General features: G+C 49.2%; 32 protein-coding genes and 1 pseudogene (1 of these 33 only partly in view). 24 read left to right on the top strand and 9 right to left on the bottom strand.

Translation table 11 applies throughout. From position 1 onward, the window contains the following. Positions 1 to 46: 46 nt before the first annotated feature. The 5 genes from Q0R57_RS03290 to Q0R57_RS03270 all read right to left on the bottom strand — a co-directional run bounded on the left by Q0R57_RS03290 (position 47) and on the right by Q0R57_RS03270 (position 5,456). A complete protein-coding gene (locus Q0R57_RS03290; protein WP_294743869.1) occupies positions 47 to 577 on the bottom strand; it encodes an NUDIX domain-containing protein in 531 nt (176 codons plus the stop codon). Then, positions 562 to 1,485 carry a CapA family protein gene (locus Q0R57_RS03285; RefSeq protein WP_294743867.1) on the bottom strand — a complete coding sequence of 308 codons (924 nt, stop codon included), beginning with the start codon at positions 1,483 to 1,485 and terminating at the stop codon, positions 562 to 564. The genes Q0R57_RS03290 and Q0R57_RS03285 overlap by 16 nt, the downstream gene beginning before the upstream one ends. Further along, positions 1,454 to 3,862, bottom strand: coding sequence for a DUF3160 domain-containing protein (locus Q0R57_RS03280; protein ID WP_294743865.1), 2,409 nt, complete (start codon positions 3,860 to 3,862; stop codon positions 1,454 to 1,456). Before Q0R57_RS03280 ends, Q0R57_RS03285 begins: the two co-directional genes overlap by 32 nt. Positions 3,863 to 3,876: 14 nt before the next feature. Beyond that, on the bottom strand, positions 3,877 to 4,167 hold the full coding sequence (locus tag Q0R57_RS03275) for a hypothetical protein (protein ID WP_294743863.1): 291 nt from the start codon (positions 4,165 to 4,167) through the stop codon (positions 3,877 to 3,879). A gap of 125 nt (positions 4,168 to 4,292) precedes the next feature. Further along, positions 4,293 to 5,456: a TlpA disulfide reductase family protein gene (locus tag Q0R57_RS03270; protein ID WP_294743861.1), complete on the bottom strand. Its 1,164-nt coding sequence runs from the start codon at positions 5,454 to 5,456 to the stop codon at positions 4,293 to 4,295. Positions 5,457 to 5,662: 206 nt separating this feature from the next. Between Q0R57_RS03270 and Q0R57_RS03265 the strand changes: the two genes are divergently transcribed. The 10 genes from Q0R57_RS03265 to Q0R57_RS03220 all read left to right on the top strand — a co-directional run bounded on the left by Q0R57_RS03265 (position 5,663) and on the right by Q0R57_RS03220 (position 32,305). After that, positions 5,663 to 8,062, top strand: coding sequence for a polyribonucleotide nucleotidyltransferase (locus Q0R57_RS03265; protein WP_294743859.1), 2,400 nt, complete (start codon positions 5,663 to 5,665; stop codon positions 8,060 to 8,062). A gap of 413 nt (positions 8,063 to 8,475) precedes the next feature. Next, on the top strand, positions 8,476 to 12,264 hold the full coding sequence (locus tag Q0R57_RS03260; RefSeq protein ID WP_294743858.1) for a hypothetical protein: 3,789 nt from the start codon (positions 8,476 to 8,478) through the stop codon (positions 12,262 to 12,264). Between the two features lie 244 nt (positions 12,265 to 12,508). Then, complete coding sequence (locus Q0R57_RS03255; protein ID WP_294743857.1) at positions 12,509 to 15,367, top strand: hypothetical protein; 2,859 nt, start codon at positions 12,509 to 12,511, stop codon at positions 15,365 to 15,367. Between the two features lie 18 nt (positions 15,368 to 15,385). Then, a complete protein-coding gene (locus tag Q0R57_RS03250; RefSeq protein ID WP_294743855.1) occupies positions 15,386 to 18,772 on the top strand; it encodes a SusC/RagA family TonB-linked outer membrane protein in 3,387 nt (1,128 codons plus the stop codon). Between the two features lie 35 nt (positions 18,773 to 18,807). After that, positions 18,808 to 20,583 carry a RagB/SusD family nutrient uptake outer membrane protein gene (locus tag Q0R57_RS03245; protein WP_294743854.1) on the top strand — a complete coding sequence of 592 codons (1,776 nt, stop codon included), beginning with the start codon at positions 18,808 to 18,810 and terminating at the stop codon, positions 20,581 to 20,583. 26 nt (positions 20,584 to 20,609) lie between these two features. After that, on the top strand, positions 20,610 to 22,841 hold the full coding sequence (locus tag Q0R57_RS03240) for a fasciclin domain-containing protein (protein WP_294743853.1): 2,232 nt from the start codon (positions 20,610 to 20,612) through the stop codon (positions 22,839 to 22,841). 30 nt (positions 22,842 to 22,871) lie between these two features. Beyond that, the gene (locus tag Q0R57_RS03235; protein WP_294743851.1) at positions 22,872 to 24,755 is read left to right on the top strand and encodes a fasciclin domain-containing protein; all 1,884 of its coding nucleotides are present in this window, start codon (positions 22,872 to 22,874) and stop codon (positions 24,753 to 24,755) included. Positions 24,756 to 24,782: 27 nt separating this feature from the next. Continuing rightward, the gene (locus Q0R57_RS03230) at positions 24,783 to 28,103 is read left to right on the top strand and encodes a SusC/RagA family TonB-linked outer membrane protein (RefSeq protein ID WP_294743849.1); all 3,321 of its coding nucleotides are present in this window, start codon (positions 24,783 to 24,785) and stop codon (positions 28,101 to 28,103) included. A gap of 30 nt (positions 28,104 to 28,133) precedes the next feature. Continuing rightward, positions 28,134 to 29,975 (top strand): RagB/SusD family nutrient uptake outer membrane protein, encoded by a 1,842-nt coding sequence (locus Q0R57_RS03225; RefSeq protein ID WP_294743848.1) that lies wholly within the window; start codon positions 28,134 to 28,136, stop codon positions 29,973 to 29,975. 107 nt (positions 29,976 to 30,082) lie between these two features. Next, entirely contained in the window at positions 30,083 to 32,305 is a 2,223-nt protein-coding gene (locus Q0R57_RS03220; protein ID WP_294743847.1) for a hypothetical protein, read from the top strand. A 97-nt stretch (positions 32,306 to 32,402) separates the two neighbouring features. On the opposite strand, the gene Q0R57_RS03215 is transcribed toward Q0R57_RS03220, so the two are convergent. After that, positions 32,403 to 34,424 carry an alpha-L-arabinofuranosidase C-terminal domain-containing protein gene (locus Q0R57_RS03215; RefSeq protein WP_294743845.1) on the bottom strand — a complete coding sequence of 674 codons (2,022 nt, stop codon included), beginning with the start codon at positions 34,422 to 34,424 and terminating at the stop codon, positions 32,403 to 32,405. 197 nt (positions 34,425 to 34,621) lie between these two features. Here Q0R57_RS03215 and rimP point away from each other — a divergent pair, with 197 nt between their 5' ends. The 3 genes from rimP to infB all read left to right on the top strand — a co-directional run bounded on the left by rimP (position 34,622) and on the right by infB (position 39,340). After that, complete coding sequence (rimP, locus tag Q0R57_RS03210; RefSeq protein ID WP_294743843.1) at positions 34,622 to 35,092, top strand: ribosome assembly cofactor RimP; 471 nt, start codon at positions 34,622 to 34,624, stop codon at positions 35,090 to 35,092. 28 nt (positions 35,093 to 35,120) lie between these two features. Beyond that, entirely contained in the window at positions 35,121 to 36,380 is a 1,260-nt protein-coding gene (nusA, locus tag Q0R57_RS03205; RefSeq protein WP_294743841.1) for a transcription termination factor NusA, read from the top strand. A 71-nt stretch (positions 36,381 to 36,451) separates the two neighbouring features. Further along, positions 36,452 to 39,340: a translation initiation factor IF-2 gene (gene infB, locus Q0R57_RS03200; RefSeq protein ID WP_294743839.1), complete on the top strand. Its 2,889-nt coding sequence runs from the start codon at positions 36,452 to 36,454 to the stop codon at positions 39,338 to 39,340. 380 nt (positions 39,341 to 39,720) lie between these two features. Here the strand turns inward: infB and Q0R57_RS03195 are convergent, their stop codons facing one another. Both Q0R57_RS03195 and Q0R57_RS03190 read right to left on the bottom strand, forming a co-directional pair. Continuing rightward, positions 39,721 to 40,788 (bottom strand): TlpA disulfide reductase family protein, encoded by a 1,068-nt coding sequence (locus tag Q0R57_RS03195; protein WP_294743837.1) that lies wholly within the window; start codon positions 40,786 to 40,788, stop codon positions 39,721 to 39,723. Between the two features lie 143 nt (positions 40,789 to 40,931). After that, complete coding sequence (locus tag Q0R57_RS03190; protein WP_294743835.1) at positions 40,932 to 41,969, bottom strand: hypothetical protein; 1,038 nt, start codon at positions 41,967 to 41,969, stop codon at positions 40,932 to 40,934. Between the two features lie 151 nt (positions 41,970 to 42,120). Between Q0R57_RS03190 and sufB the strand changes: the two genes are divergently transcribed. From sufB to Q0R57_RS03150, 8 genes are all read left to right on the top strand, one after another. Then, positions 42,121 to 43,569: a Fe-S cluster assembly protein SufB gene (gene sufB, locus Q0R57_RS03185; protein WP_294743834.1), complete on the top strand. Its 1,449-nt coding sequence runs from the start codon at positions 42,121 to 42,123 to the stop codon at positions 43,567 to 43,569. A 150-nt stretch (positions 43,570 to 43,719) separates the two neighbouring features. Then, positions 43,720 to 44,733, top strand: a complete 1,014-nt coding sequence (locus tag Q0R57_RS03180; protein WP_294743832.1) for a LacI family DNA-binding transcriptional regulator — start codon at positions 43,720 to 43,722, stop codon at positions 44,731 to 44,733. A 32-nt stretch (positions 44,734 to 44,765) separates the two neighbouring features. After that, positions 44,766 to 45,953: an esterase gene (locus Q0R57_RS03175; RefSeq protein WP_294743831.1), complete on the top strand. Its 1,188-nt coding sequence runs from the start codon at positions 44,766 to 44,768 to the stop codon at positions 45,951 to 45,953. Positions 45,954 to 45,985: 32 nt separating this feature from the next. Continuing rightward, complete coding sequence (locus Q0R57_RS03170; protein WP_294743829.1) at positions 45,986 to 48,454, top strand: cellulase N-terminal Ig-like domain-containing protein; 2,469 nt, start codon at positions 45,986 to 45,988, stop codon at positions 48,452 to 48,454. A 17-nt stretch (positions 48,455 to 48,471) separates the two neighbouring features. Next, positions 48,472 to 49,497, top strand: a complete 1,026-nt coding sequence (locus tag Q0R57_RS03165; RefSeq protein WP_294743828.1) for a HAMP domain-containing protein — start codon at positions 48,472 to 48,474, stop codon at positions 49,495 to 49,497. Then, positions 49,494 to 51,032 (top strand): hybrid sensor histidine kinase/response regulator, encoded by a 1,539-nt coding sequence (locus Q0R57_RS03160; protein ID WP_294743825.1) that lies wholly within the window; start codon positions 49,494 to 49,496, stop codon positions 51,030 to 51,032. Before Q0R57_RS03165 ends, Q0R57_RS03160 begins: the two co-directional genes overlap by 4 nt. A gap of 13 nt (positions 51,033 to 51,045) precedes the next feature. Then, on the top strand, positions 51,046 to 51,651 hold the full coding sequence (locus Q0R57_RS03155) for a nitroreductase family protein (protein WP_294743822.1): 606 nt from the start codon (positions 51,046 to 51,048) through the stop codon (positions 51,649 to 51,651). A 10-nt stretch (positions 51,652 to 51,661) separates the two neighbouring features. Next, entirely contained in the window at positions 51,662 to 52,630 is a 969-nt protein-coding gene (locus Q0R57_RS03150; RefSeq protein ID WP_294743821.1) for a Gfo/Idh/MocA family oxidoreductase, read from the top strand. Positions 52,631 to 52,654: 24 nt separating this feature from the next. On the opposite strand, the gene Q0R57_RS03145 is transcribed toward Q0R57_RS03150, so the two are convergent. After that, a complete protein-coding gene (locus Q0R57_RS03145) occupies positions 52,655 to 53,431 on the bottom strand; it encodes a hypothetical protein (protein ID WP_294743819.1) in 777 nt (258 codons plus the stop codon). 128 nt (positions 53,432 to 53,559) lie between these two features. On the opposite strand from Q0R57_RS03145, the gene Q0R57_RS03140 reads away from it, so the two are divergent. The 3 genes and pseudogenes from Q0R57_RS03140 to Q0R57_RS03130 all read left to right on the top strand — a co-directional run. Next, the gene (locus tag Q0R57_RS03140; RefSeq protein ID WP_294744007.1) at positions 53,560 to 55,719 is read left to right on the top strand and encodes a glycoside hydrolase 43 family protein; all 2,160 of its coding nucleotides are present in this window, start codon (positions 53,560 to 53,562) and stop codon (positions 55,717 to 55,719) included. Positions 55,720 to 55,968: 249 nt separating this feature from the next. After that, a pseudogene (locus Q0R57_RS03135) lies at positions 55,969 to 56,253 on the top strand (cellulase N-terminal Ig-like domain-containing protein); the annotation flags it as partial. Next, a protein-coding gene (locus tag Q0R57_RS03130; RefSeq protein ID WP_294744005.1) for a glycoside hydrolase family 9 protein crosses the window boundary here: on the top strand, positions 56,248 to 57,671 show its 5' portion. Its footprint extends 940 nt past the window's final position; 1,424 of the gene's 2,364 nt are visible here — the first part of the coding sequence; its start codon is at positions 56,248 to 56,250; its stop codon lies beyond the right edge, outside the window. The pseudogene Q0R57_RS03135 and the gene Q0R57_RS03130, both read left to right, overlap by 6 nt.

The following is a 57,671-nucleotide window of genomic DNA, read 5'->3' as shown; positions in this document are numbered from 1 at the left end:
AAGTAAGCAAAAAGTTTGCTTTCACCTTATATATATAGGAGATTTTTTATTTTCTTAACGATTCAGCCAAGTATCGTTCAACCCCTTTACTGATGCTTTTCAACCCGAAATCCTTTGGATTTACCTCCGCTAATGGTATCCATTGCAGGGCTGCGGCATCATCATCGGCTACGGGTTTCACGTCATGCCCGACATGTATCTCATAGAACATATCGATGGTGTGGATGAGCATGTCTGAGTAAAGATACTGGTTGGGAATGGAAAAGAGATACCTCACCTCGGTGACTGTGAGTCCCGTCTCTTCCTGTATCTCTCGTTTCATGCCGTCTTCCACCGTCTCACCCATATCCACAAAGCCGCCGGGCAGGTCCAGCGTGCCTTTGGCGGGCTCTTTTCCACGTTTGGCCACCAGCAGCTCTCCGCGGTCGTTAAGGATAAAGGCCGCCGTAGCCGAGCAGGGATTGGCATAGTAGGTGAAGCCGCAGGTTCCGCACTTCTTGCTTTTGAAGTCATTGATATTGAATGACTTATTGCCACATACAGGGCAGAACAAGAACTTTTCTAATGGGTGATGCATGGTACACAATGTTTGATGTAAATGGGTATTTGGGTAGTGCTGATGCTGTCTTTGGTGATGTCGACCTTCACCATACAAGCTTTTGCATTGAGGGGTTTGGTGGGGTCGAAGATAAAGTTGCCGATGCTGTAGTAGATGTCGTGACCACGGTAGCGCTCAATGGTCTGCAGCGTGTGGGTGTGATGGCATATCAACACGTCTGCACCAGCTTGTATCAGCTGATGGGCCTGCAGTCGCTGACTGGGCACAGGCTGTAGTGTATGTTCGCCGCCCCAGTGTAGTGAGACGATAACCACGGCTTGCGGGTCCTGGCGTTTGATGGTGTGGACACGCATCAGTAGCGAGTCGAATGGCTCCTGACTGACGCAAGGCTTCTCGGGCAGGTAGCTGAAGTTCTCAAGGGCCAGTCGCAGCGAGGCAATAAGCCACACCTTCCGTGGATAGCTGGTCAGCAACACTGGTTGTGAGGCCTCGTTCATGTTACGTCCTGCTCCCACTGCCGTCATGCTGGCTTTCTGGATGTTACGCTGTGTGTCCAGTAGTCCTTCTCGTCCTTGGTCGATGGCGTGGTTGTTGGCCAGGTTCAAATGCGAAAAACCATGTTTCTTGAGCACCGACAGCCACTCGGGTTCAGCACGAAAGATGAAGCGTTTCTGTACAGGGGCTTTGATGTGGGTGGCAGGACACTCCAGATTGCCTACCACCACTTGCGACTGTCGCAACACAGAGTCGATATCCCTTGAGAAGAGATGGTCGGCTCCGTGTCGCTCAATCACCTGACGCACCCCGCGGTCTAGCAGGATGTCGCCAGTAAAGGTGATAGTGGTGGATTTGGGAGTCTGGGGCTTGGCTCCATAGACCCCATGGACCGCCAGACTAGCAACCAGAGCTATAAAAAACACTCTCATTATCTACGGGGGCATCTTTCAGAGGCACAATGATAGGTGTCATCCATTCAGGCACGCCAGAGCGGGGATGCTCCTCCAGGTATTTCTGCCATTCCTCGTCGGTGAGACGCTGTTCCATGATGTCACGTTGGAACTCACGATATGAGAATACTGCACCGCGAGTCAGGTAGAGGTATCCGCCAATCTTGACCACGACATAAATCTCGTCGGCATCGCCAATGGCTTCGAAGAGGATGCTCTTGGCAGGGTTGTTCCTGGCATTGGCGGTATAGACGTCGGCTACGAGTGCCACCTTGCGGTCGGGCCCCTGTACGGCATCCCATCCCCACATCTCATGTTCCTCGTCGCGCAGCAGCTCCAGCGACATGTTTTCGAACTTGGCACCGATATATTCCAATTGGTCATATTCCTGCTCGGTCAGTTCGTTGCCAGCTAGTTCTTTTTTGCTGACGTTCAGGAAGAACTCAGCGGTCTCTATCATGCGCTCGTTGGTATCATTGATTTTTACCGTGAGGAGTCCCTGATCCTTCAGCAGCTTTTTGTTGGCTTTCAGCAGGTCGATGGCTGTCTGCCAGAACTTGACATTTGGTTCCACATAGCCTTTTACGATGGGGTCGGGTGCACCGCCACCACCGCACTCAGCACCGAAGGGCTGCTTGGCATAGAGGATGGCGTCATGTTTCAGTTCGGTCCATGAGGCCAGCATGGCATTCAGCGATTTCTTGTCCCATTCGCTGCTCATCATGAAGTAAGGAGCTTCTTTCGGCTTGTCGGCCACGGTCTTCAGGGCCGCCATCCATTGTGTGGCAGAGTTTTCCTCCCACTTGATGCTGTTCATGCGCTCCTTCATGCTTTTCAGATTGATAGTGTACTTATCCCAGCGTCCAGGCTCGTCCAGTTCGTCAATCAGAATCTTCTCAGCAGGTGTTACGCCCATAGCGGCGAAGAAGTCCAGCCCCTTAGGCACATCACGTTTTGTGGGGCTCGACTCGTAGTCTACCATCTCCTGTAGCACCTCTGCATCGGGCTGATAGCGCTGGGGCATCAGGTTAATCTTATATTCTCCAGAACTGATGAACTTGGGCTTGATGCGGGTCTGCTGCTCTGCCAACTGTTCCACCTGCTTTCTCACCTCCTGCATCTTGGCGGAGTTGGCAAAGAGCTGTTCCAGTGAGAGGCCAGTCTTCTTGGCGATGTCTGACACTTGCAGGATGCTGATATTGTCGGGCTGCCCCATCAGATAGGTCAGTGGCTCAGTGATGCTGTTATAGAGCGTCTTAGCGCGGGTGTTGTTGTTCAGCCAGTCGGCCAGTATTATAGCCCGTCTCATCTGAATCTCGTCATCAGTACGGAACGGAACGGTCTGCAGCCACATCATCAGTCGGAAGTAGCGCTCCAGCTGTTTGGTGCGGGTATAATGGCCGCGTGGTCTGAAGAGACTGTAGGCGAACTTCACGTCTTCATATCCCAGAAACTCCGATAGGTTGTCTTCGCTCTTCTTGACATTGTTGAGTTCTTCGCGTCCTGCTTCCGTTTCAACGGGAGTGAGTACTCCGTCCAGGTTCAAGGCAATGGCGAAAAAGTCACTCAGCCATTGGTTCTCTTCATAGTCCCTGTTGTTGTTGAAATACTGGTAACCTTCCTTACAGAGCAGGTTTGCCAGAGAGTCGAGGCCGTGGGTCTCCATGTCGCGCAGCATACAGTCAAAATAGAGGTGATAGAGCTGCAGGTAGAGATCGGTTGTGACGAAGGCAGGGAACTCATGGTAGTCGTTCTGCTCATAGACATGGAACAACTGCTGGTGTTGGGCTGGCACGATGGCAAAGCCGTTGGCTCCCAGATAGTTCCAGAGCTGAGGGTCGGCATCCTTGACAAGGGTGGGGTTCACGATATTCTTCACGTTTACCCGTCCGCCGCCCTCAGGCTTGAAGTTCAGTTCCAGCAACTCTGCCTCACGTTCTTTTACACGATTGATAAAGGCCTGTTGCTCTTCGGTCAGCTTCAGCACCTCGGGCTTGATGCTACCATAGTAGGTCTGGCGGTAGGTCAGGTCCTCGTTGTTAGTGCTTTCAAAGTCGAAGTACTCTTCTGAACCGTCGAAGGCCCACATGAGGGAGTCGTACCAAGTGGTGGTCATGTAGATGCCCCGCACATAGGAGTCCTCAAAGGGATAGCCTTTCTGTGCCAGGAAGACGTTGCTTAGGATGTGGAGGTCGCTCACCGACAGGCCAGAGATATCCATATCCATGTCGAGGTTCTTGTACAGGCTCTCTACGTCGAGCGTTGTAACTGGCGGCTCCTGTTCTGTGGGTGCCGTGGTTTTTTGACTGCAACCGACTGTTAGTGCGGTCAGTAGGAAAAATGCAATCTTTCTCATAGGTTATAATTGTTTTATGGCGTATTGTTAAATTGTTCTATGGCTTTCTTCTTATTGGTATTTTCTACGATGAAATGGAGGAAAATGAGTCCAAAATCCTTCCATCCATACTCGGCTACGGCATAGTTCCCGCAGTTGTCGGTCTGCAACGCTCTGACGTGTCCGTCAACATAATGGAAGTCCACCAGCGTGGCTCCTAAGCTGGACCCCAACCACAGTGGTCGCACCTTGCCATCCACCTGTTTGAAGATAAAGATGCGGCGCCCCACCTCGGGGTGGTAGCGAGTGCTTTTGACGACTCCCACCAGGGCATCCTCCGTGCCGTCGCCATCTACGTCGCCTGTACAGAAACGATAGACGGGGTAGGGCAGTCGCCAGCCGCCTGCATGACCTTTGTTTGTTGCTACGTTCAGCCAGTAGAGACTATCGCTTACTTGGCTGAGGCGGTAGGGTTTGCCAGTAGCATCTTGATTTCTGCCTCTGCGTCGTCCATCTGCGACGAGCGCTTATAGAGGGTGTTGCTGCGGTCAATGAGGAAGTATTCAGGCAGGCTCTGCACATTATAGCGGCGGGCGGCCTGTCCCGATGGGTCGTACACGCTGATCCAAGGCAGCGCGTCAGTCTGCTGCTTCCAGAAATGCTCGTTCTCGTCAAGTGATACCTGATAGATCTCGAAGCCCTGGTTGTGGTATTTGTTATAGAGGTCGCGCAGACTAAGGATGCGGGCTGCCGACTCTTTCATACCAAACAGGTGGAAGTCGAGCAGAACCACCTTGCCGCTGAGCTCTGTCAGCGTGCGGATGCGACCTGTAGCATCGGGCAGTTCCAGCTCCAGCACGCCTGACGATACTACCTTTTCGGCAGCTTCGGCAGCACTCATCTCGCGAGCTATTGCCCTGCGGTTGTCGTTCATGCCTTTGAGGGCGGTATTATGCAGATGCTTGGCGCGTTCTGACTCAGGATAGAAGGTGTCCCAGCTGGTGGCCACGGCGGCAAAGACCGGCACATCTTCCGGTACTTGACGATCGAAGATGTTCCATTGTCCAAGTGTCTGGAATAGAGCAAAATAGGCATAGATGGAGCCAGGGTTCTCGTAGATATAATTCAGCACCACCTCTTGTTTGTAGGCATACACCAGACGATCTATAGAGTCGGCAATCTGCTGACGGCTCAGATCGAGGTTGCGCTCCAGGGCGGTGGCCTGCTGCTGCAGTTGTTGCTGTTTCAGGGCCAGCTCGCGAATCTTCTGACAGTTCTCAGAGCCTTCCACCTCATAACGCTGTGCCATATTGGGATAGTGGGCGTTGATGGTAATAGTCTCTGTGGAGTCGATGCCGAAATAGATAATCTGGTTGGCAATGTTCAGACAGTAGAGGTCTGGAGCCTGTGGTGCCTCGGCCTCGAAACAGAAGGTGCCGTCTTTGCCAAGTTTGACGCTATCCAGCAGGACGGCGCCTCCCAGCGTGTTGTTATAGAGGCAGAGCGTTGAGTCCTGAGCGCCCTCTACGCTTCCTTTGACGGTAAACATGGGTTTCTTTTCGCTGCATGCTGCAAGTGTCAATGCAGCGATGGCTATAACGATTATCTTTTTCATTGTTGCGTTCATTTTGCATGCAAAGTTACGAATTATTTCATAAAAAATAGTAAATTATTTACCTTTTTTATTTGTTTTTGGTTTAAAATGCGTAATTTTGCACAGTTTTTGCGATGGCAGGCTTTACCTTAGCACGAAAGCCCGCTTTACTGCACACGGTTTGCTTGCTATTGCACGATTTTATTTTTTTAGATGTTTTAAACAAGATGAACGTAATTACAAAAACCCTTCAATTGGCTGATGGAAGAACCATCACCATTGAAACCGGGAAAGTGGCAAAACAGACCGACGGAAGCGTTGTTCTGCGCATGAACAACACCGTGCTTCTCGCCACCGTTTGTGCCGCAAAAGATGCAGTTCCCGGAACAGATTTCATGCCTTTGCAGGTAGACTATCGTGAGCAGTACAGCGCTGCTGGCCGTTTCCCTGGTGGATTCACCAAGCGCGAAGGTAAAGCCTCAGACAATGAAATCCTGACCAGTCGTCTGGTGGACCGTGTGCTTCGCCCCCTGTTCCCCAGTAACTATCACGCAGAAGTATTCGTCAACGTGATGCTGCTCTCAGCAGATGGCGTTGACCAGCCCGATGCCTTGGCCGGCTTTGCCGCTTCGGCTGCTCTGGCCTGCTCGGATATTCCCTTCGAGTGCCCCATCAGTGAGGTGCGTGTAGCCCGTATCAACGGAGAGTATGTCATCGATCCTACCTTCGAGCAGATGAAGGAAGCCGACATGGATATCATGGTTGGTGCCTCTGCCGAGAACATCATGATGGTGGAAGGAGAGATGAAGGAAGTTAGCGAGCAGGATCTGCTCGGCGCCCTGAAGGCAGCTATGGATGCTATCAAGCCCATGTGTGAGCTGCAGACTGCCCTGAGCAAGGAGCTCGGCAAGGATGTGAAGCGCGAGTATAACCACGAGGTTAATGACGAGGAACTCCGCGCACGTATGAATAAAGAATTGTACCAGCCCGCATACGATATCACCAAGCAGGCTCTGCCTAAGCAGGACCGTGCTGATGCCTTCGAGAAGATTCTCGAGGACTTCAAGGAGAAGTTCTTCGCAGAGCGTGCTGAGTTGGCTGAGGACGCTAAGGGCGAAATCAGCGACGATGAGTACAGCGCTATGATGGACCGCTACTACCACGACGTAGAGCGCGACGCCATGCGTCGTTGCATCCTCGACGAGGGTATCCGTCTGGATGGTCGTAAGACCACCGACATCCGTCCCATCTGGTGCGAGGTTTCTCCTCTGCCCATGCCTCACGGAAGCTCTATCTTCACTCGTGGTGAGACACAGTCGCTCTCTACCTGTACCCTTGGTACCAAGCTCGATGAGAAGATGGTTGACGACGTGCTCGACAAGAGCTATCAGCGCTTCCTGCTTCACTATAACTTCCCCCCGTTCTGTACTGGTGAGGCTAAGGCTCAGCGTGGCGTAGGCCGTCGTGAGATTGGTCACGGACACCTGGCTTGGCGTGGTCTGAAGGGTCAGATTCCTGAGGACTTCCCTTACACAGTCCGTCTGGTTTCTCAGATCCTCGAGTCTAACGGTTCTTCGTCAATGGCTACTGTTTGTGCTGGTACCCTCGCCCTGATGGATGCTGGTGTGCCCATGAAGAAGCCCGTTTCAGGTATAGCTATGGGTCTGATTAAGAATCCTGGTGAAGATAAGTACGCAGTATTGAGCGATATCCTCGGCGACGAGGACCACCTGGGCGATATGGACTTCAAGACCACTGGTACAAAGGACGGTCTGACAGCCACCCAGATGGATATCAAGTGCGACGGTCTGAGCTTCGACATCCTGGAGAAGGCTCTGATGCAGGCAAAGGCTGGTCGTGAGCACATTCTGAAGTGCCTCACCGATACTATCGCTGAGCCTCGTGCCGAGTTCAAGCCTCAGGTTCCCCGTATCGTTCAGATCGAGATTCCTAAGGAGTTCATCGGTGCCGTTATTGGCCCTGGTGGTAAGATTATCCAGCAGATGCAGGAGGATACCAAGACTACCATCACCATCGATGAAGCCGACGGCGTGGGTAAGGTTCAGGTATCTGGTCCTGACAAGGAGAGCATCGATGCAGCTCTGGCTAAGATCAAAGCTATTGTGGCTATCCCCGAGGTAGGTGAGGTTTACGATGGTGTGGTTCGCAGCATCATGCCTTATGGCTGCTTCGTCGAGATTATGCCTGGTAAGGATGGTCTGCTCCATATCTCTGAGATTGACTGGAAGCGCCTCGAGACTGTTGAGGAGGCTGGCATCAAGGAGGGCGACCACATCCAGGTGAAGCTCCTCGAGATTGATCCTAAGACTGGTAAGTACAAGCTCAGCCATCGTGTGCTGATTGAGAAGCCCGCTGACTATGTAGAGCGTCCTGCCCGTGGCGAGCGTCGTGAGCGCCCAGAGCGTGGAGAACGTCGTGATCGTGGTGAGCGCCGTGATCGTGGAGAACGTGGCGAACGTGGCGAGCGCCGTGAGCGTCCTGAGCGTGGCGAGCGTCGCCCTCGTCCTGAGCATAAGGAGCAGCAGGAGGGCGAGCCCTATCGCGACCCCGCTGAGAACAAGGAGCCGAAGGACTTCAGCGATGCCCTGGATCACATGGATTTCTAAGAAAATCAAGTTTTTCTATAAGTAGGCGAAACGCAAAAGTTTTGCCTACTTTTTTTTGTGCCACTTAACTGGAGAATTTTATTTCTCTAGTTGGAAAAAAAATTTTCCCTAGTTGGGAAAAAATATTTTTCTAGTTAGGGCGCAAATTATATTAGTCAACAAGCCATTTTATTTGTCTCAGTGTCATGAAAACACCAAATTTTTTAGTTAAAATCGAAAAAAACTCGAAATTTTCATACGAGTTATTAATTTTTTGCGTATATTTGCACCCGAATTAGCCCTTATTGGGCTTTTTCGCCAATAACAATGAATGAGAATTTTAAACTCTTTTATAATTAACTTTATTTACTAACTTACAATTAAGGCTTATGAAAATTTCAAGACTTTTAGTTTTGACAGCACTCTGGTTAGGGATGACTAGTAGTGTAAAGGCTGCAGAACTTACCGGTGTTTGGACAGTAGCTGAACCCCAGGGGCTGCAATTTACAGATGTAATGCCTACTTCACAAAGTGAGGCTTATCTGTACAACCCCACAGCCAAGATGTTCTTTGCCTCTGGTAATGAGTGGAACACTCGTGCCGGCATTGCTGAATTTGGCTATTATGTGTATTTTACAGAATCAACGGAAGCTGATGCCCCAGAGGGCTCTTATGAATTCTGGAACCTCTGTACTAATCCTAATCGCGTTTTCACTAATGAAACGAATCTTTTCACTGATGATGGCGGTTCTACTTGGGTAGACCATGCTTCTCAGGCAAACTATTCTTGGGGCGTAACCAAAGTCGGTGATTTTTATCGTATCCAGAATGTGTCTCTGATTGCTGACATATCTGATTACGAAGGTAAGTACTTTGGATGGAAGGGTGATTATGCAGATATGCGTCTGTATATGATTACTCCTGAGGAAGGTGCTGTTGACTGGAAATTTGTGACTGCCGAATCTTATCAGACATTTATTGAGAGTGATGATTATGAGGCTTACAAGGCCAGCATTGCAACATGTGCTTCTGCTTTGAAGCTGAAAGCTGCCATCGAGGCTGCCGAGCTTGTTTATGTTGACGTCGATGCTGCTGTCGCTCTTTACAACACCTCGACTAGCACTGCTGCTGAAATGGATGCTGCTACAGCTGCTTTGAAGGAGATTACCGATGTAAAGAATAAGCTGAAAGCTGCCATCGAGGCTGCTGAGGAACAGGGATTTACCGCTACCGATTCTTACAAGGCTGTTCTGATGAACAAGGCTTCTACCAAGGCTGAGGTTGAGCAGGCTATCGCTGATTTGTCTGCTGCATATTCTGAGTGGACTAAGAACAATGCTACTTGGGAGAAGCCTGGTGATTTGACCAGTAAGATCGTGAACGCTACCTTCGACAATGGTAACTGCACAACCGGCTGGAGCGGTGACGCTTTCGGACGTGGCGGTACTGTTGCTGATGGCGCTGAGCACTACAGCAAGAACTATAACACCTATCAGAAGATTACAGGTCTTGCTCCTGGTGTCTATTCTATTGGCGTGAAGGGTTTCTATCGTGCTGGTAACTATGGTGGTGATGCAGAAAGCCACTGGCTGGCCAATGACGAGGCTTCTAAGTATGCTAAGCTCTATGGTCAAGTAGGTGACAACTATTATGAGGCTCCCATCGCTAACGTTATGAGTGGTGCTCAGACAGAGAACCCTGGTGGTAATGAAGTGTCCTATGTAGATCCAACAACTGAGGAAACAGTTACTGTCTATGTACCCAATACTATGGCACAAGGTGATATCTATTTCCATACACTGAATCAGTATGCTAACAAGGTGTATGTTGCTGTTGACGAGACAGGCGAACTGACCATCGGTGTGAAGAAGACTCAGCAGATTGGTGGTGACTGGTCTTTGTTCGACGACTTCTCTCTGGCATTCTACGGATCAGGCGCTGACGCTTGTCAGGGCTTTATTAATGAGGCTATGAAGAACTTCAGCGATTATGAAATTGCAGAGGGTACTCTTTATACTGCTGCTTATCTGACTGCTTATCAGCAGGCTTATCAGGGTGAGAAGACCGCTTCTACTATGAATGAGGTCAACGCTATCCTGAATGCTATTAGCACTGCTAAGGCAAACCTCGACAAGAACATCGAGCTTTGGAAGGACTATCAGGCAGTTCTTGCTAAGGCTAAGGCTATTTATGAGAATCCTGATTATAACTTAGTACAGCCAGAAGTTGGTGATCTCTATGACTATTGCGAAATGGATGATGCTCAGGATATCTTAGATGAGCTTGCACTGACTAATGAGGAACTTGAGGCTGAGATTGCCAAAGTTGAAGGATGGATTAAGGTTATTGAGGACAAACGTAAGCAGGGCTTACAGGAGGGTGATGATGTAACAAGATTCATTGTTAATCATGGTTTCGATGAGGATAAGGATATCAACTCTGGTGCTGCTGAAGGTTGGACTATCGATGCAGGTACTGGTTCTAACATTACCCGTGGTCCTCTCGGACAGGCTAATAAGGACCTGATGGTTGGTGCTCTTGGCGAGATGAACTACTGCTTCGAGGCTTGGCACCGTTACAACTGGGATGTATGGCAGGAGATTACCAATCTGCCTAAGGGTATCTATGAGCTGCAGGTACAGGGTTATGTACGTTGCGAGATGGATGGTTACACTAAGGGTGACGACCTGGTTGCTCCTTACACCTCTCCCGTATACCTCTATATGAATAATTCTATGAGCCAGTTCCCCAGCGTTTACTCTCAGAGTCCTGACGAAATTGGTCAGACCATGGTGAAGGTAGAAGACTGGTATGAAGAGACTGTTAACGACCTGCCTTATCCTAACTCAATGGGTGGTGCTGCCCAGTGCTTCGCATGGGGTATGTATAAGACCACTGCTTACGGTCTGGTGGCTGAGGATGGTGGTAACTTCCGCATCGGTGTGAAGATGATTGGCAATTCGAATTGGTGGTGTATCTGGGATAGCTTCAAACTGACATTCCACAAGCATACTAATGCTGAACTGCTTAAGCCTATCCTTGAGGAGGCTCTTGCTGGCATCGACCTGAGCAAGCCTATGGGTAAGGATATCTTCGAGCGCGCTTCTCAGGTTAAGACTGATGCTGAGGCTGCTATCGCTGCTAAAGACGGTGAAAAGATGTTCGAGTCTTTGAACGCTGTTTATGACCTGAGCGCTGCTATCATCGAGTCTGTTGCTCTGTTCGAACAGCTGGTTGCTGCTAACGAGTCTCTGTTTGAAGCCATTCAGAATGGTGTAAATACTGACGCTATTCGTACCGCAACAAATCTGTACAATACTATTAGCAGTGGTGTTGATGAGCACTCTATTACCGATGCTGAGGCTAAGGCTTACATGGAGCAGATCGACGTTCTCTACACCAAGCTGGCTCTGCCTAACAATATTGATGAGGCAAGTGATACCAATCCTATCGACGTAACTGCTGCTATCAAGTCACCCAGCTTCACCAACGAGTACGAGGAAAGCTCTTCAGCTGGTTGGACCAATCCTGGTAACCTGGGTAACGACGACACTCAGAAGGGTGCTGGTGCCATCGAGTTCTGGCAGATTGCATTCGACATGTTCCAGACCATCAAGGGTCTGCCCGAGGGTACTTATGAGCTGACTGTTGACGCATGGAGCCGCATCGGTGGTAACGATGAGAACTATGCTGAGTGGACTGCTGACAACAACGCTACCATGGCTCTGCTCTATGGTGTTAGCGGTGACAGCACTGTTTACACTTCTTACATCGCCAACGTGATGAAGGCTGGCGACGCTATGCTGGAGGCTATTGGCTATGAGGGTGAGACTGAGTTCACCACTGGTGACATCACTTACTACATGCCTGGTTCACTGGTAAGCGGTAAGGGTCTCATCGAGATGAATCCTGGTGTTTACACCAACAGCGTTATCGTGAAAGTTGGTGCTGACGAGACTCTGACTATCGGTATCAAGAAGGGTCAGGAGAAGAGCAACAGCTGGGTTGTTTGTGACGACTTCAAGCTCTACTACCTCGGTAAGAACAGCGCTAAGCAGCCTGGTTCTGACCTGACTGGTATTGAGGATGTGAACGCTCAGAGCATCATGGTTGAGTTCTTCACACTCGATGGCCGCAAGGTTACCAATGCTCAGAAGGGTATCGTCATCAAGAAGATCACTCTTGACAACGGCGCTACGCTGATTCAGAAGATTCGTAAATAAAAAATGATCAGAAGACATAAAAAACTGACCAATCTCTCATGACAAGGGACTGGGGACGGCACGAAAAGGCCGTCTCCGGTTCCTTCGTTTTATTTAATTAATCAATCTCAACCCACCAGATATGAACAACACCACTCCACAAAGGAGTCCATAAACAGAAATCAATGATCCTGAAAAGGACACTATATATATAAATAAGGTATAAACGATAATAACAATAACATCTTAATAACTAACAAAACTTATGGAACGTAAAACTATCGTAAAGCAAGGACGATGTGTGGCTTTTGCCGCCTGTGCACTGCTGATAGGAGCATCGGTGATGCAGTCGTGTAAAGACGACGACCTTATTCTCACCGGACAGCCCGAATGGCTGGGAAACTCCATCTATGAGCGCTTGCAGGATGAAGGCAATTACAAGTACACGCTTCGTCTGATTGACGACCTTGACCTGAAGGAGGTCCTCAGTCACACTGGTTCTAAAACTTTGTTTGTTGCCTCGGACAGCGCATACGATGCGTGGTTCAGTTCGAACAACTGGGGTGTCAGCAAGTATGAGGACTTGAGTGAGGCCAAAAAGAAGACGCTGTTGAAGAACTCTATGATCAACAACGCCTATCTGCTGGAGTTGATGTCGAATGGCAAGGCTGAAGGTGATGCCGCCACACCAGAGTGGGGACGCACCATGCGCCGTGAGTCATCAGTAGAGCTGTTTGACTCGGTTTACATCATGCCGCTCGACTCTATGCCAAAGGTAAAGTATTGGGATTATGTAAGGAAGAAGGGTAAGAACATCCCTCTGTTGAAGGATGCCACCAGACCTACCATGATTCACTTCTTGCCTGCTTATCTGGAGTACAACAAGATTACACTTGAAGACTTGCAGGTGCTCACCAACGGTAAGGCCCAGAGCATCAACGAGGCTTGGGTGAATGGTAAGAAGGTTACTGGCTCGGGCGATCCCAGCCGCAAGAAGATTGACTATGACGTCACCTGTAAGAACGGTTATATCCAGAAGGTGGACGGCGTGATTGAGTCAAGTCCTAACATGGCCGAGATTATCCGTCAGGATCCGTCTATGTCGACTTGGAGTCATCTGCTCGACCGCTTCTCGGCCCCCTATCGTTATCTGGCCGGAACTCGCGAGTACAACCGTATTTATAATAATGAGGACACACTTTATGTGCTCCGCTATTTCAGCAAGCGCGGATTTGATCCCGATCGTCAGACTGTTGTTACCTACACTGGTACAGGTACTGACAATCCTATCGATCCCGAGGGCAACTATGTGCTGCCTTACCTGAAGTACGACCCCGCCTGGAACCAGTATATTGATGCCAACGAGCAGAACGACGTGCACAATGATGCCGGCGTGATGATTGTTCCCAGCGACAAGGCTATGGACGAATGGTGGAACGGTGCTGGTAAGGAGTTGCAGGACGAGTACCACTATCTGGACTCTGTGCCCGATGAAATCATTGCCAAACTGATCAACGTGAACATGCTGAGCACGTTCTCAGAGGCTGTGCCTTCTAAGTTCGACCTGGTGCTGAACGACGCCAAGGAGAAACTGGGTATCAAGCCCGAGGATGTGAAGGGTGCTTACATGGGCTGCAACGGTATGGTTTATAAGACTGAGAAGGTCTTCACTCCTGCCGAGTTCCAGTCTGTAGCTTATCCCGCTCTGGCTCACGTTTCTACCATGAATATTATCTATCAAGGCGGTATCGAAGGTCAGGGCTTCCTGCCATACCTGCTGTCTATGGACTCTAAGTATGGTATGCTGCTGCCCACCAACCGCGCTATGTTCAGTTATGTGGATCCAGGTTCTTATGGTATGACCAGCCTGGAGCCCGACGGTAACGGTGATAGCGTAACGGTTGAGAAGCCCGATATCATTGAGTTCACATATAATACTGTGAAGAAGTCTGTGGTTGCCGCCCGTTATGAGGGTGTTGTCGATGCCAATGGTAACATCAGCAAGGGTACCCGTAAGCAGGCAGAAATCTCGCAGTCAAGCAAGCCCAATGTCATCAGCCGTCTGTTCGACGCTATGATGGACCAGCTGATCATCGTCATGCCCGACAAGACCATGAAGGTTGAAGACTATGTGAAGCAGGGATATACCTACTTCAAGACCAAGGGTGGTGCCCTGATTCGTGCTACCTTTAAGGATAATAACCCTGACAGCCTCGCTTTCCAGGGCGGTTGGCAGCTTGAGCATAACAACCGTATGATTACCGCCGTACAGAAATACGACAAGGACAACGGTCGCTCTTATCAGTTGGATTCTCAGGTGCCTATGGGCGCTCAGACCTCTCTGTACCTCCTGCTGAAGAAGCATCCTGAGTTCTCTGGATTCCTGGAACTGGTGCAGAACGACTACAGTGACCTGCTGTCAACATCTATGAAGGGTGTGGATGGTAACTTCAATGCTGGTATGACCAAGCAGGACAGCTACAACTTCCGTGTATTCGATAACTATAACTACACCGTGTTTGTGCCTACCAACGAGGCTATCCAGGATTTGCAGAACAAGAAGATCCTGCCTATGGAAGCAGAGCTGTCACGTGGTGACTTCAGTGAGGCCACAGGTGAAGAGCCTGCCGTCGACAGCATTTGTAAGGCAGAGGGTTGGTATAGTCTCTATACTAAACCATTGAGCACCAAGTCTGACAGTGCTGTTGTATGGAACGCCGTTGTTAAGGCTATCCGTGGTGTGGTGACCGACTTTATCCGTTATCATGTACAGGATAACTCTGTTGCTATCGGTCTGGCTCGCGACCCGAATGCCAGCACTACTTTCGAGAGTATGAAACGTAACCCCGAAACAGGTCGTTACTATCCTCTGTATGTCAACTACGACACCAACACCATGACCGTCAAGGATGCTATGGGCAATCCACATAGTGTCAAGAAGGACAAGGGACTCTACAACTTGATCTGCCGTGAGTATTGGTTCAAGAATGCCACTTATGGTAACAATACACAGCTCTCTACTGCCAACAATGCAGTGGTTCACCAGATTGACGGTGTGCTGATGTATGAGAATCTGAAGCCTTGGCGAAAGGTTGTGGAAGAAGCCATCAAAGCACTTAATTAAAGAGAGGAGGATAATTGTATGAGACTATTTAAATCTATCATATTGATGCTGGCGCTCCTGTGTTCAACAACCATCAGCGCACAGAACATTACTTCCGTACACGGTACGTTGAGCGACGATATGGGCCCGCTGATGGGTGCCACCGTCTGCGAAATTGATGCCACCGGGCGTATTATTGAGTCTGCCATTACCGACCTGAATGGTAACTTCACCATGAAGGTGCGTAATGCCAAGGATAAGATCCGTTTCAGCTATGTAGGTTTGAAGACAGTGACCCTGCCTATCAATAAGACCACCTTCAACCTGAAGATGCAGTCATCAACTACACTGAAAGAGGTGACCATTAAGTCAAAGAAGCGCTTGCAGGGTAACACACTGCCTATCCCGCAGCGAGAAATCTCCTATGCTACACAGACCATCTCCATGAAGGAGTTCGAGGGTCTGGGTATCACCTCTATCGACGAGGCCCTGCAGGGACGTATCGCCGGTCTGGATATCATTGGTAACTCTGGTAACCTGGGTGCTGGTTCTACCATGCGTCTGCGTGGTGCCGGTTCTCTGTCTTCTCTGACTGACCAGAACCCGCTAATTGTGGTCGATGGTAATATCCGTGAGGTGAACCTCGACAACTTCGATATGGCTGGTGCTAACGATGAGAAGTTCGCAGAACTGCTGAACATCAACCCTGAGGATATCGCATCTATCACCGTGCTGAAGGATGCTGCCGCTTGTGCCGTTTACGGTTCACAGGGTGGTAATGGTGTTATCGAGCTGACCACCAAGCGTGGTGTACGTGGTAAACCCAAAGTGACCTACTCTCTGAAGCTCACTGGTACCTATCAGCCTCAGGGTTATGACCTGCTGAATGGTGACGACTACACCATGATGCTGAAAGAGTCGTACTTCAACCCCCGTCAGGATGATAATGCTTCTGATGGTGACCGTATTCCTGAGATCAACTACCTGGACAATACCGGTGGCTTCTCGGAGTGGCGTCAGTATCGCGACAATACCGACTGGCGTGACGCCGTCACACAGTGGGGTCTGCGTCAGAACCACTATGCTACCATCAGTGGTGGTGGTGAAAAAGCCAGCTTCCGTATCGGTGCCGGTTTCGACCATGAGACAGGTACGATGATTGAGCAGAAGCTGAGCCGTTTCTCTACTCGTGTGAACTTGGACTACAATGTCAGCCAGCGTATCCGCGTCAGCACCAACTTCTCGCTGACCTATACCAACAACCATCAGAACTACGATGGTCTGCTGAACATCGCCTTGAAGAAGATGCCTAACATGAGCATCTATGAAAAGGATCCTGTGACGGGTGAGAATACCGATGCTTATTATAACATGATTCAGAGTGGTCCGTATGTTGGTTCTGAGGTGTTTGCCAATGACCAGCGTACCTATGTGAACCCCGTAGCATCGGCTCGTCTGGCTAAGAGTAATGTACGTAACTATGACATGAACCCCGAGTTGGTAATCAACTATAACCTCTTGGGTCTGGACGACGACCACTGGCAGTTGAACTGGCGTGGTTCGGTCTATATGAATATTTCTAACCAGTATAACGATAAGTTCTATCCCCAGGAGCTCGTTTCCAAGCAGTGGAGAGACAAGGTGAACACCTCGGCAGCTGGTTCTTCAAAGAGTGTATCGTTCAACACGAAGCACACCCTGACCTTGATTCCTTCGTTCTCAAACAAGGACCACAGCGCCATGATGATGGGACGTTTCGAGCTGACAACAGGTAGCAGCACCTCACAGTCTACTTCGGGTTACGGTCTGCCTTCAACAGGTAGTATCATCGTCAACCCTGCAGCTGGTGGTCTGATTGACTCGCCTTCATCTGGTTTCAGTCAGTGGCGTTCAATGTACTACACCTTCTCTGGTCACTATGCTTACAAGGGACGTTACGTGGCTGACGTGACCGTACGTGTTGACGGTACTACCAAGTTCGGTCCTGGCAACCGTTGGGGTTACTTCCCCTCTGCTTCACTGAAGTGGATTGTCAGTGACGAGCCCTGGATGCAGAAGTTGAAGCCATTCCTCTCAATGTTGGCCATCCGTCCTAGCTGGGGTCTCAATGGTCGTCAGCCTGGTCAGAACTACCTCTATACGTCTAAGTACGGTTCTACTGACAAATATATCGACATGGCTGCTATGAAGCCGTTGAACATCCGTCTGGCCGACTTGAAGTGGGAGCAGGTGGAGAGCTACAACTTCGGTGTTGACCTGTCGTTCTTCGACAACAGACTAAACCTGACCCTCGAGGGTTATATGTCTACTACCTCTGACATGTTGATGAGTGGTTTCCGTATTCCTTCTAACTCAGGTTTTGCTACCGTTCCCACTCATAACAACGGTAAGATGCGCAACATTGGTTGGGAGTTCCACATCAATACCAACCGTCTGCTCAAGAAGGGTGACTTCACCATGGATATGAACGTGAACTTCGGTAACAACCGCAATGAGATTCTGGAGATGGATGAGAACATCCTCGACAGCAAGAACTCAGTTTATGGCTATGCCAACGGTGAGACCTTGCAGCGTGTACAGCTGCACAACCCGTTCGGTGCTATCTACGGTTTCAAGTACTTGGGTGTTTACCAGTACAATTACAACACCTTCAAGAACATGGCTGAAGGAAAGACTGCTGACGAAATTCAGGCTCTCTGGCAACAGGAGAAAGCCGCTGGCAGAACTTATCCTGTAGCTGTTGATGCTGATGGTAATGTCATCCTCAGTGGTGCCAATGTTCCTGTCCGTATGCGTTATGACTATCGTGTTGATGGTACAGGTCACGACCAGAGCTTCCCCGGCTTCAATGGTGGTGATGCTATCTACGAAGACCTGAACCATGATGGTCAGATCAACGCATTGGATATTACCTATCTGGGTTCTTCTCTGCCTAAGTTGACTGGTGGTTTCGGTTTCACCTTCCGCTATAAGGATTGGAGCTTGAACACACAGTTCACCTATCGTGTTGGTAACAAGATTATCAACAAGGCTCGTCTGAATGCTGAGTCTATGACTGGTAACGATAACCAGAGCCAGGCTGTGAACTACCGTTGGCGTCAGGAGGGTGACGTAACCGTTATCCCACGTGCCATGTTCGGTTCTACCAGTAACTACAACACACTGATCAGTGACCGCTTCGTTGAGGACGGTAGCTACCTGCGTATGAGCTATGCACAGCTGTCTTATACTCTCAGAAAGAAATACCTGAGCTGGATTGGACTCAACCGCATTGCTTTCCATTGCAGTATCAACAACCCATTCGTTCTTACGAAATACTCGGGTGTTGACCCCGATATCGCTTTCGGAGGAGAGGCTCCTGCAACCGACAACGCACAGACACCGCGTTCACGCTCTTACACTCTCGGTATTACTGTTGATTTCTAAACGTGGACTGACAACTTAAAATAGAAAAGAAGATTATGAAAAAGAATTATTATAAGATAATCAGCGCCATCTGTCTCGTTTGCAGTTTCACGTCATGTGGCGACTTCTTGGAAATCAAGGACCAGCGTGAAATCATTCTGGAGGACTTCTGGAATGAAAAGGCCGACGTGGATAATATTGTGGCAGGATGCTATTCGGCACTTCAGAATGAGGGCGTACGTAAACGCATGATGATCTGGGGTGAGTTCCGTAGCGACAATATCGGAGCCGGTAGCAATATTGATGATGATATCTCTCTGTACAACATTCTGAAAGAGAACATCACCGCTAAAAACGATTATACTACTTGGGACGGTTTCTATGATGTGATTAACCGTTGTAATACGGTGTTGAAGTATGCACCTGAGGTGGCTGCCAAAGACCCCGCCTATACCGACGGTGACCTGAAGGCTACCATTGCTGAGGTAACGGCACTCCGCTCACTCTGCTACTTCTACCTGATTCGTACCTTCCGTGACGTGCCCTTCTCAAGAGAAGCCTTTACGGATGACGACCAGAAGATGGACCTGGCTGCCACTCCTTTCAACGAGGTGCTCAACAACCTGATTGTTGACCTGGAGGCCATTCAGAACGACGCCGTAAGACGTTATCCTGAGACCAAGAACGGTTATCAGACTGGTCGTATCACTCAGGATGCCATTCATGCCATGCTTTGCGAGATGTATCTCTGGGCTGGTGACTATGACAACTGTATCAAGTATGCAGATATGGTCATCAAGTCTAAGAAGGAAATCTTTGAGGAGTATAACAAGAAGAACCGTAATAACATGGGTGCCAGCGTCGAGGCTCTTCTGGAGAAGCGTCTGAATGGCTTCCCCCTGATTTATGAAGACCTTCAGAAAGTGGACCAGTGCGGTAGAGTTTATAACACGCTCTTCACACAGTCCAAGCGTGATGATGCCAGCAGAGAAGTCATCTTTGAACTGTACTACGACGAGGATCCCTCGGCTCATAGCACTATCAACAATGGCGCTATCTCTTCGTTCTATGGTAACTCTAGCTCAAAGAAGGGTCTGGTAACAGCCGGTTCAACTGTGTCAGGTGATATTAACCTTACTTCTGGTTCTGGTCGAGTTATCTTTGAAGATAAGATAAAGGATATGGATGCTCGCCTCTATACCTGTTATGATCAGTCATCAGAGGCTATTGCCAAGATGGTATATTCAAAGATCAATATCAACGCTGAGGCTACACCAAACGCAAACTATTCCAGCGCATTCCCTTCGAACAGCAATGGCAGCCAGTGGATTATCTACCGTTTGCCCGATATCATGCTCTTCAAGGCTGAGGCACTGTGTATGAAGATGCGCGACGGTGTGGAGGCAGAGGATCTTGCATACAATGATGCTATGAACAAAGAGGCCTTCTACCTGGTTAATGCCATCAACAAGCGCTCTATCATGAAAGTAACCCTTACGGAAAAAGACACGTTGAATGCCAGTGACTTTGGTTCTAAATCGACCATGTTGGAACTGGTGAAGAAAGAGAGACGTCGTGAGCTGATGTTCGAAGGCAAGTACTGGTTTGACCTGGTACGCTATGCTCTGCGTGCTGGTAATACTAACGAGGTGATTTCTTCCGTCAGCAAGCGCGACGATGTGAACAGCCAGTTCGCTTCTAACTTCTTCAAGAAGATGGATGCTATCTTCTGGCCCTACAACTATGAGGAGCTGAAGGTGAACCACAACCTGGTGCAGAACCCGGCATTTGGTAGTGGTGAAAGTACCAGCTATGAGAAAACGACCAAATAACAATGAATACTCTAAATAAGAAGACTATGAATATCAAGAAAAATATCAAAGTTGCCTTCATGGCGCTGGCAGCCCTGCTTGCTACAGGGCCATTGACCAGCTGCTCTGACGAGCCTGATAATGAATACTTCTATGCATTCACAGGCGAGATGATGAGCGATTACATGAAGAATCGCGAGCAGTATAGTCAGTTTGCCGCTATCGTTGAGAAGGCCAATCTGATGAGCCTGCTGTCTACTTACGGTAAGTACACGTGCTTCTTGCCCGACAATGATGCCGTGAACAAGTATCTGCAGCAGCGTGGCATATCAAGTATTGACGAGCTGAGTGTGGAAGACTGTGACACCATCGCCCGTACTCACTTGGTGAACAATATATATTCAACCTTTGAGATGACGCAGGACTGTCTGCCCGACTATAACTTGTTAGGTCGTTATATCGCTACCTCACAGGGTGTGGACGAGGACAGCAATGCTGTGGTTTACCTGGAAGGTTTGGCACATATCATTTTCGAGAAAACTTATCCTGACGGATCAAAGGTTCATCAGAACGACTCTGTGGAGAATGGTATCGTACAGCCTATCGACATGGTCATTGAGAAGTCTAATAGCTTCTTGGCTGACATTCTGCGTGACAACGAGAAAATCGGAATCTTCTACGAGGCTTTGAAGGCTACGAAGGTTGACGAGCAGATCGTGGCTTGGCAGGATCAGGACTATGAGAAAGAGAAGCTGAAGTATAAGTACTATAAGTATAAGTCACACGTTAGAAACGAGGTGGCTTGGGTGCCTGACCATAAGAGACAGGGCTTTACGGTCTTCGTAGAACCAGACTCGCTCTATAAAGCAAAGTTCCTGGAGTATGGCATTGATACCAGCCAGGGTAACCTGAAAGCTTTGTATGATTTGGCTGTCAAGATTTACGATCCTGTATATGGCTCTGGTGATGTAGAACATCGTGATGACCTGAAGGAGCACTGGAAGTGGGGTGATGGTAATCCTGAATACCTCTCTGACAGTATCAACCCGCTGAAGCGTTTCATCCAGTACCATATCATGACCCGCTATGTGCCGGCAGCGACCGACCTTATTGCTTTGATCGTTCCTGAGACCAGAGAGCCTTTTGGCTTTGAGACCAAGTGGATTAATGCTGTAGAATGGTACCAGACCTTACTGCCTCATACTATGCTGAAGGTTGAGTTGCTGAGCCGCTTTGGCCGCTATGACGTCAATTTCAAGGCTCTGCCTGGTGTGGATATCTATGGACCTGATGCTGATAAGAAGGAGCGTCACTTCCTAAACCGCCGCTATGAAGCACCTGACTATACTTTCCGTGGTGTGCTTGTGGATAATACGGTTGAGACAACACCTGTACACGATGCTCTGAATGGTCACTTCTTCTATGTGGATGATATTGTGAAGTTTGATACTGATGTTCGTGACAAGGTTCAGAATATGCGTATCCGTATGGACTTCTCAACGGTCTTCCCCGAGCTGATGAGTAATGGTATGCGTCTGAAGGGTAACTACCGTGCTGACGATGGTTACAACGCACCTGCTGATGAGTCTGAGAACCCGAAGAACGGTAAGAACTATCAGTTCCCCTTGGGCTATCTCGATGGTGTGACCTTCAACTCAAGCTGTCACCTTATTTATCGCCGTCCTCACTGGGAGTTCTGGTCTTGGCAGGGTGATGAGTGGAACCTCTTTGGTGACTATGACTTCACCTTCCGCATTCCTCCCGTGCCTTATAGCGGCGAATGGCAGCTCCGTCTGGGCTTCGCTCCGCTGGAGACCCGTGGTGTGATGCAGGTGTACTTTGGAGATGATCCTAATAATCTTATACCTCAGGGTATCCCCTTGGACATGATGCAGATTCTTAATAGTGAGATGTATCTGGGTAAAACTATCCCAGAGGATGATTCACAATTGGAGACCTATAAGAAGACGGCTGTTGAGGATCTGGCAGCTGAACAGAAAGTGTTAAAGAACCTTGGTGCCTACCGAGCTCCTCGTTCTTGCTACAACATCAGTAACAACGGTTCGCAGAAAAACTACTCTTGGGGCATAACCCACATGATGCGTCGAATCCTGTGCCAGACATATATTGATGCCACTAAGGACTATTACATCCGTTTCCGTGTGGCTTCTGATGGTAAGCAAGGTAACAATAACGAATTTATGTTCGACTACTTTGAAATGGTTCCTAAGAGTGTCTATGGCATCGAAGGTGAAGGAGACATGGAGGACGACCTGTAATTGAGAATTGATAATTGAGAATTGATAATTATGATTACCAAGAAAATATATATTAAGGTGTTAGGGTTGGCAGTAGCCACCCTCACCTTCGTAGCTTGTTCCGATACCTGGGATGACCACTATGAGAGTTTGGGTGACACCACCAATGGTGTGCATGACATCTCTTTGTGGCAGGCTATCAACAGTAACGAGAACTTGAGTAACTTTGCTAGTGTATTGAAGGAATGTGGCTATATGCCCAGCCTCGATGGCAGCCAGGTGTTCACGGTCTTTGCTCCGACCAATGACCAGTTTAGCAAGGCAGAGGCTGATGCCCTGATAGCCAGCTATAAGCAGCAGGTGCTGGACTCTGTGACTCAGGAGAACAATACCGTGATTAAGGAGTTTATCCAGAATCATATAGCCCTCTATAACCACTCTGTCTCGAACCTGAGGACTGACTCTATCGTGCTGATGAATGGTAAGTATGCCGTGTTGAGTGACAGCACCATCAATGATGTCAAGATTGGCCTGAAAAACCAGCTCTATACTAACGGTGTGCTTTATACGCTGGGTAAGCAGCTGAATTATCTGCCGAACGTGTTCGAGTATGCAACGAAGGATGCAGACTTGGACAGCCTGAGAAGTTTCCTCTACAACAGTCACTATTATTATCTGAAGTTTGAGGCAGACAAGAGTGTGCCCGGTAGTATCGTAGATGGTAAGACTCAGTATCTGGACTCTGTATTCAGCCAGCAGAATGAGTTGTATAACTATTTGGGCAAAATCAACTCTGAGGATAGCACCTACTGGATGGTGGCTCCCACTAACGAGGTGTGGAAGACGCTCATAGAGAAGTATGAACCTTACTTCAACTATTCTCCCGAGCTGCCTGATCGCGACTCAATGGTTTATACCAACAGCCGTCTGGCCATCGTACAGGGTACCACCTTTACACGTACCTATATGAACAAGGATGCAGCCTTGAACGACTCGGTTATCTCTAACCAAAGCGTGAAGGACAGAATGTCAACCTTTGTGCAGCGTAAGGCCAAGTGGGGTCTTCCCTTTGCTTACAATCAGTTCTTTGATCCCAAGGGTACGAATGGTATCTTTGATCAGACGGAGGTTATCCCCTGTAGTAATGGTCAGGTGATGAAAGCCACAAAGTGGAACATTGACGAGCTGAACACTTTCAATCAGTTTATCATTGCCTCCAACTCGATTAAGGAAGTGAGCAAGATTAAGGATCCTAAGAGTAAGGATGATAAAGACTCTGTGGAGACTGTGCAGAAGAATCCCAAATATGTGAGCTCAGACAACAAGTACTACAATTCTCTGTGGGGTAACTCGTATATGCAGTTCGACCAGCTCTATACGACTGTGAACCACTCTGTAACCTATTATTTGAACAATGTGCTTTCGAACATGGGTTATGATATCTATCTGGTAGTTGCTCCTGCCTTGGCTGGTGACTCACTGGCTACGACAAGTGAGCGTCTGCCGACAGAAGTTCGTTGCTCTGTCTATAATCCCGGTATCGGTGTAGAAGAGATGCTGAACTCTGAAGGTAAGAAGAACTTCGAGACAAAAGCCGACGTGGTTGATTACATCCTGCTGGCCGAAGACTACAAGTTCAACTTCAGCACTGTCGGTGTGGAAGCAACAGATAGAAAGGCTTGGCTGAAGGTAGAGACACGTGTAGGTAGTGCCGATCTGCGTAACAATGTCAAGACACGTACCATGCGTATCAACTGTATTCTGTTGGTTCCCCACGGAACACTGGAGATTGTTGATGCTCTGCCTGAGAAAGTGGGTACCTTGCCCAACCAGGGTAAAGTCGCAGCAAATGCTGTGGGTAAGCCTGGCGTGATTGTTTATCCTCATGGTAAATTTGACGACAGGAGTTATCCCGCCTGGTATATGCAACGCTAATGTTCACATAAATAAAGAAAGTAGAATATGAAACGATATATCTTATTTGGAATTTCGCTGCTGATGACTTTCCCGCTGAGTGTCTTCGCACAGGATTACGATGACGAAGAAGAGGAAGAGATTGAGGAAGTTCAGGTTAAGCGAGTTATTACAGCGAAGAAGCAGTATGAGACACGTACAGTCAAAGGCTTTGTGTTTGATGCTGCCACACAGCAGCCTATCTCGGGTGCTATTGTCCGCGCAGCAGAGATTGATGGTTACAGTGCACTGACCGACGACGATGGTGCATACGAGTTGAAAGTGCCTGTCTTCGCATCTGCCGTCCATGTCACTTCGCCCGATCATAACCCCATCAGAATGGGTTTGGTGCAAGGTGAGCAGCAGAAGCCGGTATATATGTATATTACGAACTTTACGGCAGAGTACAACGCTCAGACCAATGTACGTAGTGACTATCAGATAACTGATTTCAAGTACACCAATGCCATCAATATCAAGGATGAGATTCAGAAGCAGTTGGGCGGTCAGGCCTATACGGTTACTCGTAACGGTACACCTGGTGTGGGTAGCGTGATGTTTATCCAGGGTCTGAATTCACTCAATGTGAATGCCCAGCCGCTGATTGTCATTGATGATGTGATTATTGACCAGCAGTACAGCCGCACACTGTTGCACGACGGTTTCTATAATGATATCCTGTCGAACCTGAACCCTGCCGATATTGAGAAGGTTACCGTGATGCGTAACGGTACTGCCCTCTATGGTGCCAAGGGTGCCAATGGTGTGATTCTGATTCAGACACGCCGTAATAGGTCTATGGCTACCCGCATTACCGCCAATATCTCTGCTGGCGTGGTGCTCGAGCCTCAGTATCTGTCAGTGATGGATGCAGGTCAGTATCGCAGCTACGCTTCTGAGATGCTGAAGACCACCGACACCAAGTTGCGTGAGTTCAAGTTCTTGAAGCCTGAATACGATCAGAATGGTAAGAAGTACTACTACTATGACCAGTATCATCAGGAGACCGACTGGAAAGATTATGTCTATCATACAGCCATGACTCAGAACTATGGTATCAACATCGAAGGTGGTGACGCTGTGGCTAACTACAACCTGTCGGTAGGTTATACCAGCGCACAGAGCACGCTGAAGTACAATGATATGGACCGTCTGAATGTGCGTTTCAATACTGATATTACTCTTACACGCAAATTGTTTGTCCGCTTTGACGCTTCGTTTGCCAACCAGACACGTAACATCCGTAACGATGGTGCTCCTGAAGGTTATGATGAGGGTACACCTACATCGCCTGCTTTCCTGGCATACGTCAAGAGCCCGTTCCTCAGCCCTTACAGCTATGGTCATGATGAGACTGGTTCAGGCCGCTTCTCTGATTCTCACTGGGATATTGAGCAGGAGTCTTACCTGTCAGAGGCTTTGGCAGACTATCCGAAGTACAACTGGCGTCTGGGTAACCCCGCCGCTATCAACGAGTATGCTGAGAATGAGTCGAAGAACCGTTTCGAGACTTCAATGCTGAACCTGACCGTGACACCGAAGTACGAGTTTACCCGTAACTTCTCGCTCAGCGAGCACTTCAGCTACAACCTGGTTAACACCAACGAGTTGTACTATATTCCTATCAATGGTACACCTGATACCTATTATGTATCTAGTCTGAACGCTGATCGTCAGAATGAGACACGTGCCCTGGCTTCTAAGCAGAACTCAGTAATGAGTGACACTCGTTTGGAATGGGAGAATCGTTACAATGCTCATTACATCCATCTGTTGGGTGGCGCACGTATCAACTGGGAGAGCTTCTCAACCAGTTCGCAGGTAGGTTACAACACTGGTAGTGATAAGACACCTGGTATCTCTGGTCAGTTGCTTAACAAGGATGTGACTGGTGTTAACGAGAACTGGAATTCTCTGTCATGGTACGCTCAGGCTAACTACAACTACAAGAGCCGTTACTATCTGCAGGGTAATGTGACCATCGATGGTTCTTCTCGCTTCGGTCAGGAGGGCGGTGACTTCCGTCTGTTCAAGGCCGCATGGGCTGTGTTCCCCGGTATTCAGGGTTCATGGGTCATCAGCAACGAGCCTTGGATGGCTAAGGTCAACGGTATTGATTACCTGCGCCTCTCTGCCGGCTTTGAGATGAGCGGTAACGATGATATCAACTATTATGCTGCTCGCAGTTACTTCCGTTCTGGTAAGTACCTCAACACCATTGCTACATTGGCATTCGAAGGTATCGGTAACACAGAGGTGAAGTGGGAGACCACCCGTCGCCTGAACTTGGGACTCGATGCTAGCTTCATCAACAACCGTTTGAATGTGGGTATTAACTACTTCCGTTCTTCTACCTTCAACCTGCTGTCACTTCAGCAGCTGGGATTCCTCAGCGGTCTGAGCGAAAACTGGTCTAACGATGGTAAACTGAAGAACGAAGGCTTCGATGTGAACTTCAAGGCTAAGGTGCTGTCACTGAAAGACTGGCAGTGGGAGATCGGTGCCAGTGCTGGTCACTACAAGAATGAGCTGACCGCTCTGCCCGACAATGATAAGCCTATCATGAATGAGATATATGGTGCTACCATCCGTTCGGAGGTAGGTCAGGCCGCTAACCTGTTCTATGGTTACAAGTCACTGGGCGTGTTATCTACTACTGCTGATGCGCAGGCTGCTTCTGCTCATGCCGCTGGTGAGGCTACCTATGATGCCAAGGGTCTCTACTTCCTGGACGACAGTCATAACCGCGTTTATTTCGAGGCCGGTGATGTTCATTTCGCAGACCTCAATGGCGATGGTATGATTGACGCACAAGACCAGACCATTATCGGTGATCCTAATCCCGATATCTATGGTAACATCTTCACGTCACTCTCTTGGAAGCGCTTCACGCTTGACGTACGCTTCAACTACTCTCTGGGTAACGATATTTACAACTATATGCGTTCACAGCTTGAAGGTGGCTCACGCTTCATGAACCAGAGCACAGCTATGCTGCGCCGCTGGCAGGTGGAAGGTCAGCAGACCGACATGCCTCGCATTACCTTCCAGGATCCGAAGGGTAACTCTCGTTTCAGCGACCGCTGGATTGAGGACGGCTCTTATCTGCGCCTGAAGTCTGTGACCCTGAGTTACAACCTGCCCATCAACTCTGAGTATATCCAGGGCTTCCAGTTCTGGGTTCAGGGTAACAACCTGCTGACCTTCACCAAGTATCTGGGTACCGATCCTGAGATGACCATGACCTCAAGTGTGCTTGGCCAGGGTATCGACCTGGGCCGTTTAGGTCAGAGCCGTAGTATTGTGGCTGGTGTGAAGATTAACTTGTAATTGAAAATGGATAATTGAAAGTTGATAATTATGATTACCAAGATTTATAAAATATTCTGCGCCGGTCTGGTAGGTTGCGGTATCGCCGCCACACTTACCTCTTGTGAGGACTTCTTCAATCAGGAGAGCGATGACGTGCTCTATTCTGATCAAGAGCATCTGAACAACGCCGTTGATACCATCTACTCTTTGACCGGTATTCTGGCAAAGTTGCAGGCACTGGGCGATCGTACCGTCCTGTTCGGTGAACTGCGTGGCGATCTGGTTGACTTGACCGAGTATGCCGACAGTAACCTGCAGGCTATTGCCAATTTTGAGGTGAACGATAATAATAAGTATAACCAGCCGAGTGACTACTATGCAGTCATCAACAACTGTAACTATTTTATCGCACATGCCGATACAGCTTTGAGGAGCAACCGTAATGAGGAGATCTTCATGAAGGAGTATTGCGCTGTCAAAGCCATTCGTGCCTGGACTTATCTGCAGCTGGGTCTTGTCTATGGCAAGGTGCCCTTCTATACCGAGCCCTTGCTCAGTAAAGATGCTGCCGAGGTGGCTGAGAGCAGCCAGAAGACACTCGAGGAGATTTGTTACTATTTCCTCCACGAGGATGGTCTGATGGACCTGCCTGAGCGCTACAACACTGAGTATCCCGCCTACGGCGATATCAGAGTGCCTTCTAAACTGATGTACTTCCCTTTGAGTCTGGTGCGTGGTGATTTGTATCTCTGGCACGCCACACTGACTAATAATGTCAAGGAGTACAAGGAAGCTGCCAAGCAGTATTATACTTACATTAGCCAGCGTAATGGTTTGAACAGCGCCTATCCTATTGGCCGCAGTAATCTTGACATGTGGGACCTTGGTGAAGCCAAATGGGAATCACCTCGTACCAGTCTCTATCCTGTTGATGAAACAGCTACTGCTAACAGTGAAGCCATTACGATGATTATTGGTGACTCTCTGCCCTCAGAAGGTCATTACAGTGAGTTGCGTAACTTGTTCAATTCTACTAAAGACAACGACTACCGTGTGAGCATCAAGCCTTCACAGCGTGTAAAGGAGATTTCTCAGGCTACACCAAACTGTGTGCTTTCTAACGATGCCAGATCGGTATTCTATGCTCCTCAGAACCTGACTGACTACTCTGGTGACTTGCGTCTGCCTGATGCTTGTCCTCCAAACCAGAGACCTGAAGTCGTGAAGGGTGTCAGCGTCGAGACTCAGAAGATTAACAAGTATCCTGTATCTCGTGAGATGACTCATATCATCGTCTATCGTCGTATCATGGTTTACCTGCGTATGGCTGAGGCTTTGAACCGTGCTGGTTATCCCCGCATGGCCTATGAGGTTCTGTCAGAGGGTCTGACCAACCAGGTGATCGATACCAAGGTTATTCCTTATTATCCCACAGCTGATGATTTCAACTACTTGGTGCAGTTTGATTTCAATGATGCTCGTTATGAGAATTGCGAGCCCGAGGACTACGTCACCCGTGCTGGTTTCGAGCCGTTGGCTACCCACAACACGATTGGTATTCACACCCGTGGTGCTGGTTGGACACCGATGGATACGACCTATGTGTTGCCTCATGACACCATTGAGTATAATGCAACCAAGCGTGCACAGCTCGTTAAGGAGCAGCAGGCTTATGTTGACAGCCTGATTCTGGCTGAGTCGGCTCTTGAGTTCGCCTTCGAGGGTACGCGTTATTACGATATCATGCGCTATGCCCTTCGTCAGGACAATCCTGAGGCTACAATGAAGAAGATTATCGGTGCCCGTAAGGGTATTGACAATCCCACAGATGTTAAGTTGACAGGTCGCAGCAGCTGGTTCCTCACTTGGAAAGGCAAATTGGGATACTAATCACAATGATTAGTCCATAAAAATGGAAGCGCAAATCGTTAAAGATATTAAACGGTTTGCGCTTCTTTCTTTTTTATTGTTTATCTTTGCGCCCAATAATTGATGCGATGATGAAGAGGACCATGTATCGTAATTTCTTGCTGCCGATGCTCATGGTGTGGGCCTTGGCGCTGAGTGGTTGTCATACGGAAGGCGGTGTTGACCTTTTAGCTGTCGATATAGACAACTACCGTCCTGTGGATGAGTTTGTAGATGCCTATGACGCCATCCGGAATCAGGAGCAGTTGCAGTCGGGTCGTGACTATGACATTGAGAAGACCATACGTGTCATCAATGCCTTGGAGCTGGCTCAGGTGCGTTCCAATAGTTTTGAGGAGTTTCTGGACTATATGGCGCGTGAGGACTATAGCGGCGTGGCTCCCGATGTGCTGGAGGCTAAGCGCAAGCTGTTTCCTGTGTTGGAGTACACCTATAAACTACAGCAGCAGGATGAGCAGTTGACCGATGTGTGGCTACTGATGCGTGGTGCTGCCCGTGGTGGTGAGACGTTGGTGGAGCATGCCTCTGTCAGCGAGCTGTTCCGAGCTACTCATGGTGATATCTTTGCCATCTTGGGAATCATCAAAGGCGAGGATGCCCAACGATCCACAAATGAGGTGTTTGAGCAGTATCAGAAAGATAAGAAGCTGAAGTCGCAGCTGCAGGAGGATTTGCAGAAGCTGCGTGCTTCCTATCGCCAATATTTGGAGGACTATACCCCCATTTATCGTAAGTATATGCAGGAGTATGATGCGCTCTGCGTGAAGAAAGACCAAGCCTATTTGGACCTTTATGCTGGACGTACCGACGAGGCACTTAAGCAGACACAACTGATTCTCAATCAGTATCCGAATAATGCTGAGGCTATGTTGTTGCAGTCGATGGCGCATATCCTGCTAGGGGCTGGCGAAGTACCGTCGCCAGCAACGCTGGAGCCACTGAATCCTGAAAGTCCTGAAAGCCCGGACAGTTTGGAGCGTCAAGATAATCAAGTGCCCCCCGCTCCCCAGTCTCACCTGGCCCAAGCTACGGCTTTGCTCAACCGATATTCGCAGACCTATCCTGACCGTACGGCCCCTGCTTTAGTCCTTGAAGGTCTCATGCAACAGCAGCTGGGCAACGAGCAGGCAGCGCTGAGCCGTTTCCATCAGGCCAGCGTAGAGTATCCCCGTCAGGCTGCCCGTCTGACTGATATGCTCGATTCGTATAACACCCGTACCTACTTGAACAAGACGCCTGAGGGTCAGTATCTGCGCCGCCTGTATGCCTCGACGATGGAGGGTTACGGCCTGTTCAGTCCGAACCTGCTGAAGGCAAAGTACTATGCCGACCATGGACAGCTGGATAAGAGCCGTGAGGAGATTTATAACCATTTCTTCCGTCGTGGTAATCAGGGTATCTACGACGAGTTACTGAGCGACATGCAATTCTGTGAGGAGAACCTCTATGGTCCATTTAAGAGTCTGTTGCTCGAGCAGTCGTATATCGACATCTCGGTGGAGCCCGAGTCGAAGTGGCTGTTCTGGAGCAATAAAGAGGTGATGCATGTAACGCTGCGCAACCGTTCCGACCTGGACTTCGAGAATGTGCGTATCTTCCTGTGCATTCATTATACAGGTATGTATAAGGATGAATATGACGTGGTGAAGGTGCCAAAGGAGGTGAATATTGTGAACAAACACTCTACCACGGACTTTGACACGGTGGTCATCAGCTATCCCGGCAAAACCTACGACGATATCACCCGAGTGCGTGCCATCGCCATGTTCGAGGACCGCATCTGCTGGGTCGATGATGTAGATTATAAGCAGGCTAATGTGCTGGCTTGGCTGCGTGGCGACGGCAAGAAGGAGAGCGAGTTGCAGGCAGCAGCACGTGAGGAATATCTGCGCAATTACTCGCTAGACCCCCAGCGTCTACGTCGCACTCTGAAGGAAGGTGTCAGCGTGCTGGCTCCTGAGGAAGACCCTGCTGAGGAGAAAGACTGGTGGGATTCGTTTACTAGTTGGTTCAGCAGTCCCGACAACGATTTGCGTATTGAACTGCCGCGTGTGTTGGTGATGACCGACCCAGTGTTCTCTATCCGTCCTCTGGATGCTGATGATGCGCTGACACCAGAGGAGAACTACCTCACAGGCACCACCATCCGCCTGCACTTTGACTACGAACCTGCCTACGAGGAGCATCTGCCGCTGTATATCTACAGCGAGGTAGGCACCTTCTGTGTCGATATCATTTATAAGGGGGCATCTTCCGAGATAGCCTCTGTAGAGTTCCTATTGGAGAAATAAAGTGTTTCCCCCGTCGAAACAAGTGTTTCAACGGGGGAAACTGTTAGTTTCAACAGGGGAAACAAGGAGTTTCTACTGAGGAAACAAATAGCCTATATTATAGGCTGTATTCCAGCATGATAAACGAGTAGGGGGCTACGTCCAGTGTGAATTTCTTCTCGGCCTTGACGTCCTGCTTCTGAGGAGCGATGGGCTGCTGGTCGTAGTTGTTCTCATCGTTGGCAGCACCAGTCAGGACGGTCTTAACGGCATTGCCCTTAATCTTGAAACGGCTCAGGTTGATGTCGGCCTTCTTGGCCTCGTCAGAAGCGTTACAGATCTTGACATAGAGCTTGCGGGTCTTGACGTTCAGGATGACAGACTGACCATAGTGTACATTCTCGAGTGGCTGTATAACATCCTTGGCATCACCTTCGAACTTCACGCAGTCACCATACCAGTACTGACCGGCAGACTGTCCGAAGAGCTGCTGTACATAGTAGCTGCAGGTGAGGTAGGCACGTTCGTTGTCGAAGTAGATCATGTCAGGGTTCCAGTTGGTGTTATCGCGGCGGGCGAAGAGGGGAGCGTATGAGGTCATTGCCACAATGTCGCCATTACGCTCTACGTGGAGCAGATAAAGACCCTCGGCCAGAGCGTCGATGAGCTTCTTGTCCTTGGCGGCATACTCACCCAGATAGACCTTCGTCTTGCGGTCACGAGGATAGTTGTCGTACTGGCGCTTGTTGAGGAAGTAGTTGTTGGGCTCGTAGTAGTGCTCGTCGATGATGGGCATGCCGAGTTCCTCAGCGAGCTTCCAACCATTGTCTAGGTCGCTGTTGCCTGGGTGTGAACCAGGACCAGCTGTACCCACGATGACAATCTCAGGATGAGCCTTCGTCACGCGTTCATAGATATATTTGAAGCGCTCTGCGAACTCGGGGCTGATACGCTCCTCGTTACCAAGACCTAAGTACTTGAGGTTGAAAGGAGCGGGATGACCGGCATCAGCACGCATCTTGGCCCATTTATTGGTAGCAGGGTCACCGTTGGCCCACTCAATAAGGTCGATAGCCTCGTCAACCCATTCGTCCATATCCTCCATGGGTACTACATCCTGAGCCTGACCACGCATGCCCCAGCCGCCATTGGTGCCCTGACAGCTTACACCGCAAGGCAGAATAGGCAGTGGCTCCATGCCAAGGTCCTCGCAGAACTGGAAGTACTCGAAGTAGCCCAGACCCATGCTCTGGTGGTAGCCCCAGGTGTTCTTCAGGCTCTTGCGCTGCTCCTTCGGACCGATGGTGGTCTTCCAGCGATAGGTGTCCCAGAAACCATCACCACCACCGTGAACCACGCAACCGCCAGGGAAGCGCATGAACTTTGGCTGGAGGTCGGCCAGTGCCTGGGCCAAATCCTTACGAAGACCGTGGCCTTTATAGGTATCCTGCGGAATGAGTGAGACCATGTCGATGTCAAGGTCGCCAGTGTCGAGCACGAGGATCTGGAGCGATGCATTCTGACAAGTGCTGTCTGGTGTTAACACGGCTTCATACTTCTCCCATGCGTTGCTGTGGACGTCGAATTTGGTCTCAGCCAAGAGTCTTGGGTCTCTAGGACCGAAGCCACGACCCTGAGGCTGTGCTACCAGTGCTACGCGAACCCATTTGCCCACGCCCGACACATTGCGCAGGAATGCCGAGAAGTTGTATTTTTCGCCAGCCTTGACGCTGATGCCGTTGAAACCGTCGTTCTGCAGTCCGAAGCCTTTCCAACCACGATAGTCGTAATACTCTTTGGCGCGCTCGGTGTGGAGTCGCATGTAGGTGGGGTTGTTCTGATGGAGACCATCGTTCATGCGTACTTCGGCATAACCCAGAGAGTGTCCTGGGCGAATGCTCTTCCATGCGGTGCCAGGTCCCCATCCGTCGCGCTCGCTGGGGTTGAATTCGAACGAGCCGTTCTGAATGAGCTCAGCATAGAGTCCGCCATCGGCAGCACTGCTGATGTCTTCGAAGAAAATACCAATTAATTCATCGCTGATAGCCTTGCCGCCTGAGGGGGCAGTCATCGGCTTCTGGGCGTTGAGTCCCAGAGTGGCTGCCAAAAGAGCAGCTCCGAGTGTGATACGTTTGTTCATCGTCTTTTTTAGTTATTTGGAAATAATAGTGGGGCAAAGGTACGAAAAAAAGTGGAAAGAGGAAAGTAGAAAGTGGGAAAAAGTAAAAAAGTAAGGTAAATATTTGCATAATTAGTAGAAAATGCGTACCTTTGCACCCGTTCAGAGGAATGAGAGGCTCGAAAGGGTCTCTCATTTCCGTTATAAATAACGTTAGAATGATAACGAAAGAAACATTAAAGACATTAGTGGAAGAGTGGCTGAAGAAGGGCGACTACTTCCTTGTAGACATTCAGATGGATGGCGGTGATGACCGCATTGTGATTGAGATTGACCACGCCGACGGTGTGTGGATTGAGGATTGTGCCGAGTTGAGTCGTTTCTTGCAAGAGAAACTGGGCGACGAACTTGGCGACTATGAAATGGAGGTGGGCAGTGCCGGACTGGGACAGCCCTTTAAGGTGGCACAGCAGTATGTGAACCATGTGGGCGACGATGTAGAGGTCGTCGATGCTCAGGGCAAGAAGATTGTCGGTGTGCTGAAGTCGGTTGACGGCAACCAGTTTACTGTGACCACACAGGAAAAGCAGATTCCCGAGGGCAAGAAGCGCCCTGTGAAGGTGGATGTTGACAAGACCTACTCTATGAATGAGGTGAAGTCGACGAAGTATCTGCTGGCGTTTAAGTAAAAGTAAAAGATAAAAAATAAAATATCAAATGGCAACAAAGAAAGAAGTGAAGGGTCCCAGCATGTTTGAGACCTTTCAGGAATTTAAAGAGACAAAGAACATCGACCGTACCACTTTGGTGAGTGTGCTTGAAGAGAGCTTCCGCAATGTGCTGGCCAAGATGTTTGGTTCTGACGAGAACTTCGACGTGATTGTGAACCCCGACAAGGGAGACTTTGAGATTCATCGTAACCGTGTCGTTGTAGAAGACGGCGAGGTGAAAGACGAGAACAAGGAGATTTCGCTCTCTGAGGCTCAGAAGATTGAGCCCGACTATGAGGTAGGCGAGGAGGTGAGTGAGGCTGTGGACTTCACGAAGTTCGGTCGCCGTGCTATCTTGAACCTGCGTCAGACACTGGCTTCAAAGATTCTGGAGCTGGATCATGATGCCCTCTACCAGAAGTATAAGGATAAGGTGGGTACGATCGTCAGTGGAGAAGTCTATCAGATGTGGAAGCGCGAAGTGCTGCTGATGGACGATGAGGGTAATGAACTACATCTGATGAAGAGTGACCAGATTCCTTCTGACAGCTATCGCAAGGGTGAGACCATCCGTGCCGTGGTGAAGGAAGTGCAGAACGAGAACAACAACCCCCGTATCATGCTGAGCCGTACCAGTCCTGAGTTCCTGAAGCGTCTGCTTGAGGCTGAGGTGCCCGAGATTGCTGATGGACTGATTGCCATCCGTAAGGTGGCCCGTATGCCAGGAGAACGTGCCAAGGTGGCTGTGGAAAGCTTCGACGACCGCATCGATCCCGTAGGCGCTTGTGTTGGTGTTAAAGGTAGTCGTGTACATGGTATTGTTCGCGAGTTGTGCAACGAGAATATCGACGTGATTAACTACACCAGCAACATACAGCTGTTTATCCAGCGTGCCCTGTCACCCGCTAAGGTGACCAGTATCTCTCTGGATGAGGCTAACCACAAAGCCGAGGTCTATCTGCAGCCTGAGGAGGTGTCGCTCGCAATTGGTAAGGGCGGTATGAACATCAAGCTGGCCTCTATGCTCACCGAGCATACCATCGACGTATTCCGTGTGGTGAATGAGGGTGAGACTGATGAGGATATCTACTTGGATGAGTTTGCCGATGAGGTAGACCAGTGGGTTATCGATGCCATTAAGGCTTTGGGCTATGACACCGCTAAGGAGGTACTCAATGCTCCCCGTGAGCTGCTGATTGAGAAGGCCGACCTTGAGGAGGAGACTGTCGACCATCTGCTGGATGTACTCCGTGCAGAGTTTGAGTAATTTGACAATTTGACCATTTCACTATTGGACAATTGTAAATTCGTAAAATCGTAAAATTGGAAAATTAAAGCATGGGAGTAAGATTAAATAAAGTATTAACAGAACTGAATATAGGACTTCAGACGGCAGTTGATTTCCTTAAGAAGAAGAGTAGTCTGGGCGAGATTCGCGATGACGCCACCTCCAACACCAAGATCTCTGACGAACAGTATGAGGCACTGGTGCAGGCTTTCAGTGGCGATAAAGCCGTGAAGACGCAGGCTGAGAAGCTCTTCACCAAGATAAAGAAGGAGAAGAAAGCAGAGAAACCTGCTACTCCTCAGGTGGAAGAACCCTCTGCTGCTGAACAGCCTCGTCAACAGTTCAAACCTCTGGGCAAGATAGACCTTGACAGTCTTGGCAAATCCAAGGCGAAGGCTGCTGTTGCACCCGAGGAGAAGAAAGAGCCCGAGGTCACTGCCGAGGCCCTGGCTCCCGTTGAAACCAAAACGCCAGAACCGCAGCCCGAAGTGGTTGAAGAGGTGAAGGAGAAACCCCAGCCCGCGAAAGAAGAGAAGGTTGAGACATCCGCACCTGTTGAGGAACAGGAGGAAACGGAACCTGAAGACGTGGATGAGCTTGACTACGATGATGAAGAGGAGGAAGAGACTGTCGAGGCATCTGCTGAGGCCAACGACGGTCCTGAAATCTTCACGCTGAAGAGTGAGGCTAAGCTGGCTCCCAAGGTGAACGTGCTGGGTAAGATAGATCTTTCTACTTTGAACCAGAGCACGCGTCCTAAGAAGAAGACCAAGGAAGAAAAGCGCAAGCAGCGTGAAGAGAAGGCTGCTCAGCAGCGCAATCCAAATGGTCAGCCTGGTGAGAAAAAGAAGCGTGAACGTATCCGTACCGGTAGAGTCGACATAGAGGAAGCTGCTAAGCAGCAACAGCAAGACCAGCAGGGCGGTAAAAAGAAGAATAAGGGTGGAAACCAGAACTTCCAAGACAGCAACAACCAGCAAGGCGGCGGTAAGAAAAACAAGAAAAATCGTCCGAATATCCGTCCTCTTGAGGCTAATGAAGAGGATGTGGCTCGTCAGGTGAAGGAAACACTGGCCCGTCTGACCTCGAAGACTACGATGAACAAGAAGGGCGCTAAGTACCGTAAGGAGAAGCGCGATGCTGTTCAGGAGCGTATGAGCGAGGAGATGGCAGCCGAGGCAGCACAGAGCAAGGTGCTGAAGCTCACCGAGTTCGTGACCGTATCCGAGTTGGCAACGATGATGGACGTGCCTGTGGTGAAGGTCATCGGTACCTGTATGTCTGTGGGTATCATGGTGTCTATCAACCAGCGTCTGAATGCCGAGACCATCAACCTCGTTGCTGAGGAGTTTGGCTTTACTACAGAATATGTTTCTGCTGAGGTTCAGGAGGCTATCACTGAGGAGGTGGACGATGAGAACGATCTCGTTACTCGTGCTCCTATCGTTACGGTGATGGGACACGTTGACCATGGTAAGACATCATTGCTCGACCATATCCGCAACACTAATGTGATTGCTGGTGAGGCTGGTGGTATCACCCAGCACATCGGTGCTTACAACGTGACGCTGAAGAATGGACAGAGTATCACCTTCCTGGATACCCCTGGTCATGAGGCCTTCACGGCTATGCGTGCTCGTGGTGCTCAGGTAACCGATATCGCTATCATTATAGTAGCTGCCGATGACTCTGTGATGCCTACTACCAAGGAGGCTATCGCTCACGCTCAGGCTGCCAACGTGCCTATGGTATTCGCTATCAACAAGATAGATAAGCCGGGTGCTAACCCTGATAAGATTCGTGAGGACCTGGCAAACATGAACCTGCTTGTAGAAGAGTGGGGTGGTAAGTACCAGTGTCAGGAAATCAGTGCCAAGAAGGGTGTTGGTGTCTACGAGCTGCTGGAGAAGGTGCTTCTTGAGGCCGAGATGCTCGACTTGAAGGCTAATCCTAACCGTAAGGCTACTGGTTCAATCATTGAGTCTTCACTCGACAAGGGTCGTGGATATGTTTCTACTGTCCTCGTATCGAATGGTACACTGAAGGTGGGTGACGTTGTTATCGCAGGTACTGCCTGGGGTAAGGTGAAGGCTATGTTTAATGAGCGTAACCAGCGCATTGAGAAGGCCGGTCCTGCTGAGCCTGCTATCATCTTGGGTCTTAACGGTGCTCCTACTGCTGGTGACTCGTTCCATGTGATGGAGACAGAGCAGGAGGCTCGCGATATTGCCAATAAGCGCGTACAGCTGCAGCGTGAACAGTCGTTGCGTACCACTACCAAGCTTGGTCTTGACGAACTGTCACACCGTATTGCTCTGGGTGAGTTCCACGAGTTGAACATCATTGTGAAGGGTGATACCGACGGTTCTATCGAGGCACTCTCTGATTCGTTTATCAAGCTCTCTACTGAGAAGGTGCAGGTCAACGTTATCTCGAAGGCTGTTGGTCAGATTTCTGAGAACGACGTGATGCTCGCCTCTGCTTCGCAGGCCATCATTGTTGGCTTCCAGGTGCGTCCTTCTGGTGAGGCACGTCGCTTGGCCGACCGTGAAGGCGTTGAAATCAACACCTACTCTATCATCTACGATGCTATCGACGAGGTGAAGAGCACCATGCAGGGTATGCTTGACAAGGTGAAGAAGGAGGTTGTCTCTGGTATGATTGAGGTGAAGCAGGTGTTCAAGATTTCGAAGGTGGGTACTGTTGCCGGTGGTCTGGTTACCGAAGGCAAGGTACACAACAAGGACAAGGCCCGTGTTATCCGCGACGGTATTGTGGTTCACACCGCCAATATCGATGCCCTGAAGCGTTATAAGGACGACGCGAAGGAGGTGGCTACAGGCTTGGAGTGTGGTATCTCACTCGTCAACTTCAACGACATCCAGGTGGGCGATATGATTGAAACGTTCACTGAGATTGAGGTGGAGCAGAAACTGTAAGCATCACAACATATAAGGAAGGTTGCCTGATTTCTCGAAAAATCAGGCAACTTTCTTTTTTGTCGCCTTTTCTATTTGCTGCTCAATTCCTTTTTTTACCGTTGCCCATACCTTCGGGCATTTCCTTGGTTACATAATTTGTCGTACTATTCTAATATTTTTCTATTGCAGACTTTGCAATCTATATTGCAGACTTTGCAACTTACATTGCAAACTTTGCAATGTATATTTCAAACTCTGCAATATAAACTTGCAGCAAAGAGAATATTTTTATCTTAATGAAAAAAATCAATGAATCATTGGGGTCGGAGAATGATCACACTCTCCGACCCCCTGATTCCATCATAAAATCTTTTTTTATGTTGCCCTATGATGATTAACTATTCTCCCAACACTTCCTTTAACTTCTCATGCAGTGCCTCGCCTCGCAAGCCACGTGCCACGATCTTGCCTTGCGGATCAATGAGCAGGTTGTCGGGGATGGCGTCAATCTTATAGATCTTGGTGAACAACGACTCCCAACCCTTCAATTCAGAGAGATGCACCCATGGCATGTTCAGGCTGACGATGGCTTTCTTCCATGGTATCTTGTTTCCGTCAAGGGAGACGCCGACGATGTCGAGTCCCTTGGCATGGAACTTCTCGTAGGCCGCCACCACATGGGGCATCTCACGGATACATGGGCCACACCACGAAGCCCAAAAGTCAACAAACAGCCAATGTCCGTTACCAACATACTCGCTAAGTTTGTGCATGGTGCCAAGCGTGTCAACCATTTCGAAGTCGGTAAACTGCTGACCGATGAAACCGTTCTTTACTACCTTGTCAGCGGCTTTCTGTTCGTCACTTTTGCCAGACTTCACGACAAAATTTGCCGTAGACATCCACTTCAGCCTCTCCTCATATTGTTTCACGTATGGATGCTCGGCATAGGCGGGTTTCTTTTCCAGAATAGTCAGCAATCCTTTCGTCCCAAAAACCTTTTGACCTTCCGTGATGAATGCAGCAGGCAAGAGGGTTTCGCCCTCCTCTTCGAACAACTTTTTCGTCATCTCGGATTGATACTGGGGATAATAATAGCTTGGCATTCCCATTATCTCTATATTATAATAGGAAAGTCGCTCGTTCAATGGCGAACCCTTCAGTGTGCTGTCGTTCATGTTGACGCTGACAGGCTTGCCGTCGTTGAAAAACAAGGTCCGCCAACTACGCCAATTGTCCTTGTCAAACGTAATAGCCAAGATAGCATTCTTATCTGCCTGACCTTTGAACACGAACTTCCCCTTGGCTACAAGTGTACTATCCACTAGCTTCGAGGTCAATCTGTCTTCGAGATAGACCATCTTGCCGTTGTCCTTACTGACACCCTTCACGGTGTACTTCACTTGTTGAGCCTGTGCCGACACTGTCAGCATCAAGGCACAGATAATCAAGAGGATTTTCGTCATTTTGTTTCTTTTTAGGTTTTCTGCCGCAAAGTTACGAAATTCTCCTGAAATTTACCAAACTTTGGAGTTGGCAAAAAGTTGGCAATTGCACTATGATATAAAAATCGGGTTTGCAAAAAGTTTGCAAACCCGATGTAACATCCTCATAATGAGAGAATAAACTCGTCCCAGTCTTTTCCGCTGCCGTCTTTGTCGAAAACCTTTTTGTAGAGCCGTCGACGCATACTGCTGATGGTGCTCTTGTCCTTGTTTAGCACCGTGGCAATCTCAGCAGGGGCAGTGCGAATCTTCAAAAGCATACATAATTGGTACTCTGTTGGTGAGAGATTCTTGGACGAGCCAAGCGGCGAAGCCGAGCGATAGAGACCGTAAAGACTGCTGCTGAAATGCGGATAGACGACCTTCAGACGCTGTTCCAGTTCCTCCCATTCTGCTGGCTTGATGTTATTGCCATCTTCAATCTGTCGACGCAAAGACAAATAGTATTCAGACTCGAAGAATTCTGCTTCCACCTGCTTCATGGCATCGGCTACGATCTTGGGTCGCAGCGTGCGCTCCTCTTCAATCTCGGCCAGTTTGCGTTCCACAGCGCGCTTGTGCTTTTTCAACCGCCACACATAGATGGCTACGCCAACCGCAAGCACCACCATACCTATTATAATATAGAGGAATAGCTGGTTGGTAGCTTTGAGCTTGCGCTCTGTGGTAGAGAAGACATAGTGCTTCACGGGTGATTCGGCATCATCGGGGTGTTGTCTCACCAGTTCGCGAATTTCCTCCATACGTTCCTCGGTCATTGTCGTAGAACGCACCATCCGCTCCCTGTAGCCCTCGAAGGTGGTGATAAAGGTGGTGTCGTCAACCCACTCGAAGGGCATCACACGATCACGCTCCATATAGAGAGAGTCGTTGAGGCGAAAGCGTCCCATCTCGTGGGCAATGATCAGCATCTCGTTGCCCACGGCATGAAGCTGAACGGTGTAGTAGGTGCTGTCGGCATCATAAATCTTGCATCGGGTGTATTGTGTATATATCGAGTGCGTTTCTCTGCCATCGGGAGCAATCTCACTTTCCAGCATCCACACACCGATGATGGAACGCCCACTCGCGTTTTGCTCGTTTCCTGCCTGTGCTGCCAGAGCCACAAAGGCGAGCAATAAAAAGAGAATGCCTCTCCTCATGATTACACTTCTTAAGAATCTCATGATTACGTTTATTGAATTATTTTGCGCACAAAGGTACAGATTCTTTTTGACAATTGCGATATTTTCGGCGAAAAACAAATGAAAATGCAAGCGCATCTCGTTTTTTCTTTGTACCTTTGCAGCCGATATGCAGAATGAGAAGAATGAGTTTGTACGTCAGGTGGCCGAGCAGAAATATGAGTTCGGCTTTACTACCGATGTGCATACAGAGATTATACCCGTAGGACTGAACGAGGATGTGGTGCGGCTCATCTCGCAAAAGAAAGGCGAGCCTGAGTGGATGCTCGAATTTCGTCTGAAGGCGTTCCGTTACTGGAAGGAGCAGCAGGAACCAAAGTGGGGTCATGTGCATGTACCAGAGATTGACTATCAGGCTATTAGTTATTATGCTGACCCAATGGCCAAGAAGCCTGAGGGCGATGGCAAGATTGACCCTGAGCTGGAGAAGACCTTCGATAAGCTGGGTATCCCCCTTGAGGAGCGCTTGGCTCTTAGTGGCAATACTGCCGTTGATGCCATCATGGACTCGGTGAGTGTGAAGACCACCTTTAAGGAGAAACTTCGCGAAAAGGGCGTTATTTTCTGCTCAATTGGTGAGGCAATCAAAGAGCATGGCGATTTGGTACGTCAGTACTTAGGTACGGTGGTGCCCTATAAGGATAATTTCTTTGCAGCCCTCAATTCGGCTGTGTTCAGCGACGGCTCGTTTGTCTATATCCCCAAGGGTGTGCGCTGCCCTATGGAACTGAGCTCTTATTTCCGTATCAATGCTAGGAATACGGGTCAGTTTGAACGCACATTGATTATTGCCGACGATGATGCTTACGTTTCTTATCTAGAGGGCTGTACTGCTCCAATGCGCGATGAAAACCAGTTGCATGCTGCTATCGTGGAGATTATCGTGATGAATCGTGCTGAGGTGAAGTACTCGACTGTTCAGAACTGGTATCCTGGTGACGAGAATGGTAAGGGAGGTGTGCTCAACCTTGTGACGAAGCGTGGCGACCTGCGTGGTGTTGACTCCAAGCTCTCGTGGACTCAGGTGGAGACGGGTAGTGCCATCACATGGAAATACCCCTCATGTATATTAAGAGGTGACAACTCACAGGCAGAATTCTATTCTGTGGCTGTTACTAACAACTATCAGGAGGCCGATACAGGAACTAAGATGATTCATCTAGGTAAGAACACCAAGTCGACAATCATCTCAAAGGGTATCTCTGCTGGTCATAGTCAGAATAGTTATCGTGGCTTGGTACGTGCAGCAGCTACGGCCGACAATGCCCGTAATTACTCTTCGTGCGATTCGCTGTTGTTGGGTTCGGATTGTGGCGCACATACCTTCCCGTATATGGATGTACACAACGATACAGCCATCTTCGAGCATGAGGCTACGACCTCGAAGATTTCAGAAGACCAACTTTTCTATTGTAATCAGCGTGGTATTCCCACCGAGCAGGCTGTAGGCCTCATTGTCAATGGCTATGCCAAGGAAGTGCTGCAGAAACTTCCTATGGAGTTTGCTGTAGAGGCTCAAAAGCTGCTCAGCGTCTCGCTGGAAGGAACGGTAGGATAGACAAGAAAACTTATGATACATGACACTGGCCTTTCTCGGGCCAGTGTTTTTTTATGCAAAAGCGCAACGCATTGCGCAACACTTTCCAACTTGTTGCGTTATAAAATAGTAAAGAAATGTGTATTTTTGTGCAGTCTATTGAGTAATAATATGAAGAAAGGTGTTTCTCAACGTGATATTGCCCGCTTGCTGGGTGTGAATGTATCTACGGTGTCACGTGCTTTGAAAGGCCAGCCTGGTGTTAGTCCTGACCTAAAACAGAAGATTACTGAGTTGGCCAACGAAAGGGGTTACCGACCTAATCCCTTTGCCATGAGTCTGCGTTATGGTGCTACGCGGACATTGGGAATCGTGGTGCCCGACATTTCGTTCTCACACTATGCACATATTGTGAAATGGATAGAAATGGAGGCACGTAATAATGGCTATATGTGTATCATTACCGATTCGGGTGATAAGTATGTGAGCGAGGTGGAGTGCGTAGAGCGACTTATGGATATGCACGTCGAAGGCATTGCCATTTGTTTGTCGCAGGAAACGACCGACTTTACCCATATCAAGCGATTGAAAGATGGTAATATCCCCGTGGTACTTTTCGACCGTGTCGCAGATATAGACTGTCCTATGGTGAATTTCAATGATGTTGAGTCAGCTCGACAGGCCACACTTCATCTGATTGACAGCGGAGCACAACGAATAGCATATCTGGGTGGTCCCAACCGTATTAAACAAGCCTCTGATCGTAAACATGGTTATTTGGAGGCATTGAAGGAAAGACGAAGGCCCATCAAGAAGGAACTTGTGAAATGCGGTCATGTTAGTTTTAACTCCGGACTGTCTGATACTTTGGAACTATTGTCGCTTCCAGAACCCCCTGATGCTATTTTAGCTGACTTCGGTCTTCTGACACATGCCGCTTTTCAGGCAATTGTCAGCAAGGGGCTGCGCATTCCACAGGATATATCCATTATTGGTTTTATGAGCGACTGGGTATCTGGCATGTCGTATCCCCGTATGACGTTCGTGAAGCAGAACCAGAGGGATATGGGGCGTAAGACAGCGAAACTGCTGCTTGACCAGATTAACGGCAATACCACTATCAAGCATATCGTTCTCAACGCCCAGTTGAATATCCGAGAGAGCACGTCACCCTTAAAAACCTGAAAATATTAACAAGACAAATAAACCAATAACGTATGAAAAAGATTCTTTTAATGATGATGATGGGCCTGATGGCAATGAGCAGCTACGGCCAGCAAGCATTGGGACAGCGCCCCAGAGTAAAGTCGCCCGTTATCAATGCTGATGGCACTGTGACCTTTAACTTTTACGACCCATTGGCTACGAGGGTCAGTGTTAATGGCGATTTTGAGGAGATTCGCAACAAACGTCTCGACATGACTAAGCAAGACAATGGCGTGTGGACAGTGACTACGGATGTGCTCAATCCTGAGCTCTATTCCTATAGCCTGAGTGTTGACGGTCAGCGTATCGTCGATCCCTCGAACAGTTATGTGAACCGAGATATCTCTACCTTGAGCAACATTTTTATCGTGACAAAGTCGGCTGACGATAAAGGTCATCTTTATTCGGTGAACGATGTGCCTCATGGCACCATGAGCCGAGTGTGGTACGACAGTCCCACTTTGGGGCAACAGCGTCGTATGACCATCTATCTGCCGCCGACCTATGACGGTAAGCAGCGCTTCCCCGTGATGTATCTGCTCCATGGTCATGGTGGTGACGAGACCGCCTGGGGGGACCTTGGTCGCACATGGCAGATTATGGATAACCTTATTGCCGAGGGTAAGTGCGTGCCGATGATTGTAGTGATGCCAAATGGTAACCCAACATGTAACGCTGCACCAGGCTGGTGGCACGAAGGTATGTACACCCCCGATGGCAATGCGTTTAACCAGCGTGGTGCCAAGGCAACAATGGAGGAGAGCTTCATGGATATCGTCAACTTTGTGGATAGTCACTATCAGACCATCGCCAAGCGCTCGGGGCGTGCTGTGACAGGTCTTTCGATGGGTGGCGGCCACACCTTTGGCATCTCGCGACTCTACCCAGAGACATTTGATTATTATGGTCTGCAGTCAGCAGCTACGCGTATGGCCTTCGGTGGTTCACTCAACGGACAGCAAAGCAATGACGACCAGGCTAAGTTCGATGCTCAGATGAAACGTCTCTTCGACTCGAAGCCTAAGCTCTATTGGATTGCAATTGGTAAGGAAGATTTCCTTATGCAGATGAATACCGACCTGCGCAAGTACCTTGATGGCCACAAATATCCCTATGAGTATTATGAGAACGATGGTGGTCATATCTGGCGCAACTGGCGCATCTATCTGTCAATGTTCGCACAGAAGATATTCAAATAGCATAGTATACACAATAACTAAAGACATAGACAATGAGACGAGTATTCATCCTTTTTACGGGTTTGATGGCTTCTGCCTCACTCTGTGCACAGGATCTGAAACTCAACGACCTGGAGTATTTCGAACGTCAGGGTGTGAACGTGCTGGTGTTCAGCAATAGTTTCAATGGTGGATTCAACGATGAGAAAAATTCTGGTATCGAGATTATTCATCATGGTGTGCGTACTGTACAGGGTGGTGCCGTCCGTCTGAACAACACACCGGAACAGTGGGATCTTGTGCCTAAGATGACAAATCGGAAAGTGGACAAAGCCAATGGTAGCATCGAGGTAACGATGCGTTACGATGATTACGACTTTGAGAGTAGGGCTGTGGTGACAGCTAAGGGCAAGGCTGTCGAGATTGCTGTTTATTTGGACAAGCCCGTGCCAGAGAAACTCGTCGGCGAGGCAGGATTTAATATTGAGTTCCTACCATCGCAGTACTGGCTCAAGACATTTATCATGGACGGACGTCTGAACCGCTTCCCCCGTTATGCTACCAGTCAGACCATCACACGGCCTAATAGTGAGAAACCACGACAATTCAAGGGTTTTAAGACTTATGATGATCGTGGTACAGACCGCTTTGTCGACCCTCTGCCGTTAGAGACTGGACATAGTCTCACGATTGCAACTGACGACCCTGAGCGTCTGATAAGCATCAATAGCGATGACGCAGAGTTGAAACTATATGATGGACGTATGCTGGCTCAGAACGGTTGGTTTGTGCTCCGTAGCGTCCTGCCCGCAGAAAAGACAGGTAAGGTGGTGACATGGACTGTAGAACCCCATGCTATCCCTAACTGGATACGTCAGCCAAATATCGGATTCTCCCAGATTGGCTATACCCCCGAACAACCTAAGGTGGCTGTCATTGAGCTCGACAAGAACGATAAACCGCAGGCCACAGCTACGCTTATGCGTATCAAGCAGGATGGTACCACTGAACAGGCTTTCCAAGGTGCCATCAACAACTGGGGACCCTATTATAAATACAATTATGTGAAGTTTGACTTCTCCTCCGTCCGCCAACCAGGTGTTTACTATATACAGTATGGTCAGACAAAGACCAACGACTTCCTCATTGACGAGCATGTCTACGACAAGATTACCGATGCGACAACAGATGTCTGGGTGCCCATTCATATGAATCACATGTATGTGACAGAAGGCTATCGTACATGGCACGGTGAACCTTTCAAGGAAGGTTATCTTCAGGCGCCCGAGAGCGATCACTTCGACCTGCATAGGCAAGGCGCACAGACTGATACGAAATATAAGCCTTATGAACTTATTCCTGGTTTAAATATTGGTGGTTATTTCGATGCGGGCGACTTCGATATAGAGACAGGCTCGAATATCAACGTGGTGCAGAACTTTATCCGAACATGGGAGTTGTTCCACCCGCAGCGCGACGAGACCTTTGTCAGTGAACAGCAACGTTATGTGGAACTTCACCGTCCTGACGGTGTACCCGATGTGTTACAGTTCATAGAACATGGTGTGTTGAACCTTGTGGCACAGGCTGAGCAGATAGGTCATATGGCTTCTACGCTCTCCAACTCCGTGCTCGATAATTATCACCATCTGGGTGATGCAGCCTCGATTACTGACGGTTTGCACTATGACCCTTCTTTGAAACCCTATGAGGTGAGTGCTGATGGTAAATCCAGTGGCACCCCTGATGATATGTGGGCATTTACAACTCGCAATCCGAGTCTTGACCTTCAGGCGGCAGGAGTGTTCACTTCGGCTGCCCGTGTGCTTCGCGGCTACAATGATGAGCTGGCCGACAGAGCACAAAAGCAGGCAGACCGTCTGCGAAAGGAAGCCCAAGAACTGATGAAGCAGCGTCGTCGTCCACGCGACAGACAGGCAGAGGCAGACAATGACTGGCTGACAGGTACTGGCGATGGCAACTACCGTAACGTGGCACGTAACCTCCAAACCATGCTCGACAGTATCCCAATGAAGGGTAATGACTACAAACAAAAACTGCGACCTGCCGTCCAGCAATATGCCGAATATATCAAGAGCTTCGACACGCAGAATCCTTACGGCGTACCTATCGGCTTAGGAAACTGGGCGGGTGTCAATGCTGTGTTGAACTTTGGCGTTACGGTCAACTATGCACACATCTACTTCCCCGACATCATCTCGAAAGACGAGGTGTACCGAGTGGCTAACTGGCTCTATGGTTGCCATCCTTACCACAACTACTCATTCGTTGCTGTCGTTGGGGCCACACGTCCTAAGCAGGTGTTCTATGGCAACAACCGTGCAGATTTCTCTGCCATACCGGGTAATGTGGCTCCAGGATTGCTCTTTCGTAAGCCTGACCATTTCGAAAACTACGATGACTGGCCATTCCTTTGGGGACAGAATGAGGGCACTATCGCTGGCAACACACAGTACGTCATCTTTGGTTCCTCACTTAAGAATATCGTAGGGGCAAAATAACTTTTACTCTTTTATATATGACAATACTCCATAAAATACGTACTTCGTTTTCCACACAGCTCTCGCTGTGGGTGGCGGGCTTCGTGTTGGCCATCTCAAGCTTGGTCATCGCACTCCTCACCATCTTCTCGGAGGATGTCATACACGATGAAACCATTGATGCAACAATCCAAGCTCTCGAAAACACAGCACTACGTATTGACAACTCGCTGCGACAGACGGAGATGATGGCACGGCTCGAGAACCAGCAATTACGAATCAATCGTAGTCGCATTGAAAAGCTCATCGAAGAGTCTGGATCGCTGGCCATGTTGCAAAATTCGCTTCCTAATGTTCAACTCTATGTTATACGTTGCGACAGCAGCCAGTTCGATGCCTATATCACTGGTGGCACTGGCGGGTATCGACAGGTGATGTCCGATAATCAGGATATTTATATCTTCACACAGCCTCTGGGCAATCGTGTATATAGCCTTGCAGCGGTGTGTCCCGCGCAGGATATCTATGGAAAATACGCACGAATGCAGTGGATCCTATTGTCCTGGAGCATTGTCACCATTATCGTGCTGCTCTATATTCTCTATATAGTCATCGCACGACATTTGCGACCTCTACATAGGCTGGCTGATGCCGCACAGACCATCGCCCAGGGTAATCTAGATACCCCGATACCAGATACTCACCATCGCGACGAGACTGGACGACTACAGAACAGCTTGTCGAGGATGCAGCAGGCCTTGAAAGCCTATATGACTGAGATGAAACGCAAACAGGCCAAGTTGAACCGTCAGCACGCACAGTTGCAAGCTACCTATGACGAGGCTGAGGCATACGAGAAGAAAAAGGCAAACTTCCTCCGCAATATGACCCAACGTATGGCCCCACATGTAGATGATCTCCGTCAGACTACTGATACCTTATGTCGCGATTATCCTCAGCTCTCTAAAACAGACATGGACTCCCTGCAAACCGACATCATGCAGGGTAGTGAGTCTATCATCCAACTGCTCGACCAACTCATACAAGACCCCGCTGGCTCATGAAACGATTCTTCAACAACATCAAACAGCGCATCATTCCCACTAATGCGCTTACCCGTAGCCTTTCATTACGCCTCGGACTGATTATTGTCATTATCGTCACCGTGGTCTTCTCTCTCCTTTTCGGCTATCTCTTCTTTCGTTGTAAACGATATATCCAGAATGCAGCGTTCGAACGGGCCACACAGCTACTCGACAATACTGCTGAGCATATCAACGGCATCATGGACGAAACGGAGCTTGTTACCAACTTCATGGCCACCACTACACCACAACATCTACATCCCGACTCGCTCCTCGTCTTCACACATCGCACCGTCCAGCAGAATGCTTTCCTCACGGGTTTTGCCATCTCCATGGAACCTTATTATTTCCCAGAAATGGGCCGCTACTTTTCTGCCTACTCCCTCCGCCATCGTCCCTCTGACGCCCTTGATTCTTTATCCTTGACTAATGCTCCCTTACCAGATAGCATTACCACCGTACGTGAGGGGCCCTTCGAATACTTCGATGCCGTGTGGTATAAAACACCACGCATACTCGGCAAGTCCTGTTGGATTGATGCTTTCGATGACTACAACGAAGGCACACTTTCCTCACCTGATATCATGACATCTTACTGCTGTCCTATGCGCGATGCCGATGGACGCTATATCGGTTCTATCACAGCCAGCCTTACGCTCAAATGGCTATCACAGGTCATCACTGACTTGAAGCCCTATCCTAACTCCTCGGCTATCATGATTGGACGTGACGGCACTTATCTTGTACATCCCGACACCGCTAAACTCTTCCGAGAGAGTATCTTCAGCGATGCAGCACCAGAGGCAAAACGCGACATCGAAGCTATGGGAAGCAAAATGCTTGCAGGTCATAGTGGCATGACAGAAACCATTGTCGACGGGCAGCCAGCATTCATCTTCTATCGGCCTATGCTCCGTACTGGATGGAGCATCGCCATCGTCTGTCCTGTCAGCGATGTCTTTGCACGTTATAACCGACTGCTTACTGCCGTCTGGATTTTCATCATCCTCGGACTTGCACTCCTTATGCTTTTCTGCTATCAGACTGTACGCCGTGCAGTACAGCCACTACGACAACTCGATGAACAGGCAAAACGCATTGCTGAAGGACATTTCGACGAGCCTCTCCCACAGAGCCAACGCAGCGACAGTGTAGGACGACTGCAAAATAGCTTTATTCAGATGCAGCAGTCACTGGCACAAACAGTCAGCGACATCCAACAGGCTAACCAAGAGCTCGAACAACATAACCACGAACTCGCTGCTGCCACTCAGCTCAAAGTCGAGACCAATCAACGAAAAACCGCATTCATCCAGGATATGTATCACGAAATACGTACTCCTCTCAATATCATCTGTGGCTTTGCACAAGTCCTCTCTGCAAGCCTGCACGGACTCCCAGAAGAAGAGGTTAGCGATATTACTGCACGCATGAAAGAGAGTGCTAACGACATCAGCCGTTTGACTTGCCAACTCGGTGAAATGACTACTGATAATCCAAAAGATAAAGAATAAATAACTGAAGACAATGAAAAGAATCATCACATTCGCTGTTCTCGCAGTACTGATGGTGCTGCCCAGCTATTCGCAAACAAGTCCTTCACCGTCGTTCGACGAAGTATTAACCACTCGACGTAGTATTCGTAACTACGATGCAACAAAGAAGATTACCGAGGCCGAGGTGCGCCAATTGATGGAGGCCGTCCAGGAGGCTCCCTCATGGGCTAATCAGCAACCGTCGAAATACTATGTCGCCATCTCGCCCGAGAAAGTCGCTGCTGTACAGGATATGGTGGGTGGCAATAAGGACCGTATCAAGAATGCACCAGTACTCATCGTCTCAACCTTCGAACGGGGCAAGTCTGGCTTCTTCAGCGGAAAACCCACCAATGAAGTAGGCGACGGTTGGGGTGCCTATGACAACGGCCTGTCTAACTGCTACTTGATTCTAAAAGCTCGTGCTATGGGCTTCGATACCCTCATTATGGGTATGCGTGAGGCTGACAAGTTGCGCCAGTTGTTCTCTATCCCTGAAGGCGAGACCATCATGGCAGTCATCGCTCTTGGCTATCGTGCTGCTAATCCTGTGCAACCCCGCCATCGGCCGCTTGATGATATAGTGAAATTCTATTAAGTGCAAGATAATGAAAGTAGGAATCATCGGAACGGGGTGGATTGCTGAAAAGGCAGCCATTACCCTTGGTGGGCTGGATCAATGTGAGGCCTATGCTGTGGGCTCTCGTACTTTAGCAACGGCTGAGGCTTTCGCTAAGAAGTGGAATATCCCTCGCGCATACGGCTCATACAGCGAACTGATAGCCGATTCCAATGTGGACCTGGTGTATGTCGGTACGCCTCATTCGCATCATTATGATGTCACCAAAGATGCAATAATGGCAGGCAAGCCCTGTCTTGTTGAAAAGGCTTTTATGGCCAACGTTCGACAGACGAGGGAGATAATCAGTTTGGCGCATGAGAAGAATGTTTTCTTGGCAGAAGCAATCTGGACTCGCTACCAGCCTGTGGTACAAATGGTACGTGACTTTATTAATAGTGGACGTATTGGAAATCCTCGACTTGTAACTGCTACCCTCGGCTATTCGATGGGAGAAAAGCCCCGCATTATGCAACCCGACCTTTGTGGTGGCGCTCTGCTTGACCTTGGTGTCTATGCCTTAAACTTTGTGCGTATGTTCTTTCCTGCCGACATCGTTAGTATTGATGGCACGTGTGTGAAATCAGCAACAGGTATGGATATTACCAATGCGATGACTATCCTCCTTGCTGATGGCGTGCTCTGCAATTTGCAGTCGAGTGCTTCCTGTGTAGGTGATAACATTGGCGTCATAGCGGGTACTGAAGGCAATCTTATCATTGATAATATCAACAATCCGCAGACTATCACCGTCAATGGCCCCGATAGGACCTACGTAGAGACCATCCGAGTTCCTCAGCAGATTACTGGCTACGAGTATCAATTCCTTGCCTGTCGCCAAGCCCTCATTGACGGACTCCTCGAGCCTCGTGAGATGTCGCATGCCGAAACTCTCTACATCATGCAACTCATGGATGACCTGCGACGCAAATGGGACGTTCGCTATCCTATGGACTAAAATAACTAAGATACCTATTCTATTTTAATGTACATCGATGCCATCGAAATACAATTCGGAGATGACGGTATCATCACAGCCTGAGCCGGGATAAACCTCGAGAATCTCGAACTTCAGCGTCCAGTCGGGCTTTGTATCGTCATGATAGCCGAGGGTGCCCACATCGAAAATCTGCAAAGTGCGGCTGTCCTGCAAGTGGAGGACAGCATAGGGTTGGTCGTTATAGTACATGCGCAGCTTCTTCACTCGTGAGTTGGTTTTCCAAGCCTTCTCGCTTTTCACGTGACCATTCAGGATCTTTACCGCCGTGATGCGAGGACATTTTCCCTCAAAGGTGTAGGTCAGGCTCTCGCCAATGCCTTTGCCCTTTGTGGCCCAGACACTCTCGTGACTGAAGTCGTGGGCATTCTCGCCTTTATAGTCAAACGAGCCTACGTGCTGCAGACAACTCGATGCCGTGACGCTCTTCACCTCGCCGCCGCAATACCAGCTGCAACGTCCGCTGTACATATCTTCGAAAATAGTAAGGTCGCCGTACTTATTTAAGTTCTGAGACTCATCGCCCTCGTCAAGCAATTCTCCACACTTCTCCCATTCTGCCAAAGTAATCTTCGGCATGGTGATGATGCTTATGGGCTCAAGGATTCTCTCTTCGTTCTCAACGCTTGCCTCCTGCTGTTCATTCTTTGACTCGCTGAGTGTCTGAGGCTGTTCTTCATTGACAGACTCGCTGCGTTTTTGGGGCTGCTGACCACAGCTTACCAGCAACAGCACGAATAAATATAATACGGTTCTTTTCATAATCGATAACTTTTATTACTGTGGCTGCAAAGATAATAAAATTCCACGAAACTTGTATCGGTTTCACCATTTTTTATTATCTTTGCAGACGAAAACTAAATCTAACCCCTTTTTGTACTATTGCAATGATGAAGAAAATGTTGTTTCTGGCCTGCTGCCTCTTATCTTTCACAGTCGTTAATGTCAACGCACAGTCAACGTCGTGGACTGCCGACAACGGTAACGGCACGTTTACCAATCCTCTGTTCTATGACGAGTTCTCTGACCCTGACATCATCCGTGTAGGTGATGACTATTACCTCGCTGGCACGACGATGCACGCTGTACCCGGACTTGTCATCCTCCATTCAAAGGACTTGGTGAACTGGGAGTTTGCCTCCTACTGCTTCGACCGTTTCGATTTCCCTGAGGATAAGTTTGCGCTGAAGAATCATCAGGAAATCTACGGACAGGGCATCTGGGCTCCTTGTATCCGTTATGCCAACGGCCAGTTCTATGTTTTCTCAAATATCAATGGTAAAGGGTTGCAATGCTATACAGCGAAGGACATCAAGGGGCCGTGGACACACCATAATATGCAGGGTAACATCTACGACTTGGGTGTGCTGTTCGATGACGATGGTAAAATCTATGCCATCCATAGGTACGGTGAGGTGCATTGTACTGAGCTGAAACCCGACATGAGTGGCCCCGTTGAGGGTAGCGACCGCGTCATCATTCCTGAGGGCAACGGCATAGGTGAGGGTCACCACATGTATAAGATTGATGGTATGTACTATCTCATATCTACTGACTACTCGCCCAACGGTCGTACACTCTGCTCACGTTCTAAAAGTATCTGGGGACCTTATGAGACACGGGTCATCCAGGCCGACGAAACCTATGGCTACCACGGTGTAGGACGCACTTCTGTACCTCGTGGCACGAAATACCGCATTGGCGAGGACGGCACGAAATTTGGCGTTAATGCTGCTAGCCCCGATGCCACAGGCTGCGATAATGCCCATCAGGGTGGTATCGTACAGGCTAAGGACGGCTCTTGGTGGGCTCTCTTCATGCAGGACTTCCATTCTATTGGTCGCACCGTCTGCCTGATGCCCATGACTTGGGAGGATGGCTGGCCGATGGTGGGACTTAAGGGCAATCTGGGTCGTGCTCCCCGTACCTGGTTCAAGCCTGACACTAAGCTGGGATGTTATGGAATAGGAGAGGAGCCGCAGCCTATGTGTGCTCCCTATGACCGCAGCGATGATTTCAATGGAAAAACGCTGAAGCCCATTTGGCAATGGAACCATAATCCAGAGGAGAAGCTGTGGTGCCTGAAGGGTGGTAAGCTACGCATTCAGGCACAGCCTGCAGAACAACTGATGTGGGCTCGTAATACGCTGACCCAGCGCGTCATCGGCCCTAAGTCGACAACTACCGTTGAACTCTATACAAAGGGCATGAAAGATGGCGATGTCTGTGGCTTAGGCAATATCAATGTTCCCTGCTCGTGGATAGGCTTAGTGAAGGAAGGTAATGCCCTCTCATTACGTTCTTTTGAACAGATGACTAATGATACCGTCCTCGTGTCAACTGGTTTTGCCAGCGATAAAATATGGCTCCGTTGCATCGGTGACTATGACAACAACCAGATGCAGTATGCCTACTCCACAGATGGTGTTAACTTCCAGACCCTTGGTCGCATAATGCCGCTGACTTATCAGCTCATCAGTTTCCAGGGGTCGCGCCACGCTCTATTCGCTTTTAATGTGAAAGGTAAGCAGGGCGGCTATGCCGAGTTCGATAACTTTACCGTTGACGAGCCTTGTGCTGATCGTAGCAAGAATATTCCCTACGGCAAGACCATCCGCATCATCAACAAGGCGACGGGTCGACCTGCCATTGCCCTGAAGCACGGTATGCTACACGATACTCATGCTGGCGATAAGAGCGAGTTGACGCAATTCAAGGTCATTGACCGCGGACAGGGTTTGGTAGCTCTGCAATGTGCCGACGGCCGCTATGTGAAGGTCTATGGCGACGGACTGCCTGGCGATGTGCGCTTCACCACTGACAAACTTGTAGGCGGAGAAAAGCTGGCTACTACCGATGACATCAACTCTACAACATTCCTGTGGCAGGACTATCTGGACCACGACTTCATGCTTCTGTCGCTGAAGAACCACAAGTACCTGGGCAAGAGTCCTACCACGGGCAGTCCCTACTCATGGGATTTTGTAGGCCCTGACCCTGCTCGCCGCAATGGTTCTGTGCTTATGTGGGAAGAAGTCATGAAGGAGTAATCATCCGTCTTGTACAGGGTATTTTATGGAGATGCCTTCCAAGGGTGAAAGAGATAGGCTCCAAGGGTGAAAGGAATGGCACTTTTCAATGAAAGGAATCATTCCTTTAGGGGTGAAAGTCCTATCTCTATAAGTGAAAGAGATTATCTGAATGAATAATAGTTAATTCTTGCTCCAATATAGCGGTTTTTCGAAATAATTTAGTATTTTTGCAAACGAATAACTAAATGACTTGACAAACCTTGGACAATGAAGAGATTATCGATTTGTGTCGCATTGTTTTTTGCCTGTCTCACCATCTGTGCACAGGCAAGTGAGCTTATACGTCGTAATCAGGTGGGCTGCTATCCGCAGCAAGAGAAAGTGATTGTTGTAGAGGGTAAGAACCCTGGCAACAAGGTGCGAGTGACAATGCCCGACGGCAAGACGATAAAGGCAAAGACGGTGCGTAAGGCCGTGTCGTCGCTGTCCCAGAAGACGCGCTATGTAGTCACCCTTGACGGGCTGACGACGCCAGGCGACTATCGTGTGAGTCTTGGCGATGAGTCGTGTGTGCTTCATGTCAGTAATCGTCCTTATCGTGATATAGCGAAGGCTTCGCTGCGTTTGTTCTATCTCATTCGTTCGGGTGTAGCTATCGATGATGCTGTCTATAGCCGTCCGTTGGGTCATCCCGATATCCGTGTGCAGGTCCATAATTCTGCCGCTTCGCCGCTGAGGCCCGCAGGAACTGTTATCAACTCTCCCTATGGCTGGTATGACGCTGGCGACTATAATAAATATGTGGTGAACTCGGCCTTTAGCATCGGCCTGATGTTTGCAGCCTATGAGCAACTTACCTATTATTTCGCACAGCTCAAGACCGACATCCCAGAGAGCAATAATGTCACGCCCGATATCTTGGACGAGATGATGTTCAACCTGAAGTGGTTCCTCACCATGCAGGACCCCTACGACGGTGGTGTATATCATAAGTTGACAACACCCAATTTCGAAGGATTTGTGATGCCAACGGACTGTAAGCAGCAACGCTATGTGGTGGCAAAAAGCACAACGGCTACTCTCGACTTCGCAGCCGTGATGGCCGATGCCGCATGCCTCTTCGAACCCTATCAGAGAGACTATCCCGGTTTCTCCGCTCAAGCTGCAGCAATGGCCGAGCGGGCCTATCAATGGGCGAAGGAGCATCCCAGGAGTTTCTATATGCAGAACACCTTGAAAGATCCTGCCGTCACCACTGGCACCTATGGCGACTTTAACGCTAACGACGAGTTCTTCTGGGCTGCCACAGCCCTTTGGCGCCTGACGGGTAAACGGGTCTATCTCGACGATGCTAAGCAGTATCAGCCCAAGCAGTTCACCACACCCTCGTGGGGCAACGTAGCCTCGCTGGGAGCTTTTGAATGTCTGGCTGACGCCAATAATCCCTTGCGAGAGACGATGCTCCAACAGTTGACGACCTATTGTGATGAGGCTGTGAAAGACGTCGAGACATCCAGTTTCCAGTCGCCCTATGGCAACAGTCCGCGCGACTTCGGTTGGGGTTGCCTAGCCGAACATTGCTGCTGTCAGGCCCTAGCCCTTCTCTATGCTGACAAGATGATGGGCACAGAGAAGTATCGTCGCTACGCTCTGCAGAATGCCGACTATCTGCTGGGGCGCAACGCCACAGGCTATTGCTATGTGACTGGCTTTGGCGACAAGTCACCCATGCACCCCCACCACCGTCCGTCGGCTGCCGATGCCATCGAGGCTCCCTTCCCAGGCATGCTTGTGGGCGGTCCGAACCCAGGACAGCAGGACAAGCGTGAGTTGAAGACTGCCGTTTATCCTTCGAATGTGCCTGATGAGTCGTATCTCGATGATACCGATTCCTATGCCTCCAACGAGATTGCCATCAACTGGAACGCATCGCTTGTGGCCTTCCTCTGCTGGCTCGATGCACAGGCTGA

The sequence above is a fragment of the uncultured Prevotella sp. genome, from assembly GCF_946407605.1.
GTDB lineage: Bacteria > Bacteroidota > Bacteroidia > Bacteroidales > Bacteroidaceae > Prevotella.
This window is presented reverse-complemented; position numbering and strand designations above follow the sequence as displayed.

What these genes read in the sequence shown, in the direction of transcription:
- Q0R57_RS03290 (WP_294743869.1), bottom strand. Translation starts at nt 577, where the DNA reads ATGCATCACCCATTAGAAAAGTTCTTGTTCTGCCCTGTATGTGGCAAT.
- Q0R57_RS03285 (WP_294743867.1), bottom strand. Translation starts at nt 1,485, where the DNA reads ATGAGAGTGTTTTTTATAGCTCTGGTTGCTAGTCTGGCGGTCCATGGG.
- Q0R57_RS03280 (WP_294743865.1), bottom strand. Translation starts at nt 3,862, where the DNA reads ATGAGAAAGATTGCATTTTTCCTACTGACCGCACTAACAGTCGGTTGC.
- Q0R57_RS03270 (WP_294743861.1), bottom strand. Translation starts at nt 5,456, where the DNA reads ATGAAAAAGATAATCGTTATAGCCATCGCTGCATTGACACTTGCAGCA.
- Q0R57_RS03265 (WP_294743859.1), top strand. Translation starts at nt 5,663, where the DNA reads ATGAACGTAATTACAAAAACCCTTCAATTGGCTGATGGAAGAACCATC.
- Q0R57_RS03260 (WP_294743858.1), top strand. Translation starts at nt 8,476, where the DNA reads ATGACTAGTAGTGTAAAGGCTGCAGAACTTACCGGTGTTTGGACAGTA.
- Q0R57_RS03255 (WP_294743857.1), top strand. Translation starts at nt 12,509, where the DNA reads ATGGAACGTAAAACTATCGTAAAGCAAGGACGATGTGTGGCTTTTGCC.
- Q0R57_RS03250 (WP_294743855.1), top strand. Translation starts at nt 15,386, where the DNA reads ATGAGACTATTTAAATCTATCATATTGATGCTGGCGCTCCTGTGTTCA.
- Q0R57_RS03245 (WP_294743854.1), top strand. Translation starts at nt 18,808, where the DNA reads ATGAAAAAGAATTATTATAAGATAATCAGCGCCATCTGTCTCGTTTGC.
- Q0R57_RS03240 (WP_294743853.1), top strand. Translation starts at nt 20,610, where the DNA reads ATGAATATCAAGAAAAATATCAAAGTTGCCTTCATGGCGCTGGCAGCC.
- Q0R57_RS03235 (WP_294743851.1), top strand. Translation starts at nt 22,872, where the DNA reads ATGATTACCAAGAAAATATATATTAAGGTGTTAGGGTTGGCAGTAGCC.
- Q0R57_RS03230 (WP_294743849.1), top strand. Translation starts at nt 24,783, where the DNA reads ATGAAACGATATATCTTATTTGGAATTTCGCTGCTGATGACTTTCCCG.
- Q0R57_RS03225 (WP_294743848.1), top strand. Translation starts at nt 28,134, where the DNA reads ATGATTACCAAGATTTATAAAATATTCTGCGCCGGTCTGGTAGGTTGC.
- Q0R57_RS03220 (WP_294743847.1), top strand. Translation starts at nt 30,083, where the DNA reads ATGATGAAGAGGACCATGTATCGTAATTTCTTGCTGCCGATGCTCATG.
- Q0R57_RS03215 (WP_294743845.1), bottom strand. Translation starts at nt 34,424, where the DNA reads ATGAACAAACGTATCACACTCGGAGCTGCTCTTTTGGCAGCCACTCTG.
- rimP (WP_294743843.1), top strand. Translation starts at nt 34,622, where the DNA reads ATGATAACGAAAGAAACATTAAAGACATTAGTGGAAGAGTGGCTGAAG.
- nusA (WP_294743841.1), top strand. Translation starts at nt 35,121, where the DNA reads ATGGCAACAAAGAAAGAAGTGAAGGGTCCCAGCATGTTTGAGACCTTT.
- infB (WP_294743839.1), top strand. Translation starts at nt 36,452, where the DNA reads ATGGGAGTAAGATTAAATAAAGTATTAACAGAACTGAATATAGGACTT.
- Q0R57_RS03195 (WP_294743837.1), bottom strand. Translation starts at nt 40,788, where the DNA reads ATGACGAAAATCCTCTTGATTATCTGTGCCTTGATGCTGACAGTGTCG.
- Q0R57_RS03190 (WP_294743835.1), bottom strand. Translation starts at nt 41,969, where the DNA reads ATGAGGAGAGGCATTCTCTTTTTATTGCTCGCCTTTGTGGCTCTGGCA.
- sufB (WP_294743834.1), top strand. Translation starts at nt 42,121, where the DNA reads ATGCAGAATGAGAAGAATGAGTTTGTACGTCAGGTGGCCGAGCAGAAA.
- Q0R57_RS03180 (WP_294743832.1), top strand. Translation starts at nt 43,720, where the DNA reads ATGAAGAAAGGTGTTTCTCAACGTGATATTGCCCGCTTGCTGGGTGTG.
- Q0R57_RS03175 (WP_294743831.1), top strand. Translation starts at nt 44,766, where the DNA reads ATGAAAAAGATTCTTTTAATGATGATGATGGGCCTGATGGCAATGAGC.
- Q0R57_RS03170 (WP_294743829.1), top strand. Translation starts at nt 45,986, where the DNA reads ATGAGACGAGTATTCATCCTTTTTACGGGTTTGATGGCTTCTGCCTCA.
- Q0R57_RS03165 (WP_294743828.1), top strand. Translation starts at nt 48,472, where the DNA reads ATGACAATACTCCATAAAATACGTACTTCGTTTTCCACACAGCTCTCG.
- Q0R57_RS03160 (WP_294743825.1), top strand. Translation starts at nt 49,494, where the DNA reads ATGAAACGATTCTTCAACAACATCAAACAGCGCATCATTCCCACTAAT.
- Q0R57_RS03155 (WP_294743822.1), top strand. Translation starts at nt 51,046, where the DNA reads ATGAAAAGAATCATCACATTCGCTGTTCTCGCAGTACTGATGGTGCTG.
- Q0R57_RS03150 (WP_294743821.1), top strand. Translation starts at nt 51,662, where the DNA reads ATGAAAGTAGGAATCATCGGAACGGGGTGGATTGCTGAAAAGGCAGCC.
- Q0R57_RS03145 (WP_294743819.1), bottom strand. Translation starts at nt 53,431, where the DNA reads ATGAAAAGAACCGTATTATATTTATTCGTGCTGTTGCTGGTAAGCTGT.
- Q0R57_RS03140 (WP_294744007.1), top strand. Translation starts at nt 53,560, where the DNA reads ATGAAGAAAATGTTGTTTCTGGCCTGCTGCCTCTTATCTTTCACAGTC.